Source organism: Thermus composti, assembly GCF_014647535.1.
Taxonomy (GTDB): Bacteria; Deinococcota; Deinococci; order Deinococcales; family Thermaceae; genus Thermus; species Thermus composti.
Genome location: NZ_BMPJ01000012.1, coordinates 1 through 51,443, shown reverse-complemented (window position 1 = coordinate 51,443; position 51,443 = coordinate 1). Strand labels below are relative to the sequence as shown.

General features: G+C 70.0%; 71 protein-coding genes and 2 pseudogenes (1 of these 73 running past the window's edge). 5 read left to right on the top strand and 68 right to left on the bottom strand.

What is annotated here, in order from left to right; genetic code table 11:
* The 9 genes and pseudogenes from IEX93_RS06340 to IEX93_RS11890 all read right to left on the bottom strand — a co-directional run.
* On the bottom strand, window positions 1-1,153 hold the 5' portion of the coding sequence (locus IEX93_RS06340) for a hypothetical protein (protein ID WP_188847384.1). 674 nt of this gene lie to the left of the window's left edge; only the first 1,153 of its 1,827 coding nucleotides appear in the window; it begins with the start codon at window positions 1,151-1,153; its stop codon lies beyond the left edge, outside the window.
* 10 nt (window positions 1,154-1,163) lie between these two features.
* Window positions 1,164-2,369 (bottom strand): hypothetical protein, encoded by a 1,206-nt coding sequence (locus IEX93_RS11740; protein WP_188847383.1) that lies wholly within the window; start codon window positions 2,367-2,369, stop codon window positions 1,164-1,166.
* Between the two features lie 25 nt (window positions 2,370-2,394).
* Window positions 2,395-2,745 carry a DUF6788 family protein gene (locus IEX93_RS06330; RefSeq protein WP_188847382.1) on the bottom strand — a complete coding sequence of 117 codons (351 nt, stop codon included), beginning with the start codon at window positions 2,743-2,745 and terminating at the stop codon, window positions 2,395-2,397.
* Between the two features lie 70 nt (window positions 2,746-2,815).
* Window positions 2,816-3,403, bottom strand: coding sequence for a hypothetical protein (locus tag IEX93_RS06325; protein ID WP_188847381.1), 588 nt, complete (start codon window positions 3,401-3,403; stop codon window positions 2,816-2,818).
* Between the two features lie 11 nt (window positions 3,404-3,414).
* Window positions 3,415-4,035, bottom strand: coding sequence for a DUF6710 family protein (locus tag IEX93_RS06320; RefSeq protein ID WP_188847380.1), 621 nt, complete (start codon window positions 4,033-4,035; stop codon window positions 3,415-3,417).
* A 39-nt stretch (window positions 4,036-4,074) separates the two neighbouring features.
* Window positions 4,075-4,293, bottom strand: coding sequence for a hypothetical protein (locus tag IEX93_RS06315; RefSeq protein WP_188847379.1), 219 nt, complete (start codon window positions 4,291-4,293; stop codon window positions 4,075-4,077).
* Window positions 4,294-4,295: 2 nt separating this feature from the next.
* Window positions 4,296-4,520 (bottom strand): hypothetical protein, encoded by a 225-nt coding sequence (locus tag IEX93_RS06310; protein WP_188847378.1) that lies wholly within the window; start codon window positions 4,518-4,520, stop codon window positions 4,296-4,298.
* On the bottom strand, window positions 4,517-4,714 hold the full coding sequence (locus tag IEX93_RS06305; RefSeq protein ID WP_188847377.1) for a hypothetical protein: 198 nt from the start codon (window positions 4,712-4,714) through the stop codon (window positions 4,517-4,519). The genes IEX93_RS06310 and IEX93_RS06305 overlap by 4 nt, the downstream gene beginning before the upstream one ends.
* Before the next feature lie 337 nt (window positions 4,715-5,051).
* Window positions 5,052-6,124: pseudogene (locus IEX93_RS11890) on the bottom strand (transposase family protein).
* Between the two features lie 50 nt (window positions 6,125-6,174).
* Between IEX93_RS11890 and IEX93_RS06295 the strand changes: the two are divergent.
* Window positions 6,175-6,435: an HD-GYP domain-containing protein gene (locus tag IEX93_RS06295; protein WP_041445208.1), complete on the top strand. Its 261-nt coding sequence runs from the start codon at window positions 6,175-6,177 to the stop codon at window positions 6,433-6,435.
* Window positions 6,436-6,459: 24 nt separating this feature from the next.
* On the opposite strand, the gene IEX93_RS06290 is transcribed toward IEX93_RS06295, so the two are convergent.
* The 26 genes from IEX93_RS06290 to IEX93_RS06165 all read right to left on the bottom strand — a co-directional run bounded on the left by IEX93_RS06290 (window position 6,460) and on the right by IEX93_RS06165 (window position 23,203).
* The gene (locus IEX93_RS06290; protein ID WP_188847376.1) at window positions 6,460-8,139 is read right to left on the bottom strand and encodes a pilus assembly PilX N-terminal domain-containing protein; all 1,680 of its coding nucleotides are present in this window, start codon (window positions 8,137-8,139) and stop codon (window positions 6,460-6,462) included.
* Between the two features lie 10 nt (window positions 8,140-8,149).
* Complete coding sequence (locus tag IEX93_RS06285) at window positions 8,150-8,896, bottom strand: prepilin-type N-terminal cleavage/methylation domain-containing protein (protein WP_188847375.1); 747 nt, start codon at window positions 8,894-8,896, stop codon at window positions 8,150-8,152.
* Window positions 8,893-9,291, bottom strand: coding sequence for a hypothetical protein (locus IEX93_RS06280; protein ID WP_014511366.1), 399 nt, complete (start codon window positions 9,289-9,291; stop codon window positions 8,893-8,895). Before IEX93_RS06280 ends, IEX93_RS06285 begins: the two co-directional genes overlap by 4 nt.
* Window positions 9,278-9,760, bottom strand: a complete 483-nt coding sequence (locus IEX93_RS06275) for a GspH/FimT family protein (RefSeq protein ID WP_155983642.1) — start codon at window positions 9,758-9,760, stop codon at window positions 9,278-9,280. Before IEX93_RS06275 ends, IEX93_RS06280 begins: the two co-directional genes overlap by 14 nt.
* A 16-nt stretch (window positions 9,761-9,776) precedes the next feature.
* On the bottom strand, window positions 9,777-10,556 hold the full coding sequence (locus IEX93_RS06270; RefSeq protein WP_188847374.1) for a hypothetical protein: 780 nt from the start codon (window positions 10,554-10,556) through the stop codon (window positions 9,777-9,779).
* 223 nt (window positions 10,557-10,779) lie between these two features.
* The gene (locus IEX93_RS06265; protein WP_014511369.1) at window positions 10,780-12,090 is read right to left on the bottom strand and encodes a hypothetical protein; all 1,311 of its coding nucleotides are present in this window, start codon (window positions 12,088-12,090) and stop codon (window positions 10,780-10,782) included.
* Window positions 12,087-12,539, bottom strand: a complete 453-nt coding sequence (locus tag IEX93_RS06260) for a hypothetical protein (RefSeq protein ID WP_014511370.1) — start codon at window positions 12,537-12,539, stop codon at window positions 12,087-12,089. Before IEX93_RS06260 ends, IEX93_RS06265 begins: the two co-directional genes overlap by 4 nt.
* 703 nt (window positions 12,540-13,242) lie before the next feature.
* Complete coding sequence (locus IEX93_RS06250) at window positions 13,243-13,842, bottom strand: Rad52/Rad22 family DNA repair protein (protein WP_229906108.1); 600 nt, start codon at window positions 13,840-13,842, stop codon at window positions 13,243-13,245.
* Window positions 13,843-13,853: 11 nt separating this feature from the next.
* The gene (locus IEX93_RS06245; RefSeq protein ID WP_188847372.1) at window positions 13,854-15,440 is read right to left on the bottom strand and encodes an SSO2105 N-terminal domain-containing protein; all 1,587 of its coding nucleotides are present in this window, start codon (window positions 15,438-15,440) and stop codon (window positions 13,854-13,856) included.
* Between the two features lie 274 nt (window positions 15,441-15,714).
* The gene (locus tag IEX93_RS06240; protein WP_188847371.1) at window positions 15,715-15,882 is read right to left on the bottom strand and encodes a hypothetical protein; all 168 of its coding nucleotides are present in this window, start codon (window positions 15,880-15,882) and stop codon (window positions 15,715-15,717) included.
* 59 nt (window positions 15,883-15,941) lie between these two features.
* On the bottom strand, window positions 15,942-16,247 hold the full coding sequence (locus IEX93_RS06235) for an SWIM zinc finger family protein (RefSeq protein WP_188847370.1): 306 nt from the start codon (window positions 16,245-16,247) through the stop codon (window positions 15,942-15,944).
* 103 nt (window positions 16,248-16,350) lie between these two features.
* Window positions 16,351-16,677, bottom strand: coding sequence for a zinc finger-like domain-containing protein (locus IEX93_RS06230; RefSeq protein ID WP_188847369.1), 327 nt, complete (start codon window positions 16,675-16,677; stop codon window positions 16,351-16,353).
* 128 nt (window positions 16,678-16,805) lie between these two features.
* Complete coding sequence (locus tag IEX93_RS06225; protein WP_188847368.1) at window positions 16,806-17,198, bottom strand: hypothetical protein; 393 nt, start codon at window positions 17,196-17,198, stop codon at window positions 16,806-16,808.
* 48 nt (window positions 17,199-17,246) lie between these two features.
* On the bottom strand, window positions 17,247-17,594 hold the full coding sequence (locus IEX93_RS06220; RefSeq protein WP_165740312.1) for a single-stranded DNA-binding protein: 348 nt from the start codon (window positions 17,592-17,594) through the stop codon (window positions 17,247-17,249).
* Between the two features lie 50 nt (window positions 17,595-17,644).
* On the bottom strand, window positions 17,645-17,830 hold the full coding sequence (locus IEX93_RS06215) for a hypothetical protein (protein ID WP_188847367.1): 186 nt from the start codon (window positions 17,828-17,830) through the stop codon (window positions 17,645-17,647).
* Between the two features lie 32 nt (window positions 17,831-17,862).
* Window positions 17,863-18,036, bottom strand: coding sequence for a hypothetical protein (locus tag IEX93_RS06210; protein WP_188847366.1), 174 nt, complete (start codon window positions 18,034-18,036; stop codon window positions 17,863-17,865).
* A 126-nt stretch (window positions 18,037-18,162) separates the two neighbouring features.
* Window positions 18,163-18,477, bottom strand: coding sequence for a hypothetical protein (locus IEX93_RS06205; RefSeq protein ID WP_188847365.1), 315 nt, complete (start codon window positions 18,475-18,477; stop codon window positions 18,163-18,165).
* 70 nt (window positions 18,478-18,547) lie between these two features.
* The gene (locus IEX93_RS06200) at window positions 18,548-19,216 is read right to left on the bottom strand and encodes a hypothetical protein (protein ID WP_188847364.1); all 669 of its coding nucleotides are present in this window, start codon (window positions 19,214-19,216) and stop codon (window positions 18,548-18,550) included.
* A gap of 1 nt (window position 19,217) precedes the next feature.
* A complete protein-coding gene (locus IEX93_RS06195) occupies window positions 19,218-19,469 on the bottom strand; it encodes a hypothetical protein (protein ID WP_188847363.1) in 252 nt (83 codons plus the stop codon).
* Between the two features lie 49 nt (window positions 19,470-19,518).
* Entirely contained in the window at window positions 19,519-19,761 is a 243-nt protein-coding gene (locus tag IEX93_RS06190) for a hypothetical protein (RefSeq protein ID WP_038043766.1), read from the bottom strand.
* Window positions 19,762-19,792: 31 nt separating this feature from the next.
* Window positions 19,793-20,020 (bottom strand): hypothetical protein, encoded by a 228-nt coding sequence (locus IEX93_RS06185; RefSeq protein WP_029765744.1) that lies wholly within the window; start codon window positions 20,018-20,020, stop codon window positions 19,793-19,795.
* 36 nt (window positions 20,021-20,056) lie between these two features.
* Complete coding sequence (locus IEX93_RS11730) at window positions 20,057-20,185, bottom strand: hypothetical protein (RefSeq protein ID WP_268239047.1); 129 nt, start codon at window positions 20,183-20,185, stop codon at window positions 20,057-20,059.
* Between the two features lie 422 nt (window positions 20,186-20,607).
* Complete coding sequence (locus tag IEX93_RS06180; RefSeq protein WP_188847362.1) at window positions 20,608-21,600, bottom strand: hypothetical protein; 993 nt, start codon at window positions 21,598-21,600, stop codon at window positions 20,608-20,610.
* A 109-nt stretch (window positions 21,601-21,709) separates the two neighbouring features.
* A complete protein-coding gene (locus tag IEX93_RS06175; RefSeq protein WP_188847361.1) occupies window positions 21,710-22,465 on the bottom strand; it encodes a sigma-70 family RNA polymerase sigma factor in 756 nt (251 codons plus the stop codon).
* Window positions 22,466-22,645: 180 nt separating this feature from the next.
* On the bottom strand, window positions 22,646-22,927 hold the full coding sequence (locus IEX93_RS06170) for a hypothetical protein (protein ID WP_014511017.1): 282 nt from the start codon (window positions 22,925-22,927) through the stop codon (window positions 22,646-22,648).
* Between the two features lie 69 nt (window positions 22,928-22,996).
* Entirely contained in the window at window positions 22,997-23,203 is a 207-nt protein-coding gene (locus IEX93_RS06165) for a hypothetical protein (protein ID WP_188847360.1), read from the bottom strand.
* Between the two features lie 66 nt (window positions 23,204-23,269).
* Here IEX93_RS06165 and IEX93_RS06160 point away from each other — a divergent pair, with 66 nt between their 5' ends.
* Window positions 23,270-23,581 carry a hypothetical protein gene (locus tag IEX93_RS06160; protein ID WP_029765739.1) on the top strand — a complete coding sequence of 104 codons (312 nt, stop codon included), beginning with the start codon at window positions 23,270-23,272 and terminating at the stop codon, window positions 23,579-23,581.
* A gap of 89 nt (window positions 23,582-23,670) precedes the next feature.
* Here IEX93_RS06160 and IEX93_RS06155 read toward each other — a convergent pair whose 3' ends face one another.
* The 20 genes and pseudogenes from IEX93_RS06155 to IEX93_RS06060 form a co-directional block, all read right to left on the bottom strand.
* Window positions 23,671-24,297 (bottom strand): zinc metallopeptidase, encoded by a 627-nt coding sequence (locus IEX93_RS06155; protein WP_229906107.1) that lies wholly within the window; start codon window positions 24,295-24,297, stop codon window positions 23,671-23,673.
* Window positions 24,294-24,833, bottom strand: a complete 540-nt coding sequence (locus IEX93_RS06150; RefSeq protein WP_188847359.1) for a hypothetical protein — start codon at window positions 24,831-24,833, stop codon at window positions 24,294-24,296. Before IEX93_RS06150 ends, IEX93_RS06155 begins: the two co-directional genes overlap by 4 nt.
* The gene (locus IEX93_RS06145) at window positions 24,796-25,602 is read right to left on the bottom strand and encodes a helix-turn-helix transcriptional regulator (RefSeq protein ID WP_014632344.1); all 807 of its coding nucleotides are present in this window, start codon (window positions 25,600-25,602) and stop codon (window positions 24,796-24,798) included. The genes IEX93_RS06150 and IEX93_RS06145 overlap by 38 nt, the downstream gene beginning before the upstream one ends.
* Window positions 25,603-25,605: 3 nt before the next feature.
* Complete coding sequence (locus IEX93_RS06140; protein ID WP_188847358.1) at window positions 25,606-25,896, bottom strand: hypothetical protein; 291 nt, start codon at window positions 25,894-25,896, stop codon at window positions 25,606-25,608.
* Complete coding sequence (locus IEX93_RS06135) at window positions 25,893-27,104, bottom strand: hypothetical protein (RefSeq protein ID WP_188847357.1); 1,212 nt, start codon at window positions 27,102-27,104, stop codon at window positions 25,893-25,895. The genes IEX93_RS06140 and IEX93_RS06135 overlap by 4 nt, the downstream gene beginning before the upstream one ends.
* Window positions 27,104-27,445 carry a hypothetical protein gene (locus IEX93_RS06130; RefSeq protein WP_188847356.1) on the bottom strand — a complete coding sequence of 114 codons (342 nt, stop codon included), beginning with the start codon at window positions 27,443-27,445 and terminating at the stop codon, window positions 27,104-27,106. Before IEX93_RS06130 ends, IEX93_RS06135 begins: the two co-directional genes overlap by 1 nt.
* Window positions 27,442-28,548, bottom strand: coding sequence for a hypothetical protein (locus IEX93_RS11725; protein WP_188847355.1), 1,107 nt, complete (start codon window positions 28,546-28,548; stop codon window positions 27,442-27,444). The genes IEX93_RS06130 and IEX93_RS11725 overlap by 4 nt, the downstream gene beginning before the upstream one ends.
* On the bottom strand, window positions 28,532-29,929 hold the full coding sequence (locus tag IEX93_RS11720; protein WP_188847354.1) for an S-layer homology domain-containing protein: 1,398 nt from the start codon (window positions 29,927-29,929) through the stop codon (window positions 28,532-28,534). Before IEX93_RS11720 ends, IEX93_RS11725 begins: the two co-directional genes overlap by 17 nt.
* 39 nt (window positions 29,930-29,968) lie before the next feature.
* Window positions 29,969-30,901 carry an AAA ATPase domain-containing protein gene (locus tag IEX93_RS06115; RefSeq protein WP_188847353.1) on the bottom strand — a complete coding sequence of 311 codons (933 nt, stop codon included), beginning with the start codon at window positions 30,899-30,901 and terminating at the stop codon, window positions 29,969-29,971.
* A gap of 5 nt (window positions 30,902-30,906) precedes the next feature.
* Window positions 30,907-31,221: a hypothetical protein gene (locus IEX93_RS06110; protein WP_188847352.1), complete on the bottom strand. Its 315-nt coding sequence runs from the start codon at window positions 31,219-31,221 to the stop codon at window positions 30,907-30,909.
* Entirely contained in the window at window positions 31,221-31,667 is a 447-nt protein-coding gene (locus tag IEX93_RS06105; RefSeq protein WP_188847351.1) for a lytic transglycosylase domain-containing protein, read from the bottom strand. The genes IEX93_RS06110 and IEX93_RS06105 overlap by 1 nt, the downstream gene beginning before the upstream one ends.
* Window positions 31,664-31,870, bottom strand: coding sequence for a hypothetical protein (locus tag IEX93_RS06100; RefSeq protein ID WP_039457191.1), 207 nt, complete (start codon window positions 31,868-31,870; stop codon window positions 31,664-31,666). Before IEX93_RS06100 ends, IEX93_RS06105 begins: the two co-directional genes overlap by 4 nt.
* A pseudogene (locus IEX93_RS11715) lies at window positions 31,867-32,256 on the bottom strand (hypothetical protein); the annotation flags it as partial. The pseudogene IEX93_RS11715 and the gene IEX93_RS06100, both read right to left, overlap by 4 nt.
* A complete protein-coding gene (locus tag IEX93_RS11710; protein WP_188847350.1) occupies window positions 32,144-34,573 on the bottom strand; it encodes a type IV secretory system conjugative DNA transfer family protein in 2,430 nt (809 codons plus the stop codon). The pseudogene IEX93_RS11715 and the gene IEX93_RS11710, both read right to left, overlap by 113 nt.
* The gene (locus IEX93_RS06085) at window positions 34,574-34,735 is read right to left on the bottom strand and encodes a hypothetical protein (protein WP_167764531.1); all 162 of its coding nucleotides are present in this window, start codon (window positions 34,733-34,735) and stop codon (window positions 34,574-34,576) included.
* Window positions 34,732-36,570 carry a hypothetical protein gene (locus tag IEX93_RS06080; RefSeq protein ID WP_188847349.1) on the bottom strand — a complete coding sequence of 613 codons (1,839 nt, stop codon included), beginning with the start codon at window positions 36,568-36,570 and terminating at the stop codon, window positions 34,732-34,734. Before IEX93_RS06080 ends, IEX93_RS06085 begins: the two co-directional genes overlap by 4 nt.
* Complete coding sequence (locus tag IEX93_RS06075; RefSeq protein WP_188847348.1) at window positions 36,567-38,129, bottom strand: hypothetical protein; 1,563 nt, start codon at window positions 38,127-38,129, stop codon at window positions 36,567-36,569. Before IEX93_RS06075 ends, IEX93_RS06080 begins: the two co-directional genes overlap by 4 nt.
* Window positions 38,126-40,690: a VirB4 family type IV secretion system protein gene (locus IEX93_RS06070; protein WP_188847347.1), complete on the bottom strand. Its 2,565-nt coding sequence runs from the start codon at window positions 40,688-40,690 to the stop codon at window positions 38,126-38,128. Before IEX93_RS06070 ends, IEX93_RS06075 begins: the two co-directional genes overlap by 4 nt.
* Window positions 40,668-40,985 (bottom strand): hypothetical protein, encoded by a 318-nt coding sequence (locus IEX93_RS06065; protein WP_188847346.1) that lies wholly within the window; start codon window positions 40,983-40,985, stop codon window positions 40,668-40,670. Before IEX93_RS06065 ends, IEX93_RS06070 begins: the two co-directional genes overlap by 23 nt.
* Window positions 40,986-40,988: 3 nt before the next feature.
* Window positions 40,989-41,363 (bottom strand): TrbC/VirB2 family protein, encoded by a 375-nt coding sequence (locus IEX93_RS06060; RefSeq protein ID WP_188847345.1) that lies wholly within the window; start codon window positions 41,361-41,363, stop codon window positions 40,989-40,991.
* Between the two features lie 150 nt (window positions 41,364-41,513).
* Here IEX93_RS06060 and IEX93_RS06055 point away from each other — a divergent pair, with 150 nt between their 5' ends.
* Window positions 41,514-43,148 (top strand): hypothetical protein, encoded by a 1,635-nt coding sequence (locus tag IEX93_RS06055; protein ID WP_188847344.1) that lies wholly within the window; start codon window positions 41,514-41,516, stop codon window positions 43,146-43,148.
* Window positions 43,145-43,636, top strand: a complete 492-nt coding sequence (locus tag IEX93_RS06050; RefSeq protein WP_135343473.1) for a hypothetical protein — start codon at window positions 43,145-43,147, stop codon at window positions 43,634-43,636. Before IEX93_RS06055 ends, IEX93_RS06050 begins: the two co-directional genes overlap by 4 nt.
* Here the strand turns inward: IEX93_RS06050 and IEX93_RS06045 are convergent.
* The 10 genes from IEX93_RS06045 to IEX93_RS06000 all read right to left on the bottom strand — a co-directional run bounded on the left by IEX93_RS06045 (window position 43,633) and on the right by IEX93_RS06000 (window position 48,710).
* The gene (locus IEX93_RS06045; protein WP_188847343.1) at window positions 43,633-44,028 is read right to left on the bottom strand and encodes a type II toxin-antitoxin system VapC family toxin; all 396 of its coding nucleotides are present in this window, start codon (window positions 44,026-44,028) and stop codon (window positions 43,633-43,635) included. The two genes, IEX93_RS06050 and IEX93_RS06045, sit on opposite strands and share 4 nt — an antisense overlap.
* Window positions 44,021-44,275, bottom strand: coding sequence for an AbrB/MazE/SpoVT family DNA-binding domain-containing protein (locus tag IEX93_RS06040; protein ID WP_039457276.1), 255 nt, complete (start codon window positions 44,273-44,275; stop codon window positions 44,021-44,023). The genes IEX93_RS06045 and IEX93_RS06040 overlap by 8 nt, the downstream gene beginning before the upstream one ends.
* Window positions 44,276-44,299: 24 nt before the next feature.
* The gene (locus IEX93_RS06035; RefSeq protein ID WP_188847342.1) at window positions 44,300-44,641 is read right to left on the bottom strand and encodes a hypothetical protein; all 342 of its coding nucleotides are present in this window, start codon (window positions 44,639-44,641) and stop codon (window positions 44,300-44,302) included.
* The gene (locus IEX93_RS06030) at window positions 44,638-44,850 is read right to left on the bottom strand and encodes a hypothetical protein (protein ID WP_229906106.1); all 213 of its coding nucleotides are present in this window, start codon (window positions 44,848-44,850) and stop codon (window positions 44,638-44,640) included. The genes IEX93_RS06035 and IEX93_RS06030 overlap by 4 nt, the downstream gene beginning before the upstream one ends.
* Window positions 44,837-45,304: a hypothetical protein gene (locus tag IEX93_RS06025; RefSeq protein WP_188847341.1), complete on the bottom strand. Its 468-nt coding sequence runs from the start codon at window positions 45,302-45,304 to the stop codon at window positions 44,837-44,839. Before IEX93_RS06025 ends, IEX93_RS06030 begins: the two co-directional genes overlap by 14 nt.
* A gap of 3 nt (window positions 45,305-45,307) precedes the next feature.
* Window positions 45,308-46,144, bottom strand: coding sequence for a hypothetical protein (locus tag IEX93_RS06020; RefSeq protein ID WP_188847340.1), 837 nt, complete (start codon window positions 46,142-46,144; stop codon window positions 45,308-45,310).
* Between the two features lie 45 nt (window positions 46,145-46,189).
* A complete protein-coding gene (locus IEX93_RS06015; protein ID WP_229906105.1) occupies window positions 46,190-47,212 on the bottom strand; it encodes a hypothetical protein in 1,023 nt (340 codons plus the stop codon).
* A gap of 1 nt (window position 47,213) precedes the next feature.
* Entirely contained in the window at window positions 47,214-48,146 is a 933-nt protein-coding gene (locus IEX93_RS06010) for a toprim domain-containing protein (RefSeq protein WP_188847339.1), read from the bottom strand.
* 35 nt (window positions 48,147-48,181) lie between these two features.
* Entirely contained in the window at window positions 48,182-48,475 is a 294-nt protein-coding gene (locus IEX93_RS06005) for a hypothetical protein (RefSeq protein WP_172596982.1), read from the bottom strand.
* An 82-nt stretch (window positions 48,476-48,557) separates the two neighbouring features.
* The gene (locus tag IEX93_RS06000; RefSeq protein WP_229906104.1) at window positions 48,558-48,710 is read right to left on the bottom strand and encodes a hypothetical protein; all 153 of its coding nucleotides are present in this window, start codon (window positions 48,708-48,710) and stop codon (window positions 48,558-48,560) included.
* 107 nt (window positions 48,711-48,817) lie between these two features.
* Here IEX93_RS06000 and IEX93_RS05995 point away from each other — a divergent pair, with 107 nt between their 5' ends.
* Window positions 48,818-49,918, top strand: a complete 1,101-nt coding sequence (locus IEX93_RS05995; RefSeq protein WP_188847338.1) for a transposase — start codon at window positions 48,818-48,820, stop codon at window positions 49,916-49,918.
* A 69-nt stretch (window positions 49,919-49,987) separates the two neighbouring features.
* Here IEX93_RS05995 and IEX93_RS05990 read toward each other — a convergent pair whose 3' ends face one another.
* From IEX93_RS05990 to IEX93_RS05980, 3 genes are all read right to left on the bottom strand, one after another.
* Window positions 49,988-50,389, bottom strand: coding sequence for a type II toxin-antitoxin system VapC family toxin (locus IEX93_RS05990; RefSeq protein ID WP_143587037.1), 402 nt, complete (start codon window positions 50,387-50,389; stop codon window positions 49,988-49,990).
* On the bottom strand, window positions 50,386-50,658 hold the full coding sequence (locus IEX93_RS05985; RefSeq protein ID WP_188847337.1) for an AbrB/MazE/SpoVT family DNA-binding domain-containing protein: 273 nt from the start codon (window positions 50,656-50,658) through the stop codon (window positions 50,386-50,388). Before IEX93_RS05985 ends, IEX93_RS05990 begins: the two co-directional genes overlap by 4 nt.
* Before the next feature lie 149 nt (window positions 50,659-50,807).
* Window positions 50,808-50,987, bottom strand: coding sequence for a hypothetical protein (locus IEX93_RS05980; RefSeq protein ID WP_188847336.1), 180 nt, complete (start codon window positions 50,985-50,987; stop codon window positions 50,808-50,810).
* Between the last annotated feature and the right edge of the window lie 456 nt (window positions 50,988-51,443).

Here is a 51,443-nt window from a genome sequence, read left to right as displayed (position 1 = left end):
CCCGTCCCACCACGGCGCTGAAACGCCCGTCCCAGTCCTTGGACTTCTCCCCGAGGCTGGCGTACCAGTTGGTGAAGGGAGCCAAAGCCCAATCCTTGAACTCCACCCGGGCCTTCAGGTTCGCCTGAGAGATGTACCCCCACACCAGAGCCCGGGCCTCGGGAAGCCCCTCCTGAGTGGGAGAGAGGGGCGTGGTGAAGGAGAGGTAGTCCGTCTCCTGCCAGTCCGGGCGGTCCACCAGGTAGCGCCCCGCCATCACCGCCCCCTTCTGGGTGTCCCCGGAGGGCGGGTAGATGACGGCGAAGGCCTGCTCCTTGGAGAGGGTGTCCCGGGGCATCACGTGGAAGCGGGCGTCGTTCCGGTAGAGGGAGCAGTAGCTCCTCGCCGTCCCCTCCGGGACTACGAAGCGCTCCTGCCCCCCGTTTCGCGCCCGGAACTCCTGGGCCAGGGTTTGGGTCCACGCGGAGACCTCGGGGACGAAGAACCAGAGGGTGCTCCCCCGGGGCTGGCGGGCGTAGAAGGCCCGGAGATCGCCCAGGGAGGAGAGGACGCTCTTCGCCACCACGTCCCGGTCCGCCGGGGAGATCCCCGAGAGGATGGACCCCTGGACCGAGGGAGGCTGGTAGGACTCCATGCCGGGGTAGCGGTACCGCTCCCTAGCACTTCCTCCAGGGGGCCTCACGGTGAGCCACCCCCCCGCCTCCAGGGGCACGGGGTTGTCCGGGGAGGGCATCCAGGTCTTGGCCCCCTGGAGGGGCCAGACGGCGTACTGCACCTGGTGGTAGGAGGGGCGGCCTAGGAAGTCGTAGACCGTGCTCACCGAGGCCCGCCCCCGGAGGCGGTTCCCTGAGTCGTAGAGGTTGAAGACCGCCCCGTTGTAGGGGGTGTTCGGGGCGTACCCCGAGAGGGTGAAGTAGTCGCACCCGGAGACGCAGAGGTAGAGCCTCCCGTTCCAGGAGAGGGGCTGGGTGGTCGTCCCCTGCGTCGGGTTGGCCCCGCTCTCCACCAAAAACTCCACCACCACGCTGTACCCCTCCCGGGCGTTCCCCTGGAGCGTCCCCCGCACCTCCGTGGAGGGACGGGGGCCGTCCACGAGGCCCACCTGGGCTAGGGCGAGGGTGGAGAGGAGAAGGAGAGGGCTAAACCTTCTCACACCGCACCTCCTACGGGTACTGCCTCCCCCGCTGGAACATGGGGTCAATCATCAAGAGGGTCTTCAGCGTGGGCACCAGGCCCGTGGGGGTCTCCGCCAGGGCCAGGCACCGCCTGCCCTCCGGGGTGTCCTTGTAGGTCTGGCACCCCTGGAGGACCTGGTTCCGCTCGTCCTGGGGCACCGCGGGGTACTCGGGGTCCGAGGGGTCGTAGTACTTGCGGGGGATCACCCGGTCCATGAGGAGGTAGTCGTGCCGAAACCCCTTGACCATGAGGAAGGTCTTGATCTCCACCTTGGGGCCGATGTCCGCGCCCCGGGCGTTCTGCTGGCCGAAGCAGAAGGTGATGAACCCCCCGCAAAGCCTCCCGGTGTAGAGGAGGCCGTAGAGGATGCTGGGGACGTCCGTGAGGACCTTGATCTCCCCCGCCGGGTCCGCCCTCTTACAGATCCCGAGGCGATTACAGTCGTAGAAGTACCCCTGGGCCACCTTGGCGAGGGCGCTCCGCACGGGCTCCGGGACCTCCTTGGCGTAGGCGTAGGCGAGCATGGAGGCCCCCGCCTGCTTGTGGTCCTCCACCAGACGGTGGGCGAACTCCTGGAGGACCTGATCGTAGGAGAGCTCCCGCTCCCAGGTGAGGTAGGCCGCCCCCCGCCCCGAGGTGGAGATCGTCCCGCTCAGGGGCACCCAGTAGCCCCGGAGGAGGGTGCAGGCGTAGTAGGGAGACCCCGGCGCGCCCCCAGAGGTGGTCACCGTGGTTGTCTGCTCTTCACCCTGGGAGTCCCGGTACTTGCAGGACCAGTCCTCCCGCCACTCCTTCCAGTAGACGAAGGCTTCCGCCGTGAAGCTGTGGAAGCCGTTGTCCCGGAAGGAGAGGTTTCGGGTGGACACCTGGACCTCGGGGCACCCCTGGACCGGGTTGGGGGAGAGGAGGGCGGGGTAAGTGAAGCCCCCCGGCCCCTCGTCCTTGGTGGCGAGCTGGCTTCCTGTCCACCGCACCCGCACCCAGGCCGTGGTGGAGGGGGAGGAGGTCCAGGCCCGCACGGTAAAGGCCCCAGGAGAACTCAGGGCGGTGGGGGAGACGGTGAGGTAGACCTGGGGCCTCCCCGCGGGAAGCTCGGGGTAGTCGGGAGGGGTGTACCGCACGGTGCAGGTCTTGGAGGTCTGGGCGAGGGCGAGGCCCAGGAGGGAGAGAAGTGGCAACATGATGCGGCGCATAATACCGCATTATAGCAATGTCTGCTCAGCGAAGGGCCCGCTCCGCCTCCGCCAGGCGCTCCAGGAGGGCCTCCCGCCGCCTCAGGAGGGCCTTGTAGCGGGCCAGGGCCTCCAGGAACTCCCGGGGTCGGACGAAGCCCTCGGGGGGTTGCCACCCCTTGCCCAGGTACTTCCACCGCCACCGGCCCCCCTTCTTCACCTTGAGGTAGGGGTAGGGCCCGTGGGGGCACTTCCGGCAACGCTCCTTCCCGCACTTGACCCGCCGCCAGTAGACGGGGAGGGGGGAGAGGGCCTCGAGGGCCTTGCGCTCCTCCTCCAGGCGGGCCTCGAGGGCGGCGAGCTCCTCCTTCAGGCGGACGAGGGCTTTTTCCAGCATCTTAGCTACACGCCCCCTCTTCCTTTGCCCCCCGTGTAGCTAAGAAAAAAGGGGGCGGGGGGCGGCCCCCTCAGCGGGCCTTCACCTTCCAGTAGGCCTCTTGCCTGCCGTACACCCAGGCGGCGTGCTCCGGGGTGGGTGGCTCGGCGTAGACCAGGTTCCATCCGGGGGAGAGCTCCAGGTCGTACTGGACCTGCCTCCCCCCGCACGCCTGGAGGCCCTTCTTCACCACCCCCTCTCCCGTGTAGACCAGGGCCCAGTATTCCTCGGCGGGGTAGGGGTAGGGGAGGGCCCGGGGAAGGAGGACCAGGCGGGCCTCGAGGCCGTCGGGGTAGAAGAGCCCGCCCCTGACCTCGTTCCGCCCGTTCCACCAGGCCACCTGGACCTGGGTGCCCGTGCACCAGGGGTCGGCGTCCAGGTAGGGGTCGGGGGTGGGGACGAGGCCCCGGAGGGAGAGGTAGACCCGCCCGTCCACCACCGGGGCTTCCCGGGTGAGGACCCTGAGGGTGCCCTGGAAGGGCGTCCCGTTCCAGGCGGTGATCCGCATCCTGAGCTCCTCGGCGTTCAAGAGCTGGTACTCCCCCTCCGTCCCCGCCCCGGGGAGCTCCCCGCAGGCGGCGAGGAGGGGGAGGAAGGCGAGAAGAAGCCAGAACCGCATCCTCATACCTCCTAAAGGCGGATCCCGTGCCTGTGAAGCACCTCTCCGAGGGCGAGGAGCAGGGCGTGGTTCACCTCGGGGATGGGCTTCGCCAGGCTTCCGAGGACGGCGTGGGGCACCTCTTCCCCGTTGAAGAGGCCTTTGCGCCGCCATTCGATCCTGAGGCCCGCTTCGTAGAGGGGCCCCAGGTCCACCTCCTCCGCCTGTAGCTGTCCCTCGCGCTTGAGGACGCCCACCGCCCCGGAGTGGAGGCCGTTGTAGAAGAAGACCACCCCGAGGGGCAGGTAGCGGTAGGCGTAGTGGTTGATCCGGTCATAGCTCCAGGGCTCGGGAGCAAGCCAAGAGAGCACGTGCTCCATCCTCTCCTCGCTCCAGGGGAAGGAGATGGCCGTGTCCTCGGCGAGGTCCACGTTCACATGGTTTCCCAGAGCGGGTCTCGCCTGGAGCTCCTGCAGGACCTCCAGGGGGATCACCTTCTCCAGGAAGGGTTGCGCCTTCCTCCCGATGGTCCACCCCAGCATCGCCTCGGCGAGCAGGGGCAGGCTCGCCTGGCGCACCAGGAGCTTGAGGGCCCCCGTGTCGCCCTTCTGCGCCAGCCTTTCCGCCATCTGCAGGATCGCTTTTGCGTTCATCCTCACCTCCCACTATGCCCCGAAGGGCCTTTCACCGCCTTACACGCGGGCCTCGAGGGCGTAGAGCACCACCCCCTTCCGGCCCAGGACCTCGTACCACACGCTCCAGCCGTCCACCCGCATCTCCCGGGCGAGCCGCACCACCCGCCCCTCCCAGGGCACCATGGGCCAGGGACGGTCGGAGAGGCCGGAGTAGTGGGGCCTGCCCAGGAAGCGTAGCCGCTCCTCCGCCTGCTTGAGGACTCGCGCGAACTCCACGTCTACCCCTCCCCTGTGTAGCGAAGACAGAGGGCCTCGAGGTCCTCCCGCCGCTCGTACCGGAACCTCCGAGGGTGGGTGGGGTCGTAGATCTGCTCCTCTACCCGGGCCACCCTCTTGTCGGGGAAGAAGCCCAGGTGGTGCCGGAGGTCCTGTTCCAGGCGTTCCTCCACGAGGTCGAAGCTCGTGGTGGTGCCGTCCGCGAAGCGGATGACCACCCGCCTCATCCTTCCTCCCTCCCCAAGACCTCCAGGTAGAGGCCCTGCCGCCTGGCCTCGAGGTAGGCCCCCGAGCGGTAGGTCCTCGCCCACCGCCCCCGGGACAGGGCCTCTAGGAAACGCTCGTAAGCCTTCCAGTCGGGGAAGCGCCGCTCCCGCCGCACGAGCTTGCCGTTTTTTAAGATGATAAGCACCGCTTTCATGCTTTCCTTGCCTCCTACCCCCTCCCGTGGGGCCGCTAGGCCCCCGGGCCCTGAGAGGGCTTGGGGAGGGCGCTTTTGGGGCCCGCCCTCCCCCGTTCTGCGCGAAAGAAAACTTTCGCGAAGAAGAAGGGCTCTAGTTCCCCCATGGCGCAGCGGCCAACCCTTCGCCCTTGAGCGGGGTAGGCACCCGAAGCCAGAGACCAGAGTGGGTTCACCGGTCGAGGTGTGTTTCGGTTAGACCTACCTAGCTAAGGATGTTTGCAAGAACGGCGGCCCCGGCTTAAGATGAGGTTACTGGCTCTGGGGCGGTTGTGGGACTCTTTTCCAGACTTGACCGTTATACCGCATAGAGCCCCAGGAACCTGAGGGCGGAGAGGGGATGGAAGGAGAAGGTCTCCAGGGCCGCTTTCAAGGTACGCTGGCGCGTGATCTTCTCCCGCATCCCCCTGCGGTGCAGCAGGGACACCAGAAAGGCCCGGAGGGCGGCCAAGACCTGCGCCCCCACGTTCCGCACCTGGCAGGCGTCCTCAAGGTAGCTTCGCTGACCATGGAGGAGGACGTCCCGTACCCAAAAGGACCGGTTCTCCATCTTCCACCGGGAAAGGAGAAGCTCCCCAAGCCGCCTCGCGTCTGCTTCCTCGGTCCCCAGGCTGGGGAGGGCGTAGCTCGCCGCGCGCCGTACCTCCCCCGTCCCCTTGTGCACCACCTCCCGCTCCACCCGCACCACCTGTCGGCACCCGGGAAAGGCCAAGAGCGCATCGGGCAGATAAGGGGAAGCCCAGACCCGGTAGGTCCACACCTCCCCGTCCCGCACCACCTCCCAAGCTGACTCCGTCTCCCCGGGAAGCCGCCTTTCCTCCATCCCCTTGAATACCTCCAGAGCCCACTCCAGCAGTTCCCCCTGGTTGGCCTTCAGGACGAAGAGGTATGCCCCCCTTTTTCCACCACCTTCCCCGCCACCTCCGGGTACAGGTACCCCGCGTCCCCCACCACTACCTTCCCTTTGAGCCCCTCCGCCCCCAGGCGGTCCAGGAGCTCCAGAAGCGCTTGGTCCTCCACGAGCCTGACCTGGGGGCTCTTCCCCTTGCCGCTTCCCCGGAGGTGCTTCCCGTCCACCACCAGGACCCCTCCCAGGTCCACCTCGGGGAAGACCTGGAGGAGGGCCTCCTGGAGCTTCTTTGGGTCCAGACGGTGAAGGAGGAGGGTGAGGATGGTGTGGCCCGGGGGGTTGCGCAGGCCCAGGTGGGGCAAGAGGTGAGGGTTGGCCCGGGCGAAACGTTCCACGCCGCGCAGGGAGTCCACGCGGGCGAGAAAGGCCACCAAGATGAGGGCCAACAAGCCCCACAAGGGATACCGCCGGTTGCGGGCCCTGGGGTCGGGGACTTGGGACAAGGCCTCGCGTAGGGTCATGCCCCCTCTTTACCCCAAGGCCGCATATCGGTCAAGTCTGGCCGGAGGTGGTGCTGTACCACCACGAACACTGGGACGGCACGGGCTACCCAAAGGGGCTCAAGGGGGAGGAGATTCCCCTTCCCGCCCGGGTCTTTGCCGTGGTGGATGTGTGGGATGCCCTTCTCTCCAAGAGGGCCTACAAACCCGCCCTCTCCGAGGACGCGGCCCGGATTGAACTCCTCTCCATGGCGGGCAAGAAGCTGGACCCGGGGCTGGTGGAGGTGTTTTTGCAGGTGGAGGGGATGGACAGTAAAGCCCACACCCCCTAGGGGTGTGGGCCTTGCACAACCTGGTCAGCGCCGCCACACCACCTGGACCGCGCTCACGGTGTAGGTGGGCAGGAGGTCGTTGTTGAGGCCCGTGGTGTAGAGGGTGAGGCCGCCGTTGACCGCAATTCCCTCGTTGCTGGAGCTGGTGTCCACCTCACCTCCCGCGGCGATGCCCCCGCGGTAGGTGGCGTTGCCGTTCAGGGTGACCTTGCCCGTGGCCCAGATGAAGGAGGCACTCTGGTCGTTGCTGTAGGACCCGTTGAAGGTGACGTTCCCGCCGGAGATGAGGAGGGGAGAGGCGTTGGCGGAGCTTTGCAGCCTGCCGTTGAAGGTGATGGTGTTCTGGGCCACGAGGGCGCTCGCCCCGGAGAAAAGGGGCCGGTTGTTTCCGTTGAAGGTTATTCCTGAGCCAGAAAAAACCTTGGAATCGGTGAAGGTGGGCTCAGCGTTGAACTGGAGCCCGTTTTTCCCGTAGACCGTGGCGTTGGTGAAGGTGGAGTCTGCCTTGAACTGGATCTCGCCGTTGCTGAGGATCTTCCCCCCGTTCACCGTCACGGTCCCATCCAAAACAGCGTTGTTCTGGGTGACCACCTGGGCATTCGTCCCCACGCTGAGGCTTCCCCGCTGGTTGCCCTGCGCGTCCACCTGCAGCTCCCCGTTCACCTCCAGCCGCGCCCCCGAGGCCAGGGTCAGGGCGCCGTCCTTGCCCACCTTGAAGTTGCCCTCCACCCGCAGGGTGACCCCGGAAGGAATGGTGAGGGAAGCGTTCAGGTCCGGCAGGTTCTGCACGCAGATCACCGCCCCGCTTTGGGCCCCGGCCAGAGCCGCACTCAGGGCGCTGAGGAGGTTGTTACCCGTCACGGATAGGGTGCAGGGGCGCCCCGCCGTGGCCTTGGCGTAGGGGTTGTCCGCCTGGGCCAGGCCCAGGTGGGTGCTCCAGAGGTTGCTCAGGTTGGGGGCAGGGATCCGGGTGGCGGTGCCCACCGTGGCCATCACCCCCTTGAGGCTGTCGTAGCAGGGGGTGTTGTAGCTGGCGTCGTTTTGGCTGGGGGGATTGCCCCAGACGGGGCAGACCAGGGACACCGGCTTGCTCCCCTGGCAGAGGAGACTGTTGTTGGCGGGGTTGCACTGGCTGGCGTAGATGCTCCCGGTGAAGAGGGCCTTGCGGGTGGCCTCGTCCACTTGGTTCAAGGACTTGCACTCCACCGTCCCCGAAGCGTTGGGCAGGCAGATCCGGGGGTCCTGGTCGTTTAGGGTATACCCCTCGTCCCCGTGGAGCCGGGCTCCGTAGAGCTGGATCTGGCCGTTGACGACAATCCGCCTCCCCGTGAACCACCCCTCGCGGAAGGCGGTGCGCACCTCCACGGTGCGGGTGAGGACCGCCTTGGCGGTGTGCCTGGCCCCCCCTGAGGTGGCGGCGCTCACCACCTCGTACTGGGTGGGCGGGTTTCCCCCGGAGGGGGTGACGGTCACGGTGTAGCCGTCTCCTGTAAGGGTGGTGCTGGCCGTGGGAGGGTTGGCCCGGATGAAGGCCACGGCGTGGGCCACGCCTCCCTCCGCCAGGGCCTTGGCCTGGGCCTTTTCCCGCAGGTTCTTGGCGCTTTCCAGGTTGCCCTGGGCGAGGAAGGAGAGGGAGAGGCCCAGCATGAGGACCGCCACCATCACCCCCAGGGCCACGACGAGGGCAAAACCTTCTCTTTTCATCCGCCACCTCCTACTTGCCCAAGTTGGGCGTCAGGGTCACCACCAGACGCTCGGCCCGGGGATAGCCGTCCGTGAGGGCCGTGTTCGAGAGGCCAAAGGTGGAGAGGGAAAGCCCATCGGGGAAGGCCAGGCTTGCTCCTGGGGTGAACGCCCTGGCCCCCGTCTTGGCCTTGCCCTTGAGGCGGATGTAGACCGCCACCGCCGCCACCTTGTCCCCCGGGGTGCCCGAGGCCATGGTCACGGTGCGGTTCCCCCGGGTCCAGCCTCCCCCGGGGGCGCGGTAGGCCACCCGGAAGGCCTCCACCTCCCCCTCGAGGGCCCGCCCCAAGACGGGGAGGCCGTCCGTGCCGCAGGCGGGGAGGCCCGTGGCGGCGGGGCTGAGGCAGATGCCGGCGCTGAGGATCCCGCCCTCCGCCTTGTAGCGGACCGCCTTCACCCTCCCGACCCCCTCCGCGAAGCAGAGCCCCTCCATCCCCGCCTCGCAGGCGTAGCGCAGGGTGAGGGCATCCTCCTCCCCCTGGGCCGTCCCCTTCTTCAGGTCCAGGGCCGTTCCGGAGTCCATCCCGTACCCCGCCACGAAGAGTTCCCGGGAGAGGGCGGAGGCCAGGAGGGAGGCCTCGTCCGCCAGGAGGGCCTGGGGGCGGACGCGCCGCTCCAGCAGGGCGGAGGCGGAGAGGCTTCGCGCCGCGATGCCCAGCAGGAGGGCCAGCACCGCCACCGTCACCAAGAGCTCCACCAGGGTAAAGCCCCGCCTCATGGCGCAATCACCGTCCTCAAGGTCACCTGGGGGCGGTCCGCGGGCACGGCGAGGGTCACCCGGTAGAGGCTGCCCGTGCTCCCGCCGCAGGTGAGGCTCCCGTCCGTCCCCACGGCACAGGGCTCGTAGGTACACCGCCCCGTCTTCCCCCCAAGGGTCACGATGCCCCCGGTGCTGCTCCCGCTTGCCGCGCACACGGAGGCGATCTGGCCTGGGTTGCGCCGCAGGCCCTCCAGGAAGTTCTCCGCCTCCCGGGTGAGGGCCTGCACCTGCCTTCCCGTGCTCCCCGCCCGCAGGGAGGAGACCTGCAGGCCCACCAGGGCCAGGAGGACCACCGAGAGGAGCCCGAGGCTCAGGACCACCTCCAAGAGGGTGAGCCCTTCAGTTGCACGCACCCCGCACCTCCTCCACCGCCCCGCCTGCCCTCAAGCAGAGGCGGGCCTGACGGCTTCCCACGCTCAAGGTCAAATCCCCGGTCCCCGCAGGCTGGCCGAGGCCGTTGAACCGCCAGGGGCCTCCGCCAAAGGAGATGCCCTGGGGATTTAACTCGCGCAAGGTGGCCTCGCCCGCATCCCATTGCCCGTTGCCGTTGGCGTCCACGTAGACCCCCAGGCGCCCGTTCTGGACGACGAGCAAGGTAGGGGACTCCCGCCGCACCGCCTCGGTGCGGGCCAAAGCTGCTACCTGGCGGGCCTCGGAGAGGGCAGCCCGCAGGCGGAAGGCAGCCACCCAGTCGGAGCGGGCCACCAAGGCCAGGAGGATGCCCAGCACCCCCAGGACCACCAGCAGCTCCAAAAGCGTCATGCCCCTTTGCAAGCCACCACCTCCTCCCTGGGCATACCACGGTCTGGGGGGCGGGTGCATCCCCCAAACGGGGGGGTCAGGGGAGGAGCCCCGGCCAGGAGGTGGCGAGGCGCATGAGGGCTGTCCAGGGGAGGAGGGCCCACCAGGAGAGGTTGAGGGCAAGGAGAAGGACTGCCCCCGGCAGGCGGAGGCGCCAGGCGGCTACCCCTGCCCCGTAGACCAGGACGGGCAGGAGGACGGGCAGGTAGCGGGGGGAGATGGGCTGGAAACCCAGGGCGAAGAGGAGGCCCACGGCCAGGACAAAGGGGAGGAGGGCCTGGCGCTCCAGGAGGAGGCCCAGGAGGGCCAGGCCCCAGAAGAGTGCCCCCAAGGGGAGGAAGAGGGGGTCGGGCACCTCCCAAAAGAGGGCCAGCACCTCCTTCAGGCGGCTGGCGGGCTCCCCGTTCCAGTAGGCCACCTGGTGCACCCGGCCCACCTGCCCCAGGAGGGCGGGCACCCAGGGGAGGAAGGCCAGGGGAGGGAGGAGGGCCCTCCTCCCGAAGGGAAGCCCCAGGGAGAGGGCCACCGCCCCCGCCAGGTAGTGGGTCCAGAGGGCCAGGGCCGTGGCCCCGGCCCAGAGGGGGAAGCTCCTTCGCTTGGCCCCCAGGAGGGCGGCGGCCACCAGCAGGGCGGCCAGGGGGTACATGCGGAACTCCGTGTCCTGGAGGAGGGCCTGGGGCAGAAAGGCCCAAAGGCTCCCCCCCAGGAGGGCCAGGGGGGCGGGGAGGCCCTGGGCCCTCAGGGAGAAGAAAAGAAGGGGGGCCACGGCGCTTCCCAGGAGGACGGGGAGGAGGCGGAGGGGTACCTCCCCCTCCACCCCGAAAAGCCCCAGGAAGCTGGCCCAGGCCCCCAGGACCAGGTAGCCCAGGGGGGGGGGTGGAAGTCCTCCGTCCGCAAGGCCTGAAGGAGCTGGCCGGGGGGCAGGGTGCCCACCTCCAGGGTCCAGTCTTCGTCGAACCAGAAGGGGGGGTTCTCCTGGAGCAGGAGCCCTCGAGGGAGGAGGGCCAGGAGGAAGAGGAGGAGGGCGAGGGTGCGGTCGGTCATGGCCTCACCCAGAGGAGGAGGATCTGCCCCTGCTCGCCCAGGAGGCGGGCCCTTTCCCGCAGGAGGGGGAGGAGGTGGGGATGCTCCCCGGCGGCGATCCGTAGGGAGTTCAGACCGATCACCAGGTAGCCTTCTCGGAGGGAGCCTGGGTCCCCGTCCCAGAGGGAAACCTGGCAGGGACGGCACACGTGTTTGAGGACGCCTCCCAGCGGCTTGCTGCTGGCGGTCACTTTTCTCGGGGCGAGGTTCAGGGGGAGGGCCAGGAGGGAAGGCGAGCGGAAGGCCAGGTAGTCCCGGGTGGTGAGGGGAAGGGCCAGGGACCAGGCCAGGAGGGGAACGCCGAGGAGCAGGAAAGCGGTGCGCCAGGGGAGGAGGGAAAGGCCTAGGGCAGCGGTGGCCAGGATTAGGGGAAGGGGCAGGGTCACGTAGCGCACGCTGTAGGCGTTGAACCCCGTGGCCGCGGGGAGGAGGAGGAGCCAAAGCCCCAGGAAGAGGAGGAGGGTGAGCCCGGGGAGGCGGCCTTTGGGGTGGAGGGCTGCCAGCAGGCCGAGGAGCCAGAGCCCGGCCCCCACGGCCACCAGGGCGGGTTCGGGGCTGTGGGAGAAGGCGGCCATCTGGGCCAGGGCTTTCTCCGGCAGGCCGTTGAAGGGGCTCTTGTCGGGGAGGCCGGCCGCCTGAAGGGGCACCGCGTGGAGGCCCCAGGGGAGGAAGAGGAGGTAGGGGAGGAGGCCTTTTGCGCCGAAGGAAAGGGCGGGAAGGAGGAGGAGGGGGAGGGCCAGGTAGTGGGCGTGGAAGGCCAAGGCCGCGGCCAGGGCGAAGCCCCAGTAGCGCCCCCTGGCCCAAAGGAGGAGGGCGAGGGCTGCCAGGAAGGCCGCCGGCGGGTAGACGTGGACCTCCGCCTCCCGCATGAGGGCCGCTGGGGCCAGGGCGTAGAGGAGGCCCGCGCCCAGGGCGGCGGGCCAGGAGGCGCCCAAGGCCCCGGCCAGGAGGGCGGTGAGGCCGGAGGTGCCCGCTCCCAGGAGGGCGGAGAGGATCCGGAGGCCCCTTTCCACCCCGGGATCGCGGTGGGTCAGGGGATCCTCCAGGCCCAAGGCCTCGGCCCAGAGGCGGTAGAGGGCGTAGGAGAGCGGGGGGTGGCTGTCCTCTCCCACCAGGCGGGAAAGGGCGGCTTCCGGGGAAAGGCGGAAGGCGGCGAAGTTGGCGGTCCACACCTCGTCGTACCAGAAGGGAAGTTCCAGGCCCACCAGCCCCAGGCGGAGGAGCAGGCCCAGGAGGAAGGGGAGGACGAAGAGGAGGAGGGGCCTCATCCCGCCCTCCCCCAGGCCCAGCGGAGGGCCCTTTCCGCCAGGAGGAAGAGGCCCAGGAGGAGGAGGGTGGCGGCGAAGGGGGGTAGGCGCACCCCCAGGGGCCAGGCCACCAGGAGGACCAGGGGCACCGCCAGGCCCGGCCCCTTGAGGAAGGCGGCGTAGGCGGGGCCGAGGCGGGCTCCCATCCTCCCGGCGGCCAGCCAGTAGAGGCCGTAGGGCAGGAGGAGGACCAGGAGGGGCAGGTAGGCTTCTCCCCGCGCCCCCAGGCCGCCCAGGACCCCCAGGCGGCCCGGGAGGGGAAGCCGCCGCCCCAAGGGGTGGAGGAGGAGGGGGAAGGCGTAGTAGAGCCCGAGGAGGAGGGGCAGCCACTCCCGGGCCTGGCCAAAGGCCAGGGAGAGGCCCAGGGAGGGGGCGAGGAGGGTGAGGAGGGGGTAGAAGGCTTCCGTCACGGCTGTTTCTCCCAAAGGTAGAGGGGGACGAGCCCCCGGTCCAAGACCCTGAGCTCTCCCCGGGCGTGAGCCTCGTCCAGGAGCCTTTGCAGCAGCACCTGCTCCTCCGAGGCCCAGCCCGGGTACTGGAGGAGGACCAGTACCCCCTTCCGGTTGAAAGGGGGGTGCTTGGGGTCCTCCGGGGTTACCGGGCGCAGCTCGCTTTCCGAGCGCCAGTAGTACCGGAGGGAGATGAGCCGGCCCCGCTCGTCCCCGAGCACGGTGAAGGGGCCCACCCGCCTTTCCAGGGCGGCCAGGATCTCCGCTTTGCGGCGGAAGCCCTCGTTGGGGGGGCCGGGGTGGTCCTCCCCCCGGAGGAGGAGGCCCAGGTAGGCCACGCCCAGGGCCAGGAGGAGGAGGGCCTGGGTTCTCCGGGAGAGGGCGGAGGCGGCGAGGCCCAAGGCGGCGGCCATGGGGGGGACGAAGGCCCCCACGTAGCGCAGGCTCGCGGTGTTGAGGAGGAGGCTCGCGGCCCACCAGAGGAGCACCCCCAGGAAGGGGAGGAGGACCAGGGCCCCCTCCCTCCTCCCCCGCAGCCGCCAGGCCCCGTAGAGGACCACCCCCAGGAGGAGGAGGCCGAAGGCGTCCGGGTTCCCCAGGCGGTAGAGGGGCTCCAGGGCCAAGACCGGGTCGGGCCGGATGGCGGTCATGGCCATCCCTCCCCTTAGCTGCCCCAGGAGGGCAGGCATCCAGGGGAGGAAGAGGAGGAGGGGGAGGAAGTGGAGGAGGGCCCGGGCCTTGTTCTTGGCCTCGAGGAGGAGGAAGAGGTAGAGGGGGAGGAGGAGGAAGGGGGCCAGGTAGTGGGTCCAGAGGGCCCCCAGGCCCGCCCAGACGGCCAGGGGCAGGTGGCGCCGCACCGCCCCCAGGGGTGCTCCCCTTCAATCACCACCCGGGGGTAGCGGTAGAGCTCCCTGCCGATGCCCCACGCCACCGCCGCCCGCTTGAGCGCCCCGGAGATGCCCCCCTTGAAGGGCTCCATGTCCGTGGCCCCGGAGCCGTCCTGCTTCTCCACCCACTCCCCGGTCTCGGGGTTCTTGATGGCGATGCTGGCGATGACCCCGTGCTCCTCCCCCACCTGGGCCGGGGTGTAGCGCACCTGCCACCCGAAGGGCCCGAAGGCCTCGTCAAGCCGGGCCATGACCGCCCGGGCGTCGATGAAGGGGGCGATGGTGGTCTGCCCGTTCTTGGTGCTGATCACCTTCCACTCGATCTCCTCCGCCGTGAGGGGCCGGGTGAGCCTGGCAATCGCTTCCGCTACCGTCATCCTTCACCTGGTCAAGCAGAGCGCACATTAGCGCACTCCGGCCCTCCACCAGGATGGGGACCTAAGCCTCCCTTCCACCCCTCCCACGATCCCCCAAAGAGGATGGGCTTGAGGGGAGAGAGGTCCCTCGGCACCTCGCGCCCGAGGAGGGGAAGGAAGGTGCCTGCCCTCAGGACCCTCCAGGGATTGCCGCCAAGAAGGTTCCTTCCCTCGGTGGACCCCTCTTGGCTCCCCGGCGAGCCCTGAAGGCTTGAAAGCAAGGAGAGGTGGCGCTTCGCCTTCCCGATCTCCCGGGAAAGCCTGCGCCTGAGGTAGGGGTTGGGCTCCGCGCTTCTCTTCGCGCGGAGTTCCTGCACCCTGGAGGCGTAGAAGCCCTGGACGTGGTCCCTGAAGCGTTCGTCCCGGAGAAGCTTCCCGTAGCCTTTGGGGAGCTTCTCCTTGAACCCTAAGGCTCTCCTTCCGATCACGTACGCGGCGGCCACGTCCTTGGACAGGGAAAGCTGCGGGGCGTACTTGAGCATCCCGATGGTGGAGGTGTCCTGGGGGTTCACCTCCACGACTTGGACACCTTTCTTCCTCGCCAACGAGTGGACCTTCCGGAGGAGGGAGGCGTAGGCGAAGCGGTGAGTCTTCCTCCTGAAGGCCCTCCCCGAGCCGTCCCCTCTCCTCCCCTTGGGGAGGTGCTTCAGGCGTTCCGTGGCGATGGCCACACCGTGTTCCAGAGCCAGAGAAACTACCTGGTGCGCCACCTTCCAGAGGAGGAGTTCCTTAGCTCCTTTGTTCGGGGCCTGGTCCACCTCCTCCAGGGAGAGGGTGAGGTAACGCCTCAGGTTCCCGTCAGGAGAAACGAGGGCTAAAGCGAGGTGGTAGGGGTCGGCGTTGATGTCTATGCCCAGAACCCCGTTCTCCTTCGTGGCCACGAGGGGAGCGGGCTCTTCCTCCCAGGTGAAGGTGGCGTGGACCTTGCCGTCCTTGAGGGAGAGCTCCACGTTGTAGGGGAGGGAGGCGTGGACACGCTCCACCAGGGCATTCAGGTTCGGGTGAGAAGTCTTCACCAGGGCGTGGGCGTAGCTTCCGTCTCCTAGGTTGATCCGGAGCCACAGGGCTCCTTCCTTGACGAGGAACCTCAGGTTGAGGTTGCCCCCCTTGGTCTTGTCTCCCCGGGAGTAGAGGAGGCCCTGGCGCTTCTCCTTCCACTCCCGCTTGAGCTCCTTCAGGGGCTTCCCGGAGAGGTGTCTGCGCTTGAGCTGCTCAAAAAGCCCTCTTCCCCCGAACACCACCTTGCGCGGGTCTTCGCCCAGTTCCCGGGCGGAGTCCAGGAGGGCTTGAGCCTTCATCACCGCATCGTCGGCGTAGCGGGTGTTCAGACAAAAGAGAACGCACAGGGGGCCATTTTCCCGCTTGAGGGCTTCCCGGCTCCATCCCTCAAGCAAGCGATTGTAGGCGTACCGCACGGCCGCCGAGAAGCGGCGCATGAGGTCCAGGGTGGCCTTGTGGTCTTCTCCAGAAGGGAAGACAAGGAGGGCGTGGACTCCGGTGAAGGCTTTCGCCCTCTTCTGCGAGGTACGCTTGCGCGCGGCTTTAGGCTTGGCCTTCACCTGGGGCCTCCTGTGGGGGAGTATAGCGCTTCGGGGCTTTTCGTATGTCGCGGGGGCTCGCTGGGGTGAGGTGGCGGGAAGCGGGGGCGTACGAGCGTTGGGGTGAAGTAATGTGCGCTATTTCCCAACTGTTTGCACCTCCTCCCCTTCAGGGCTCGCCTCGCCCGCCGTTCCCGCCGCTCCCGGGGGAAGGCCCCGGGGTGGAAGGGCGCCCGGAAGGACCGATCTTTGCGGATGGCCTCGAGGGCCAGGACCTGAAGCCTGGCGCGAAGGCTCATGCCGCCCTCCTCAAGTGGGCGAGGACGAAGGCCCCCTGGACGAAGAGCAGGACCGGGACGCCCCAGGCCAGGGGCAACGGGGCCCCCTCCTGCCACCGAAGGACGAGCCAGTAAGCGGCCAGAATGTTCCCCAAACCCGCCAAGTGCCTGACAAGCCTCCACATGGTTCCCTCCAAACGAAGCCGAGGGGCGGGTTCTCCCCGCCCCCCTGCCCTTCTTCGCCCTAGGCCACCGGGCGCTCCGCCGCCCGCGCTTCCGTCCGGGCCTGAGCCCGCTCCCGCTTCTCCCGGAGCCAGAGGGAGAGGACCACGGCCACCTGGTGCTTGCAGGGCCGGGTCTTCCCCTGGGCGTAGGCCGGGCAGGTGCAGGTCTCGGCCTCGAGGTCCACGAGGTAGCGCTTCCCCGGCTGGCTCTCGCTCTCCACCACGAAGAGCCCGTCCATCCCCGCCACGGGGTGGACCTTCCCGAGGAGCGCCTTGGCCTTCTCCAGCTTGCCCAGGGTCTGGAAGAGCCTTTCCTTTAGAGGCATCGTCTACCTCCTTCGCTGCTTCCCGTGGGGCCGCTAGGCCCCCAGGCCCTCGGTCTTAGCTACACGAGGGGGCAAAGGGGGGTAGGCGTGTAGCTAAGACCCCTCAGAACGGTAGCTCCTCAAACCCCCACACCTCGCTCTCCGCCGCCCTCCTGGCCTCCTCGGGAGGAAGGCCGCTTCCCCTCGCCTTCCGGTAGGCCCGGACCCATTCCGCCAAGAACTCTGTCGCACGCCCATCCTGGGGCTCGGGGCCGGAGATCTCCTCCAAGAGCTCGGGGAGTGTCCCGAGCCCCTCGCACTCGGGGCACTCCGTTTCGCTCCCCGGCACGGGCTGGAAGGCGAACCACTCCGTGGGGACGAAGCCCTCTCCCCCGCACACCGCGCACGGCACCTTTCGTTTGCTCTTCACCCGCACCACCGCTTGCTTCATGGCAAAAAGCTCGGCGGGGGCGGGTCTTCCCCGCCCCCCTGGCCCTTGTCTTGGCTACAAGGTTCCTGCAAAAAGGGAAACCGTGTAGCTAAGACAACACCTTCTCCCCCACCGCGAAGCCCTCCTCTCTAAGCCGCCTTCTGCGCCTCCTTCAGGAGGGCGAGGAAGGCCTCGAGGGCCCCCTCCCCGGCGGGCGGGACCCTCCTCTTCCACTCCAGGAAAGCCTTCCCGAGGGCGGGGAGGTTCTCGGGGAAGAGCTCGTAAGAGCCCTCCTTGTCCCCCGCCCACCCGGGGCCTCCCGAGTCGGGCCCCGCCTCGAGGACGAAGCCGTCCAGCACGCGGGCCAGAAGCCAAACCTCCTCCTGGGGCTCGGTGATCTCCACCGCGAGGTAGCCCTCCTCGTCCTGGTAGACCTCCACCCGCTCCGGGAGGTCCTCAATCTCCTCCAAAAGCTCCCGCACAGCCTCCCGGTCCAGGGCGGGCTTTCCGAGGATGGCGCACGCGTAGGCCGAGTAGTTCATCCCACCACCTCCACGGGGCTTTAGGGGGGCTTTGGCCCCCCCTGCCCTCTAGAACAGGTCCTCGCTCGGCGTTCCCTCCGCCCCTTCTGCCTTCTTGGGCCGCACCAGGAGGGCGAAGTCGTCCAGGACCAGGGTGAGCCGGGTCTTCTTCCCGTCCTTCCCCTCGTAGGTCTCCGTCTGGAGCCTGCCCTCCAGGTGGGCGTAGGTCCCCTTGGGCGGGTCCATCTCCGCCAGGGCCTCGGCGAGGCCGTTGAAGGCCAGGACCTCAACGAAGACCGTCTCGTCTTCCTTCCGCCGCCCCTGCACGGCCACGGAGGTCTTCCAGATCGCCACGCCCTGGTTGGTGTAGACCAGCTCAGGCTTCCTCGCCAGGTACGCCTTCAGAGTCGCCTTCATCTTTCCTCCTTTCGCCGGGCCTCCGGGGGGGCTTTAGCCCCCCCTGCCCTTTAGCGCCTGACCAGGTAGTAGCTCCCCGTGGGGCTCCGCTTCAGCCCCTCCTCCTTGAGCCAGACCTTCAGGGCCTCCTTCACCTCTTCAAGTGGCCGGGAAAGCTCCCCCTCCCAGTCCTCCTCCGCCTGGAGGAGGTTGAGGAGGGCCACGGCCTGCTCGGGGGTGAGCCTGAGCTCGTTCATCGTTCACCTCCCGCCCTCTTCCCGTGGGGCCTTCAGGCCCCCAGGCCCTCCTCCTCGTCCACCTCCGGGGAGAAGTTGTTCTCCCGGGCGGCCTGGAAGATGGCCTCGAGGGCCTCCCGGTCGGTGAGGAGCCCCCTGAGCCAGTCCTCGAGGACTGCCTGGGTCTCCTCGGCGAAGGCAGAGGCGTCCCAGCAACCGCCTTTCACCTCTCTCCTCCTTTCCGTCCTTTCCCGTGGGGCCTCGAGGCCCCCAGGCTCCCGGTCTTAGCTACACGAAGGGGAAAGGGGAGGGAGCGTGTAGCTAAGACAGCCCCCTCCCCTCCTCCAGGCCCCCTACTCCAGGAAGTCCTCCAGGGAGACCTCCTCCCTGCGGAGGACCTCGTAGCCGTAGTCCTGCTCTTCCAAGACCTCCACCACTACCCGGCCCGCCTCCAGGTCCAGGGTGAAGGCCCCTGGCCCGTCCGCCCACCGGGCGGTGGCCTCGAGGAGGAGGGCCGCCACCTCCTCGTCGTAGAAGTCCTGGAGGGGCCTTCCTTGGCTTCCGAAGAACCAGACCGCCTCCTGGCCCCAGGGGTCGGGCTCCACCACGCCTTCCACCCGGGCCACGCCGTCCGCCCTAAGCCTCTGGACCACCTCTTTAGCCGTCATAGGCGCGTCCACCTCTTTCGGTCCCCCCCGAGGGGCCGGAAGGCCCCCCTGCCCTGGGGGGCCCTCCCCTTCACCCTCGCCTGTAGAACCCCTCCCTGGCCCAGCGCCGGGGAAGCTCCTCCTGGGGGAGGTCCACCTCCCCGAGGACCCGGTACGGCCCCCGGAAGGGCCAGGGGAAGAGGCCTTCCCGGTCCATGCGCTCCCGGGCCTGGAGCCAGTCGGAAAGCCCCGTGTCGTCCTCCTTCCACCGCTCCAGGAGGAAGCGCCTCCCCCGGGCGTCCTCCACCTCCAGAAGCCGCACTTCGAGGAGCCCGTAGAGGTCCACGGGGAGGGCCAGGACACTCTCCACCAGGAGGGCGGCCTCCGCCCAGTCGGCGAGGGGCGCGTCCGAGGCCACCTGGACGAGGTCCCCCAGGTGGAGCTTGGCAAGGAGCAAAAAGGTCCGCACGGCGAGGTCGTAGGGGCGCTTACTTTCCCGGTCGGGCCCCGTCTTGCAAAACCCGAAGGACCACTCCCTCTCCTCCCACCAGGGGAAGACGAAGCTCTCGTAGTCCTCCGGGGCGGGGCCGTTGAAGGCCACCTCGGGGGGATACAGGACTGGCCCCCCCGTCCCGTCCGGCCCCGCTAGGGGAGGAAGGTGGGGAAGGAGCCGGGCGAAGTCCTCGAGGATCGTCCCGAGCCTCTTCTCCACCGCCTCCCTGCCGGTTGTCCTCAGGTACCAGTAGTGCGTGTGTCCCACGTCAAACCTCCCCGAAGAGCTCCCTCAGCGCCGCCGCCGAGTTGTCCTCGTAGGGGGCCTTGAGCCTGGCCTCGAGGGCGTAGAGCCGGGAGGCCAGCCCTCTGAGCCCTTCCACCGCCTCCTTCACCTCCCGGGCCACCCGCTCCGCCTCCAGGGGGTGCTCGGAGAGGAAGGCGTGGAGGTCTTCGGCGTAGAGGGCGAGGGCCCGGGCCGCCTGGGCCATCTCCTCCAGGTGCTTCCTCGTCCGCCGCATCTCCCACCTCCGCCCGGGCGCGAGGGGGGCCACCCGGCCCCCCCTGGCCCTAGGCCACCTCCAGGACCACCCACCCGGCCCGGCTCGGCACGAAGACCTTCTCCCCCGGAAGGGGGTGGACCTCCAGGACCTCCACGTGGCCCAGGGCCTCGAGGTCCTCCAGGTCCACCCACCCCTCTTCCACCAGCCGGGGGTGGACATAGGCCCCGTGCCGCCGGATGAGGCCCTCCAGGGCCCGGTCCGAGAGCCTGGCCTTGGGAACGCCGTCCGTGTTGGGCAGGAGCGCGACCATCTTGCACCTCCTGCCCCTGGCCGTGGGGCCGCTAGGCCCCCAGGCCCTCTTCCCTGTACGCCACCCGCACCCGCTCCGGGCTCACCAGGACGAGGCCGCTCTTCCCCGGAGCGAAGGCCCGCACCACCTCTTCCGCGAGCTCCATGAGGAGGGCGTGGTCCTGGGGCCGGGGCCTTCCAGCCACCTTCACGGGCCTCCCCTCCTCAAAGACCACGGCGAAGCTCCCGCTCACTCGGGCAAACCGCTTTAGCGCTTCCATAGCGGCCTTCCCCGAGGGGCCGGAAGGCCCCCCCGCTCAGAGGCGGTAGAGGACCACCCGGGCACCCTCCGGGCCCAGGGCCTCCTCCATGGCCTCGGTCAGCGAAGCTACCTTGAGGACCACCCCGGGCTTAAGCCCTCCGAGGCCGATGCCCGGGGATGACACAACCGGTGGCACAACTGGTGGCACAGGTGTGTCAAGCCTCTCCCGGGTCAGGGAGGCCACCTCGAGGGGCGCTCGGGCCAGGGTCTATCCACCACGAGGTTTTGCCACCCCCTGGGGGATGAGCGCTACAGAGTTTTGCCACCCCCCTTGGGTGCCCACCACGGAGTTTTGCCACCCCCCTGGGTCTGCTCACCACGAAGTTTTGCTACCCCCCCAAGGGGTAGCACTACCGGGTTTTGCCACCCCCGGGGGGACGAGCGCTACAGAGTTTTGCCACCCCCCGGGGGGCAGGCACAACAAGGGAGAGGGAAAGTCGGGGAAGAGGGGGTTGTCGGGCAACCTTCGTTGCCAAAAGAGAGCGTTCGGGGCAAACCGAAAACCCCGGAAGGAGAAGGTGGTCCCCCCGGGGCAAAGAAGGGTGTCTACCCGATGACCGGGGTCCGGTAGACGGGCTCCCCGGTGGCAGGGTCGCGGTAGACGGCGATCGCCCTGCCCCGCCCTACCTGGTCCAGGTGGTACTTGGCCTTGCGGAGGGTGGCGATGGCCTCAAGCTCCGCCAACAGGCCCTTCAGGTGGGCGTCCGCCTCGGCCACCGCCTCCACGTGGCGGCGCACCTCGTGGACCTTCCAGGAGGGCTCCTTCACGAGCTCCTGCAGGAGGCCGACGGCCATGACGGCCTTCATCGCCTCCCTGGAGAGGCCCTGCCGCACCTCCCACCCGATAGGGCTCTTCACGGCCACCACCTGGCCCTTCTCGCGGTCCACCAGGGCGGAGATGGACCGCACCCTCTCCACGAAAGCCTTCTCCCTGGCGGGGAGGGTGTCCACCAGGGCCTGGAAGCTCCTCAAGGTGCCGTCCCAACCCAGGAGCCTGAGCCTGGCCTCCAGGTCCTCGGGGATGAGGTCTTCACGCCGGAAGTGGGGGTTGTCCTCGTGTTCCAGGGCCTCCTCGAGGGGGCTCGCGCCCTCCTCGTACTCCACCCCGGAGAGGAACTTCTCCACCCACTTGGCGGCGTCCTCCACCCGCTTGTCCCGGAAGCCCCAATGCTTCTCCTCCCTCGGGGTAAAGTCGTACACCTCCACGGCGTACCTCACCCCCTCGGGGGACTCCCAGGTCATGGGCTTCCGCTCCTCCTTGGCCTTGCCCTTGCCGTGCCGCACGAGCAAGGTGGAGGGCGCTTCCTCCTTCAGCCGCTCCCGGAGGCGGGCCAGGGCCACCTTGACCGCGGCCACGAAGGGGGCGGGCATGTCCCGGGTGTCCACCAGGACGTAGCCCTCCTTCGCCGCCTTGGTCATCAGATCCCTCACGCTCCCGTCCTCCTTCCAGAGCCGCCGAAGGGCCTCGAGGGCCTCCTCCACCGAAGCCGCCTGAGCCTGAGCCGCGAAGTAGAGGCTCCGCACGCTGACCTTGACCATCTTGTACCTCCAACCTCATGCTACCTATCTCTGCCGCGTTTAGCAATAGAAGAAACCTTGGAGGGATAAGGGCGTCCCCCCAAGGCGAGGTGCAGGGTGCCGAAGCCGCCTAGACCGCTTGGGTCCTCGTCATGGCCTCCTTCAGGGCCGCTTCAAGCTCCTCAAGCTCCTCTTCCTCCAAGCCGCCCTCTAGGAAGCGCTCCAAGAGCTCCGCCTCCTTCTCGCCCAGCTTCCGCCGGAGGCCATAGCGCTCGATGGCCTCCTCCAGGGCTTCAAAGGCGCGGGCCCTCTCCTCCTCGCGCTCCCAGGGGTCGTGGCCCACGAACTCCTCCAGCCGGGTGCCCTCTTCGGTGGTGTCGTCCAGGCTGAGGATGGCCTCGGCCTCCGCCACGGCCAAGGCCTCCTCCACCACCTCCAAGGGGATCCCGAGCCTCTCGGCGACCTCCTCCGGCGTGGGTGCACGCCCGAGCTCCGCCTGAAGCCCTTCCGTGGCCCGCTTGACCCTGGCCACGAGCCGGGAGTTCGTGTACCCCACCCCCCGGTTCCGGTAGAACCACTCCCGCACGGCGCGGTCAGCCTCCACCATCACCCAGAAGGTGAGGTTCTTGGAGGGGGAGGGGAGCTTCCGCTCGCCCGTCCGCCAGGCCTTGAGGGAGCTGTGAACCTTGAGGGCCACCTCCTGGGCGAGGTCCAGGGCCTCGTCCCCGAGGAGGTGGAACCGGGAGAAGCCCTCCTTGAGGGCCAGGGCGTAGTAGTGCCGCCCCAGCGCCTCGTAGTCCTCCCCCGCGAACGCCCTCATGACCTGCTCCCTGCTGGCCAAAGGCCGGATGCCTTCCGCCATGAGCCGGATGCTGTCGGTACGCATTTTGTACCTCCACCCTCATGGTACTCTTTCAGGTGGAGGTAAGCAAGCGCATGTGGTTGGCTCTTGCGGCGAAGGGCCTCCCTGGGCTAAGATGAAAGAGCCGGGCCGCCTAGCCGGCTGTCGGCCATTTTGTACCTCCACCGAGTAGGCCCCTGGCCCTCCGCCGGGGGCCGAAAGGTTTTACCTTCCCCGCCTCAGGCGGCGCACCTCCTCCCGGAGCCTCCGCAACTCGTCCTGAGTGCTCGACAGGGGTCCCGGGGGGAAGAAGAGGTGGGGGCTGAAGAGGAGGCTCCTCAGGATAAAAAGGGAAAGCAGGATCACCCCAGCGAGGTAGAAGGCCTGGGTCCCTCCCCCGGCGAGGTCCAGGAGCACCCCTCCGGCCACCATGAGCCAGAAGAGGCGGCTCCCCAGGACCTCCCTCAGGGCCTGCTGGGCCAGGTTCTTGTTCTGCGCCCGAAGCATAGGTCCATTATCAAACAAAAACCCCGGAAGGATAAGGGCGTCCTTCCAGGGCAAAGAAGGGCGGAAGGCCTACTCCAGCACCACCTCGGGCTCGAAGCCCGCCCAGAGGGCCGCGGCCAGGACGTGCGAGGGGCTCACTCCCCGCACCCGAAGGGCCGGCTTGGGCCAGCCGTGGTCGGGGCGGATCACCGCCCGGCCCAGGCTCGCCCGCTCCAGCGCCTTACGGAAAGCTTCCTGGTGCCGCGTGTCCTTGAAGATCAACACCTTCTCTTCCATGGCAATTTAATGCTACCACTAAGGTCGCTTTCAGACAATAAGGTAGCTCTGTGCTATACTTGGGCCATGCTCGCCGAAGCCTTCCGCGAGTACGCGAGGCCCAAGGGGCAGGGCCGGGCCTACCTGGAGAACCTGGCGGGCTTCTTCCTGGCGGTGGCCCGGGACCAGGGGGAAGAGGAGCGGGTCCGCATGGTCATCGGCGAGGATCCCGTCCTCGGCCCCTACCTGGACGTGGACCTCCGGGACGCCCCCAGGACCCACGCCTGGCTCTCCGCCTTCCGGGAGGCGGCCAAGGAGGGCGCCGCCCTAGCCCTCCAGGAGAACGAGGACGGCACCGTGGACGCCACCGTCCTCCCTCCGAGGAAGGCCGAGGCGTGATATACTGACCTCGGAAGGCCGAAGCCTTCTCTTCCGTGGCACCCCGGGGCGCTGAGCTCCGGGGTTTGGGTTTTGGTGGCGCGTCTTAGCTACACGGGGAAGGCGTAGGGGGGGAGCGTGTAGCTAAGACCACCCCACCAGGAACCCCACGGCCACCAGGAGCCCCCCAAGGGCACCGCCACGTAGGAGGCCGTGAGGGCCGCCATCACCCTCCTCGCCCCCTCCCTCCACTCCGGGGGCAGGACCTCGAGGCCCCGCCGGTTGGCGTCCACTTCTAGGGGAAGGCTCGCGAGGAAGAGGCCATACCCCCCGGTGAGGAAGGCCGCCCCCAGGGGGCTCGGGCCCACCAGGAACCCGAGGACGAGAAGCCCAAGGGCCAGGGTCAGGGCCCCCTGCGCGGCCCGCACCATCTCGGGCCGTTCACGCCATTGGAGGGCGTGCCCCACCTCGTGAACGGCCACGGCCAGGTGGTAGACGCTCCTTCCCCCGTACACGGCCCGGGTCAGGTAGACGCTCCGCTCCGGGTAGCGCACGCCGTTCCTCCGGCCCACCCGCACCCGGAAGCCCGTTAGCCCCTTCCGCAAAACCTCCTCGGCGAAGGGGCCCGCCTCGAGGGGAACGGGGACGCCCCGGTAGCGAAGGACGGTGAACGCCAGGTAGACGGCGTACCCCGCCACCAGGGCGAGTCCGGTGAGGGCGAGGAGCGTGCCGTTCACCCGTTCACCACCTCCAGGAGCATGTTCCGGGCCAGGAGGACTCCCCCGTACACCAGGGCGGGAACGTCCATGCCCTGGACCCTGCCGCCCTCCCCCTCGAGGCCCTCCGCCAGGAGGAGCCCCAAGGGCAGGAGGAGCCCCGTCCACCCGTACACCCCCACCCCGGCGAGGCCCAGGGCGGCGTACCGCCACCTCCCGGGGAGGACCCCGGCCAGGACCACCCCCAGGGGGGCGAGCCACAGGCCCTGGAAGAGGAGGCCCCCGAAGAGGAAGGCGAGGAGGGCCGCGAAGCGCCATCCCCCGCCCCGTGCCCACAGGGCGAGGACCCCCTGCCCCACCCAGAGGGCGAGGAGGGGCGAGGCCCCCTTCATCCCCGCCGTGAGCCACCCGAGGCCGGAGAAGAAGGCCTCCCTCCACCCCACCCGCCTGGCGAAGAGGGCCCCGGTGAAGGGAGCCCCCCAGGGGCCTTCCAGTAGCCCCGCCAGGGCCCCCAAAAGCTCAGGCCGAAGCCCTCTCCGTCCTGCGGTAGACGCCATCCCTCGCTTCTACCAGGCCCCGGCTCACCAGGCGCTGGAGCCTCTTGGCCACCGTGGACTTGGGCCACCCGAGCTCCCGGGCGAGGGCGCTCGGTCCCTTGGGGACCTCGAGGGCCTCCAAAAGAGAGAGCTCCTCCTCCTCTAGGGGAACGGGGAGGGTGTTCTCCGTCTTCCCCTCCCTCCGGGGCCCCACGGCCCCGTTCACCTCCGGGGACTCCCCTACCGGGAAAGCGGCGGGCGCCCTGGCGTTTCCCGCCTCCTCCCCGTTCACGGCCTTCTTCGCCCTCACCCGGACCACCTCCTCCCTGTCCACGGCCTCGCCCCCCTTCTGGAGGGCACCCGTCTCCGCAAGGACCGGCTCCTCCGGGGCCTCCCTGTTCACCCGGGCGTCCACGCCCCGCTTCCGCTCCGCCAAGCCCAGGCTCATGGAGGTCAGGTTCCCCCAGAACACCACCCCGGCCCCGATGAGGCTCCCCCAGAGGGCCCACCTGCTTTCCAAGACCACCGAGGCGAAGGAGAGGTAGAAGGTGGCCACCTCCACGGCGAAGGCGATGAAGGGGGAGGCCCGCACCCCCTCGCCGTCAAAGCGGGCGTAGTAGTGCCGGAGGTGGGCGTAGCTCGCGGCCAGGGCCACGGCGTAGACCACCACGCCCACCACCGCCAGGAGCGGGAACTTCGCCATAGCCTCCCCCACCACTTTTCCCGTGATGAAGCCCACCACGGGCATGGCGGCGGCGGCGATGGCGGCCTGGGCGTAGACCGTGAGCACGGCTCACCTCAGGACCCGGTCCAGGGGCGTCCACCGCCTGCGTTCCCGCCAGGCGTTCACCGCCCGGAAGAGGAGCAGGGCCAAGAGGACCAGGGCCAGGCTCAGGCCCGCCCCCAGGACCACGCCCGCCTTCACCCCCTCGTCCACGCCCACGGCCCAGGCGGCGTAGATCACCTTGGCGGGCACCTGGTGTTCCCCCACCTGGACCACGCCGTTCACGTCCGCCCGGAACATGCTCCGGGGGACGGTGAACACCACGTCCCCCGCCTTGAACGCCACGTTTTCCCCGTTCACCGTTCACCTCCGAAGAGCCCGAAGAGGCCCTTCCTCCGCTCCCTGGCCTCGAGGGTGCGGCGGAAGGCCTCGGTGATGCGCTTGGCCCACTCCTCCAAGGCCTTGAGCCTGGGCTCCACCTCGCCCCGCCACAGGGCCGTGGCCCCCTGGATCCGCTCCTCCACCTCCCTCAGGGTCTCGGCCTTGGCGGTCCTCACCGCCGCCTCCACCCGCCTCCAGTCCACGCCGCCCTCCGCCCGCAGGTCCTCCAAAAGCCCCTTCAGGGCCCGGATCTCCTGGTGGTGGAGCCTCAGGGCGGCGTTCACCCCGCCGAACCGGGAGGCCTCCTTCTGCACCGCCTCCTCCAGGCGCTCCACCCGTCTCGCGAGCTCCTCCAGTTGGGCGGCGAGCTTCCCCAGCTGGATGTAGGCCGCTCCCGCGTCCACCTGGGGCTCCGAGCCCAGAAGCTCCCGGGTCCGGCTCCGGGACTCCTGGAGCCGCCGCTCCACCTCCCGCACCTCCTCGAAGGCCCTGCGCCGCCCCTGCTCCGGTCGGTAGAAGAGCAGGGCCTGGGCCAGGCGCTCCCGGTAGAGGAGGGGGTCCTCCGAGGGGTCCTGGCCGAAGACCTCCTGGTAGGCCCGCCGCCACCTCGAGTCCCGCGCCGCCTCGTTCTGGTTCTGGGACCGGGAGGTCTTCTCCGCCCGGCTGGGAGGGGGAGGCGCCCCCGCTGGTTGCTTCCCCGTCAGGGGAACGCCTTGTGGAGAAGCTTGCCTCGGAGAAGGAGCTTCCACCGGAGGAGAAGGCGCTGGGGGAGAAGCCTCTACCGGAGGAGGAGCCTTCCCCGCCTGTCCCGGAGAAGAAGTCTCCACCGGAGGAGAAGCCTCTACCGGAGGAGGGGCCTCCACCGGGGGAGGAGCCTGCCCCGGAGGAGGAGCCTGCGAAGGAGCGGCGTCTTTCTGGGCCGGGAGGACCGGGGCGGGCTCCGCCTCCACCCCAAGGAGGCCAAAGGCCTCCTCGTAGCTCCCCGCCAGCCCCTCCTCCACGAGGGCGGTAGCCACCCGAAGGAGGGGCTCCTCCAGGGGGGTGGCAGACCTCCCCGCGAGGGCCTTGAAGGCCTCCTTCGCCCTCCGGGAGGGGAAGACCCCCTTCGCCTTCTCCAGAACCTCCTTCGCCACCTCCTCCTCAAAGGAGGAGAGCCTGTCCGCGAGTTCCTTCCAAAGCGCTTCCATCACACCCCCAGAAGCAGGTAGAAGCCCAGGAGGGCCGGGAAGAAGGCCACCATGAAGCCATAGCCCTCCTCCTCCCCTCGGAGGAAGCCGTCCGCCGCCAGCGCCAGGGCCAGGTAGGCCATAGCGGCGTAGGAGCCGCCCAGCCTCCACGCCATGGCCCCGGCCAGGCCCAAGACCGCCCCCCCGTAGTAGACCCCCACCCTTCCCCGGAAGAGGGCCCGGAGGAGGGGGGAGAGGGCGAGGAGGAAGGGCAGGACCCCCTGGGCAAGAAGGCCCTGGAGGAACCAGGCCCCGAGGAGGGCCAGGGCCGCCATCCCGAGGAGGGAGACCCACTCCCTCACGGCAGGACCACCCTCCGGTCGCCGTCCACGAGGTCCACCACGCCCTCCGTGGTGCGGCTCCCCACCAGGCGGAAGAGGACCATCCGCCCCGTGGGCACGGAGAGCTCCGCCACCCCGTTCACCACCATGGCCCGGTCCGCCAGGCGGTAGCCCTCGTACCCGGGAGGCGGGGGGTCGCCGTAGAGGGCCACCCCCTCCTGGTCCTCGGGCCGGAGCCAGGCCTCCCCCACCGCCTGCACGTCCGCCGTGAACCCGGGGGCGGTGAGCTCCACCCGCACCCGCTTCCGGTCCAGGGGCACGGTCCGGCTCTCCCCGGAGCGGGCCACCACCCGCCCCTCCTGGAAGGGGAGGCCGTCCGCGTAGGCCACGAGGAGGACCTCCCGGTACTCCCCGTCCGGCGGGCTCACGGCGAGGGCGAAGGGCGGGGTGCAGGACCGCCCCGCCTCCGTGCTCCCCAAAAAGGCCGCCACGCACCCCACCCTCGAGGCCACCTCCTCCGGGGTCAGGTGGATGGGGGCGTACCGGGGCTCGGGCACCCGCACCACCCCGCCGTCCTGGGGCGAGGCCACCTCCACCCGGGCCTCCCCCGCCCCGTCCCGCACCCGGATCACCGCCCTGGGGGCCGTGGGCACCTGGAAGGAGGCCCCGCCCCGGTGGACCAGGACCATCCCCTCGAGGCCCTCCGGGGCCGGGTCGGGGTAGGCCGCCACCCCGAAGGCCCACTCCCCGTCCACCCAGGCCTCGTAGGTGGCGGCGCTACCCGCCCAGGGGGCTTCCGCCCGCAAGGAGACGGTCCTCCGGGCCACCTCCACCCGGGCCGTGGCCCCCGGGGTGAGCTCCACCTCCCCCTGGTAGCCCTGGACCTCCACCCCCTGCCACTCCACCCGCACCTCCACGGGGACCTTCCCGAACACCCCCGTGAAGCGGAAGGTGTAGTCCTCGCACCGGGTGGCGCTCTGGCTCCCCACCTTCACCGTGGCGCACGCCCCCTCCTTGACCCCCGCCACCTCGAGGCGGGCCGGGCCCTGGAACTCCCGCTGGAGCTCCGTGCAGGAGGAAAGGAGGAGGGCAAGGGCCAGGAAAGCGCTAGAAGCGAACCTCATAGCTCAACCGCACGCCCCCGTAGAAGCCCGTGGCCGTGGTGAAGCGGAAGCGGTCCACGTGGGAGGCCACGCCCCTCCCCCAAAGCCCGTCCCGGTACCCCGCCTGGAGGCTCACCCGGAAGGGCGCGAGGGGGAAGCCCACCTCTCCCTCCACCAGAAGGCCCCGGTCCCGCCCGATGTCCTCCTGGGGGACGGCGTAGGCCAGGCGCGCCTCCCCGAAGAAGCCCTCCCCGGGGTAGGTCAGGGTGGCGAAGAGGGCGGAGAAGGGGGTGTCCCCGCCCCCGAGGCCCCAGTACCGCCCGTAGCCCAGGGTCAGGTCCACGGGACCCAGGAAGGCCCCGCCCTGCGCCTCCACGAAGTACCGCCCGGGCTCGCCCCCCACGAGGCCCGCGCCGAGGCCGATGCGGGCGTGCACCCCGGGGAGGAGGCCGCCTTCGGGCTCATGCACCACGTAGCCCGCCCCGAAGTAGTAGCCGCCGTCCCCCGCCCCGAGCTCCCCCACCAGGCGGATGCCCTGGAAGAGCCCGGCCCGGGCGGTGGCCTCGCTCCGGCCCTCCAGGCTCCGGTAGGCCACCCGCACGCTTCCCGCCTGGAAGGAGGCCTCCACCCGGTCGGTGCCCAGGTGCACCTGGGCCTCCTTCCACTCCAGGGCGAGGCCCCCGAAGGGGCCCCTCTCCCCCGTCCCGGCGTAGACCTGGGCCCTCGCCCGGGAGTCCACCCGCTCCTCCAAGGCCTTGGTCCTCTCCTCCAGGGCGTAGACCCGCTTGCCCGTGGCCTGGGCGTCCTTGATCCGGGCCGCCTCGTTCTCCTGGACCTTTTGGGTGAGCTCGGCGAGGGTGGCCTCCAGGGCCTTCACCCGGGCCTCCATCTGGGCGAGGGCCGCCTTCTGCGCCCCCAGCTCCTTCTCCAGGCGGCCCACCGCCCCCTCGAGGGCCTCCAGGTCCTTGAGGGCGGCCTGGGCCTCCAGGGCGGTGAGGAGGGCCTGGCGCACCTCCTCCAGGTCCTTCTCCATGGCCTCCAGGCGCACCCCCTGGTCCTCCAGGGCCCGCCTCACCTCCGGCACCACCTCAAGGAGGTCGGCCACCTGCCCGTAGAGCTCCGCGATCCGCTCCGGGGCCGCCCCTGCCTCCTCCAGGGCCTTCCGCACCCGGGCCAGGACCTCCTCCGTCCAGGTGAGGTAGGCCCGGTAGAGCATGACCGCCGCCTGGTAGCGGTTCACCGCCTGGCTTCCCTTGAAGGTGCCGTCCGGGAAGCCCGTGAGGACGCCCTTCTCCAGGAGGGCCCGCACCGCCCCCTCGGCCCAATGCCCCGGGGGCACGTCCGCCATCTGCGCCTTCACCGAGCCCGCCAGCAAAAGAGTGGCTAGGGCGACTCGCCGCATAGCCACATGCTACCACTCTCTAACTTTTATGGCAACACATTACATGCTAAGCTCCACCCCCTCCGGCTCCCTCCCCTGGAGGAGGTCGTCCAGGGCCTGGGCCAGGTCGGGGTAGACGAGGTAGCGCCCCTTCGCCACCACCTGGAGGGCCATCCCGAAGGAGGGCCGGGTCCTCCGCCTCCCCTCCTTCAGGTCCGGCTCCCCGAGGACGGGGTGCAGGGCGGGGTTTTCCAGCACGTCCAGAAGCCTCTCCCCGTGGGCCGTGGCCACCACCCGCACCCCCCTCCGGGAGGCGGTGAGGCACTCCTGCACGTCCTCGTTGTAGCCGATCTCGTCCACCACCACCACCTCCGGGGAGTGGTTGGCGATGGCCTGGTAGATGATCCGCCCCTGGTTCCTGGAGGGAGGGTCCGGCACCTGCATCCTCCGGGCGGGGCGGATCCCCGGGTGGGCGGTGAGCCCGTCCCCACCGATCTCGTTGGAGGTGTCCACCACCACCACCCGGGGGCCCCACCGCTCCGCCAGGATGCGCACGATGTCCCTGAGGAGGGTCGTCTTCCCCGTGCGGGGCGGCCCCACCACGAGGAGGCTTCCCCCGCTCTCCAGGAGGTAGGGCCTGAGGGGCTCCGCCACCCCCTCCACGAACTTCCCCACCCGGATGGTGATGCCCGTCATCTCCCCCAGGGCCGACTGGATACGGGAGACCCGGTGGAGGGTGCCCTCGATCCCGGCCCGGTTGTTCTCCTTGAACCCTCCCACCCGGTGGAGGACGAAGCTCAGGTCCTCCTTGGTGATCTCCCGGTCGCTGTAGCGGGCCTCCCCGTCCACGGTGTAGGCCAGGGGGGCCCCCAGGTCCATGGCGATCTCCTCCAGCCTCGCCCCGTGGGGCTCCACCTCCTTGCGCACCCAGGGGGGAAGCTTCTCCATGAGCGCCGCGAACTCCCTGTCAAACCCCTCGCGAAGCCGCACCATACTCCTCACCCCCAACGGTCCGAAAGCCCGGACAAAAAGCCCACCACCGCCCCCAGGGAGAGGCCCGTGGGAAGCCCGGAAAGAAAGGCCCACGCCTCTTTGGAGGCCGCCCCCAGGTGGTGGGCGAGGGCCTCCAGGTCCGCCCGCCCGAGGAGGGCCGCCCCCAGGTAGAGGAGGGCCGCCCAGGGGAGGAGGGCCCGGGCCACCCGGCCCAGGGCGTACCCCGAGAGGGCCCCCACCCCGAGCAAGACCCAGGCCTCCTTCTGGGCGAAGGCCCGGCCCAGGGCCTCGAGGGCGTGGAAGGCAGGCAGGGACTCCATCACCCCCTCCGCCAGGCCCGGTAGACCGAAAGCACCCGCTCCACGTACCTCTGGGTGGAGGCGGGAATGGCCCCTCTCCTCACCGCTCCGAGCCCGGCGTTGTAGGCGGCGAGGGCCAGCCGCCAGTCCTGGGTGGCCTCCCAGAGCTCCCGGAGGTGCTTCGCCGTGGCCCAGAGCGCCCAGTCGGGGTGGGCCCGCCACTCCACGGGAGCCCCCGTGGTGCGCGCCCAGGTGCCGGGCATGAACTGGCCCAGGCCCACTTCTCCGGCCCGCCCTACTGCTCCCGGGCAGTAGCCGCTTTCCACCCACACCACGGCGGCCACCAGGTAGGGGTCCACCCCCCAGGCCCGGGCGTACTTCCACGTCTTCGCCCAGAGGTCCTGGGGGACGTGGCCGCACGCGAGGGCCGCCCCCAGGAGGAGGGCCAGGTAGGCCGCCCGCCTCACCCCTTCTCCACCTCCCTCTCCAGGAGGGCCCGCACCGCCTTGAGTTCCCCGTAGACCCCGGCGAGGAGGGCGAGGCCCACCCCGTAGAGGAGGACCACGAGCCCCGCCCCCACCCCGGCCCCGTCCAGCCGGAAGAGGCCGAGAAGGAAGAGCCCGGCCCCCAAGACGGCCACCGCCTTACCCAGAAGCTCCGCCCACTTCACCTTCCACCTCCTTTCACGTACTCCCGGATGTAGAGCCGGTGCACCCAGTCCTCCACCGCGAAGGGCACCCCCCGGAGGAAGGCGAAGTAGAAGCGCTCCACCAGGGGAGCGGGCTCCGCCCCCTCCAGGGAGAGGCCCACGTAGCCCCGAAGGAGGCGGATGGCCTCCTTCCGGTCCACCACCACGAACTCCCCGTCCACCCGGGGGGCGAAGCGCACCACGGCCCCCGCCAGGGCCAGGGAGGGCCCGTAGCTCTTCGGGTGGGTGAGGCCGCTATCCGTGGTGAGCAGGTACACCTTCACCCCTCCCTTCACCATCGCCTCCCTCAGGGCCTCCGCCAGGGGCTTCAGGTCCAGGACCGCCACCTGCACCAGGACCTCCCCCGTGGCCCGCCTCACCGCCTCCGCCGCCTCCGCCAGGGTGTAGCTCCTTCCTAGGGCAACGGAGGCCGCCAAGGCCAAGACTGGGACGAACCAGGACCTCATCCTCCTTCACCTCCACCGCTTCGCCGCAGAGCTTCCCCAAAAGCACCCGCTCCCCTTCCTCCCGGGGGAAGGCCAGGACCTCGGGCACGGGCGCCTCCCGGTGCTCCTTCTTCCACCGCTCCACCGCCCGGCACCACCGGAGGAGGGCCCGGTACCCCTCCCGGTCTGCCCCCTGGATGGCCTTGAGGCCCTTCTGGGTGATGGAGAGGCGCACGGGCTCCCCCTCCACCTCGCACCAGCCGAGCTTCACCCAGGCAGGCTCGGGGGTAGGGAAGCCCTCGGGGAGGCGGAAGTCCAGGCGGAGGGTCTCCGAGCCCCGGTAGTACCGCTTGAACTCGGGCACCCGCCGGGTGAGGGCTTCCAGGTAGAGGAGGAGGCTTTCGGGCCTCGAGGGGTCCCGGCTCCAGGGGGCGGCCTCCCCTTCGGGCGAAGCGGAGGCGGGGAGGGAGACGGGCCCCCGCGTCCGGGGAAGGGGGAAGCCCGCCTCCTCCACCCGCGCCTCCCGCGCCTTCTTCCAGAGGCGGTGCAGGAGGTGTTCCTTCCGCCACATGCCGAAGAGGTTCAGGCGGGCCGGAGGAGCGCCCTCCAGCAGGACCACCGCCTCCCCCTTGGGGGCGGTGCGCATCTCCTCCGGGGAGAGGAGGGGCCGGGCCACCTCCCGCTCCCCCACGGTTCGGCTCGTGGGGATGGGGAGAAGGCCCCTCCGGCTCACCCCCCGCACCTCCTGCATCACCGAGGTCTCCCCCAGGACCTCCGAGAGGCGGGCGGCGTCGTTGTCGGAGAGGCCGGAGAGGAAGTAGACCCGCTGGGCGAAGGTGCCCTCGATGGCCTCCCACTCCTCGTCCCCGTAGACGGCCCGCCCCTGGTCCGTGTTCTGCACGGCGATGTGGTAGGCCACCCTCCGGGAGCGCATGGTGCCCAGGTTCTCCTTGATCCCGGGGAGGAAGCCGAAGTTGGGGAACTCGTCCCAGTAGACGCTCACGGGCACCTTGAGCCTGCCCCCGTTGCGGTTAGCGTGCTGGAGGGTCTTCAGGTCCACGATGCGCTTCAGGAGCTTGAGGAGCACGTACCCCGAGGCGTTGTCCCCGATGAGCTCCTGGGGCACGCCGATGTAGACCAGGCTGGGCTCGGAGAAAACCTTCGCCCAGGGGACCTCCATGGGCCCGGGCTCCGTGGCGGCGGCGAGGCCCGGGTCCAGCCAGATGGAGAGGCGGTTCCGGGCCCCGTTCAGGATCCCCGCCAGCTGGTCCTGCCGCATCTCCAGGAGGGTCTTGAGTTCCACCTGCAGGTAGGGCCGCACCTCCACGTAGGCCTTGAGCCCGGCCACCCCGTCCCCCAGGACCCGGTAGACGTGGGCCAGGGAGTACCGCCCCTCCACCCCCTCGGCGTAGATCAGGGCCTGGAGCAGGGTCCGCTCGAGGCCCGGGTAGAACTCCTTGGAGTCGGGCACCTTAGGGTTCCTGGGCACGAAGATCTCGGCGATGAGCTTGGCCTGGGTGATGTCCTCGGCCCCCTCCAGGAAGTTGATGCGGTAGGACCTTTCCCCCCACGGGGTGAAGGGGTAGACGGCCCGCCCGTGGTGGGCGTAGTAGGTCATGGCCTCCATGAGGCCTTCCCGGTCCGGGTACTTCAGGTCGTAGACGATGGCCGTCCACCCGTCCTTGGCGTCCAGGAGGAGGTTGGGCAGGTAGTACCCCGAGGTCTTCCCGTGCCCCGGCTTGCCCACCACGAGGGTGTGGGCCACCCGCTGGCCCTCGGAGACCCGGAGGGGCCTCTTCCCCACCTGGCCGTACCAGCCCACACCCTTGGGGTTGAGGTAGGGCTCGAGGTCCCTCTCCGTGGCCCACCGCCCCTGCCCCGGGAGTTTCCTGGGCCTCGCGGGGCTGTAGACGAAGGGGGCGAGGCCCCCCACGAACCCCAGGACCAGGACGAGCCGGAGGAGGTCGTAGTTGAGCCGGGCCGCCCAGAGCCGGTTGAGCTCGCTTCCGCACGAGGTGGCGACATTGAGCATGCAGGCGGTGGCGAACTCCAGGCCCCTCGCCCCGGGCCTGCCCACGGCCCGGTCCCAGCCCGCCTCGGCCAGGGCGTTCGCCGCCTCGAGGGCCCCCTGCACCCCCAGGTAGAAGACGAGGCCCAGGGTGGCGAGGAAGAGGAGGAACCCCAAAGCCCGAAGGGCCTTGAGGGGGCGTGGGGTCTCGAAGAGGGAAGCGGCCTCCACCTACCTCCTCCCCCGCGCCCGGGCGATCCACCTTCCTGGGGCCTTAGGGGCCAGGGGCCGGGCGCGAAGCGCCGCCAAGGCCTCCTCGCTCAGGCGGAACTCCACCCTGGGCAAGGGGTCCCTTTTGACCCACTTCGGTCCACGGTCAATCCAGCGCTTCACTCCTCATCACCTCCCTTCCTGTAAGCGCTCCTGTCAATCCACCTGCCCGGAGGCGGCCCCCCTGCGGGAAGGGTGGTGCCCGAGGGGGTCTCCGGGGGCCGCACCTCCTTGGCCCGGTCGGTCCACCTTCCCGGGGCCTCAGGGGCTCCCTTGTAGGAGGGGACCTCCCCGGGACCCGTGTAGCCCACGCTCTGCCCCACCCCGGGGGCGGGCCGCACCACGGCGGGCCCCACGCCCTCGCCGTACTCGGCCCGGTGCACCCACGGCACCTCCGTCCCGGAGGCCCGCACCTCCACCGTGCGCTGGTAGCTGGGCGGCAGGGCCGGGGCATCCCCCCCCGAGGGCGGGCTCCACCAGGAAGAAGGCGTCCTGGGGCTTTCCAGGATGTAGCCGCCCACGCCCTCCACTCCCGCCGTGAACGCCCTCTGGCCGGCAGAGGCCAGGCCGCCCGCCGCCTGTTGCACCATCTGCCCCGCACCCCCGACGCCCCTCGCGGCCACGCTGGTGGCGTAGCCCACCGCCGCCGCCGTCACGGCCAGGGAAAGCCCACCGAAGAAGGTGGCCACCAGGCTGGAGAGATAGCCCGCGATGAGGAGGGCCGCCGCCATGCCTCCCACGGTCATCAGCAGGGTCTGGGCCCAGGCCTGGAACATGTCCACGAGCCCTTTGCCGATGCCCAGGACGAAGGTCCCCATCTGCCGCATCCCCTGGGCGATGGCCTCCTTGGTCATGGTCCCGCACGCCACCGGGGAGAGGATGGCGCTCGGATTTGGGGCCACGTTCCGGTAGTTGAGCTTCCCGTCCGTGTCCACGAAGACCTCAAAGCCGCACACCGTGGGGTCCCACCCGTTCCTGAGGGCCAAGTCGTTCAGGGTCTCGGCGAAGATGCGGCGGTTCTCCCGGAACTGGCCGGTGAGCTGTTCCACGGTGGTGTTCACGATCTCCACCGCCTGGGAGGCGATGTAGGCGGCGGGCCGGGAGACCCCGAGCTCCATGCCCCCCCGCACCACGAAAGGCCCGACGGCCCCCATGAGGAAGGCCCACACCACCACGGAAAGCCACCGCCCGAAAAGCTGGGGTCCGAGGCCGATGGGAAGGGCCAGGCTCCCCGCCACGATGGGCCAGAAGGCGGAGGCGAGCATGAACATGGTGCTGATGAGCACCGTGAGGACCATGGCGATCACCACGAAGGGGATGAGGAGGAGGGAGGCGGGGTTGAGAAGCTGGGCCGCCGCCCCCACGCCCGCCAGGACCTGCTGGGACAGTTCCGACAGGTTCCCCTGGTTCAAAGCGGTCCCCGCCACGTGGACGAGGCCCGCCTCGGCGATGGCGACCAGGGTGAAGAGGGGGTTGATGACCGCCCCTAGGGCCTTGAGGTTGTTGGCGGCCTCCGTCATGGCGTCCGCGAGCTCCGTGCGGAAGGTGTTCGTGACGGCGTAGTACACGCCCTGCGTCCCGCCGAAGCTCTCGTCCAGGACCTCCCCGAACCAGAGGAACCCCCCCGCCAGGACCACCCGGGCCATGGCCCCCAGGACCTCCTCCAGGCTCCCGTAGTAGACCGCCCGGATGAGGCTCCAGATGAGGCCCACCACGATGAGGCTCCGCCCGATGGTGTAGGCCCCCGCCTGGAAGTCCCGGAGGCTCGCCTTGAAGAGGGCGATCCAGTCGTTGAGGTTGAGCATGGCGTTGAGGATGCCCGTGAGGAAGTCCCGAACCCCCTGGTCGATCTGTCCCTGGGGCGGCGGGGGCGGGTCCGCCAGGGCCAGGAGGAAGAGGAAGGGGAGGAGGGCGAGAAGCCTCGCGCCCCACCCCTTGGGAAGAAGGGCCCGCCTCACGGGCTACCCCCCGAGGGCGGCGGGGTGCCGCTTTGCGCTCTCCATTGCCGCGCGAGGATCTCCAGGGCCTCCCCCGCCGCCACGTACTTGGCCGAGGTCTTCTCCGCCTGGGAGGCCACCTGGGCCATGAGGGCCCGTAGCTGGTCCTCGGCGCTACGCTCCTGCTTCCTGATGAGCTCCACCAGGTTCTGGTTCACCTGGACCAGTTGCTCCACGGTCATGGCCTGCTGGGCGGCGAGGTTCTTCATCTCCTGCACGGCCCGGAAAGAGTCCTGGGCCTGCAGGCGGATGAGCTCGGCGAAGCCCTTCACCACCACCTCCGTCACCTCCCGGGTGGAGGGGGCGGTCTGGGCCTCGGAGATGAGCCTTTCCGTGATGCCGGGGTCCATCACGCCCCCAGAGCCGGAGGTGCCCCCGGAGCCGCCCGAAGTCTGCTGGGCCCCCAGGGAGGCCCCGGGGGAAGCGCCCTGCGCCCCCACGGGTCCCTGGGGAAGGCCCACGCTCGCCCCGGAAAGCCCCCCGGTGAGGGAGGCCCACCCCTTGGACACCGCCTCGGCGATGAAGTTCCAGGCGGCCCCCAGGGTGTCCCAGAGGTCCTGGAGGGTGCTCTCCAGGCTCAGGTTCTCCTGCTGGTTCTTCACGTTCTGGGCCACCCGGGACTGGTTCTCCAGGAGCTGGGCCGTGCGCTGGAGGTCGGCGAGGCTCTGGGTCGTGGCCTGGAAGCCCAGCTGGGGCACCACCCCGGAGATGAGCCGGGTCCACCACTCCGGGCCCCAGTAGAGGGGGTCGTCCCCGGGCTTCCAGGCGTCCAGTTCCCGCAACTGCTCCGCCCGCGCCCGGGCCAGGGCGTTCAGGATGGCGTTCTTCTGGCGGCGGATGTCGCTCATGAGGTCCGTCAGGGCCTGGTCCACCTGGTCCACCAGGGGGTTGAGCTGGTGGAGGCCAAGCCCCTTGCCCAGCCAGTCCAGGGCCAGCCCGGTGCCGTAGTAGATGGCCTGGTTCTTGAAGTCCTCCCACATGTCCCCGAGCTGGTTCCAGTAGTTGACGGCCTTCTTCACGGTCCGGTGGGCGGTGCACAGCCACCGCACCGAGGAGAGCTCGTAGAAGCCGATGAAGCGGCAGGCCTGGGCGATGAAGCCGTCCAGGTCCTCCATGAGGCCCTGGGCCTGGAGGTTCTGGCCCGAAAGCCCCGTCCCCTGGACCTGGAGGTTCTGGCCCGAAAGCCCCGTCCCCTGGACCTGGAGGGCGAGGAGGGCGTAGGCCGTGCCCGTCTTCTCCCCGGTGTAGTCCACCTCCAGGCGAAGCGCCGTGGTGCCGCCGAAGCCCGTGGTGTCCCAGTACCGCTTCACCTGGAGGGAGGTGGTGCGGAAGACCTCCCGCCCCGAAGGAAGGGCCACACCCCTCACCTCGAGGACCCTCTCCCCCGGCTCGGGCTCCACCCGGGCCTCCACCACCAGGACCCGCCCCTCCGGGTAGACGCCGGGCCTCGGGGAAAGCCACGCCACCCTCACCGCGAGGGCGGGGAGGAGGGCGAAGGCGAGGAGGGCGATCGCCCTCACGGCCTCCTCCCCTCCGCGAGGTCCACCACCGCCCTTAGGATGTCCCCGCCGTACTTCTCCGCCATGGCCTTCCTCAGGGCCACCTCGTCCTGGGCGCTGGTGAAGAGCCAGTAGTCGTAGGGCGTGGGCCAGAGCTGGAGCACGTCCCCCTCCTTCCGGTCGTCCCGCACCGCCCACACCATCACCTCCCCGTAGAGCCCCTTGACGCCCCCCAGGGACTTCCACACGGCCATGGCCCGGTCGGAGAGGCCGAAGACTCTTCGCACGTGCTCCTCCTCCCCCTGCACCCGGAAGAGGAAGACCCAGGTGGTGTTCTGGAGGATCCTCCCCGCGCTCTCCCCGCTGTAGTCCTGGAGGCTCTGGGTGATGCTCCAAATCCCGCCACCCAGGTGCCGGAACCGGCGGTAGAGCTCCTCCACCAGGCTCGCGGCGTAGGGGTTCTTGAACACCTTCCACGCCTCGTCCAGGACCACCAGGAGGTTCCGCTCCTCCCCCCGCTTCTTCCCCTCCTTCGCCCGCTTCCAGATGAGGTCGGCCATGAGCACCGTGCCCACCACGTCCAGGCCCTCGTAGGCGTCTAGGCCCTCGAGCTCGTAGCAGACCACCCGGGCCGTGCTCACGGGCACGGAGGTGGGGCGGTCCACGAAGGTGCCCATGGGGGAGTCCCCGGTCCAGGACTGGAGGCGGAGGGCAAGGCTTCGGGCCACCTCCTTCTCCGAGGGGGACACCCCCCGCCCCCCGATCTCGTCCAGGGTGAGGAGGGTCTTCACCAGGTCGGAGAGCCTGGCCCCGAGGTAGCGCTTCTCCTCAATGTAGCTTCGCTGACCGGTGCCGTCCTCCCTCAGGTCCACGGTGGTGGCCCGCTTGTAGGTCTGGTCTATGGCCGCCTCCAGGATGGCGTTCTCCACCGCCTCCTGGGTGGGGTCGCCCCCGGGGGGGACCATGGCCCGGAGGAGCTTCAGTAGGTCCCCCTTCTTCTCCGGGGTGGGCTCCACCTCCCCCTCCTCGAGGTCAAAGGGGTTGATGCTGGCCCCCGCCCCGGGGCGGATCTCCACCATGGCCCCGCCGAAGGCCTCCACCAGGGCCTGGTAGTTCTTGCCCCGGTCCAGGATGACCACGCTCACCTTCTCGTCCCGCAAGAGCTCCGAGAGGAGGTACTGCACGGCGAAGGTCTTCCCCGAGCCCGAGCCCCCCACCACGATGCCGTTGTAGTTCCGCATCCGCTTGTCGAAGGGGTCCACGGAGACCAGGGCCCCCTGGCGGGTCCGGAAGAGGGCCACGGGCCTGGGGCTTCCCGACCAGGCCCCCGTGGTGGGGAAGAAGTGGGCGGCGTTGGTCTCCAGGAGGTAGACCTTCTCCTCCGCTATCCCCCCGGAGAAGGGGGCGAGGGTGAGCCAGGGGGCGAGGAGGCCGTTTCTCAGGACACGGAAGGGGTTCCCCGGAACCTGGCTCAGGGTGCTCACCGCCTGGCTCACGCGCTCCTCCAGGACCTGCCGGTCCCGCTCCAGGAGGATGAGGCTCGCCCCTACCTGGAAGATGTGGTCCCCCATCTGGGAGACGTGGGTGATGGCCCCCTCCGTCTCCACCTGCCCCACCCGCACGTTGGGGTCCACGTAGGTGCCCGACTGGGAGGCGGAGTAGTACCGCCTCGCCCGGGCCTTGAGGGCCCGGATGGCGAGCTCGAAGGGCTCGTGGAGGAAGTCCATGACCAGGTAGAAGCGGTCCCCCCCGGCCTGGGCCAGCACGTCCCCCATCTCCGCGTAGGTCTCGTCCGGCACCGTGTAGAGGGAGAGGATCCCCGCCCACATGCCCCCCACGTAGAGGGCGTCCCGGTAGGAGTTGTCCACCTCGCTCCGGGCGATCTGGGCCCGGAGGGTGGGGGGCCTGAGGGAGGGGATGCGGCGGATGGCCTCCCGGGGGTAGCGTTGCCAGGTCTGTTGGTACTGGGGCACCTCCGCCAGGGCCAGGGCGGGGTTGAAGTAGCGGTAGAGGACGGCGAAGAGCTCCTGGTCGCTCATGGGGAAGGCGAGGATGCGGTAGGCGGAGGCCGCGCGGACGATCCGGGTCCGCACCCGCTCCGCCTCCGCCACCACCTCCTTCCACTCCTCCGGGGTGAAGGGCACCCGGCGCCGCTTGTGCCGGGGCCTGCCCAGGAGGACGCTGAGGTAGACCCGCTTCTCCAGGACCTGCCCCCTCTGCCACCGCTCCCGCCAGGCCTCGTAGCGCCTCTCCTGCAGGAAGCGGGCCGTGGGGTGGGAGGCCTGGAGGTCCCGGTACCGCTCCACCCGGGCGAAGGGGGCCGGGGAGACCTCCACCACGAGCCGGGCCCGGCTTCCCTCGGGCACGCCGCTCCGAAGGATGGTCTTGATGACCCCCACCAGGCCCTCCATGTAGGCGGTGCTGGCGAAGAGGGTGGGCTGAAGCTCCAGCCGAACTCCGAGCTCCACCCGCCCATCGTTCAGGACCACGAGGCCGTCCTGGATCTCCCAGTACGGCAAAAGCGCGGTGAGGGAGTCCTCCCGCGCCCGGGAGAAGAGGCTACCTCTGGAAGCGCTCGTCATAGATCAGGGGGGTCGTGTCCTCATCCCGCTCGGGGCGGTAGCGCTCCTTCTGCGTGAGCCAGGCGATCTCCTGCCACAGGCTCGCCCCCGGGTAGAGGATCCTGAGACGGTCCGAGAACTTGATGGCCAAAAACCCCAAGAGCCCCGCCAGCACCAGCCCCAGGGCCGGGTGCGGCAGGGCCCCGCCCACCTGAAGCCCCACGGTCATGGCCACGGCCCCGAGGAAGAGTTGCCAAAGCTCGAGGCCGAGGAGCGTCAGGGGTTGGTAGAGCCGCCACACCCGGAGCCTGAGCATGGTTCAGAAGAGGTTCGTGCAGGCGGGGGCGTTGGCCGTGTTGGTGACGCTCCCGAAGAACATCTTGGCGAAGTAGGGTGCGGCGGCGATGATGATGCCCCCGATGCCCGCCCCGATCATGAGGGGCAAGGCGTTGCGCCCGCCGATGGCGAGGCTGATGCCGCCTATGGCGAACATGAGGATGATGATCCCCAGGCCCACGGGGCCCTTCAGGTAGCCCACGATGGTGCAGATGGCGTTCGCCACGTTGCCAAAGGCCTGGTCTGCCGGGTTCGTCTGCGCCTCCGCCACCCCGAAGAGGGCGAGGCCCACCGCCAACGCCAGCACGAAGAACCGGAAGTGCTCCGTCTTGAAACCCTTAGCCAGCTTCTTCAGCACGCTCTACCTCCCAAAAGGTCAAGAAGCCCGAAGCCCAAAGCCTGAAGCCCGTCCATCCCCACAACCTTGACTCGCGCGTTCCCACCCCCTTTCAACCTCATACGACTGCTATTATAGCAAAACCCTACCCTTTTGTGGCAACATGAGGGCGTGAGGCTGAACCCAGAGGTGCGCAAGCAGGTAGAGGAGAAGCTCGGCAGGAAGCTCCCCGGGCCGGACGAGCCCAGCTTCTACGCCCTCCTGGAGGAGCTCAGGGAGAAGGACCCGGAGCTCGCCGCCCTCCTGGAGGGGGGGATCGAGTTCGAGCAGGTCAGGCCCCCGGAGGAGGAGGTCCGCCAGGAGGTGAGGAAGCGGGCCTTCCTCCGGGGCCTCTACAACCGCCTCTTCAACCGCTATGACGAGCTCACCGGGGAGTGGGTGCCCTCCCGTCCCAAGCAGATCCTGATCGGCGTGGGCGGCCTTATGAGCCTCTTCGTCTTCATGTGGGCCATGAACAACATAGGAGGCCCCAAGCGCCCGGCCCAAGCCCAAACCCCTCCCCCGGCCCAGAGCGTGGTCTCCACGGGGGTCGCCCCCGCTACGCCGGAGGTCCCGGGCGCCGAGGCCTCCCCTTCGGCGTCCGCCCTCGAGGGCCAGGCGGCCCCTGGCGGGCAGGCCTCTCAGGTCCCCGCGCCCCCCGCCGAGGTCTCCGGGGCCACGGGAGAGGCCTCCCTGGGGACCGCGCCGTCCACGGCCCTGCCGGAGACGATCCCCCCTCCGCCCACGCCCTCGTCCGCCGGGGAGGTGCCTCCCCCGCCCCAGACCGTGGGCGCGTACCCGGCGAGCCCCGCCTCGGTTGGGGGCACCGGAACCTACCTCACGCCTTCCATGGCGGCCTACGTCCGCCAAGCGCCCGCCGCCGAAGCGGCCCCGGCCCCGCCCATGACGGTCTACCTCCGCCAGGGCGAGGCCGAGGCCCCGGCCCAGGCCTCCCTCTCCGTGCCCCTCAGGGCCCAGGCCCAGGAAGCTTCCACCGGGCCTGGCCTCGCCGTCTACCAAGGGCAGGCGGGTAGCGCCTCCGGCCAGGTGGCCCCCGTCTCCTCCTTCGTGGCCTACAGGAAGGCCGAGGCCCCCCAGGCGGCGCCCTCCGCTTCAACCGCCTCGCCTCAGGCCCAGGGGCCCGGCCTCTTCGAGGCCAACCTGCCCGAGGTCTTCGGGCGGGGGCAGGCCTCTCCCACGCCTCCTTCCACGGCCCCTTCCCCGCCTTCCCCCACGGCTTCCTCCCCCTATCTCCCCGGCACCCGGCTTTCCGGGAGGCTCGCGGTGAAGCTCGTGGTCCCCGAGGGGCAGGAGGTCCCCGTGGCCCTGGAGACGGAGGACGGGGCCACCTTCCTGGGCAAGGCCAAGCTCTCCCCCACCCGCCGGGTGGAGGTGAACCTGGACCAGGCGGTCCTGGCGGGGAAGGTCTTCCCCGTGCGGGCCGTGGTCCTGGGGGCTGACCTCGCCCAGGGCCTCCCCGCCCAGGTCCGGGAGGAGGCCCCCTCCCTGGTGGCCGACCTGGTGCGGGGCTCCCTTCGGGGCCTCTCCGACTACGTGCGGGCCCGGTCGCAACAGACCACCGTCACCACCACGCCCTCGGGCACGGTGATCCAGCAGGGGCAGGCCCCGCCCCTGGAGCTCTTCCTGGGCGCGGCGGCGGCGGACCTCTTCTCCGTCCCGGAGGGCACGAGGGCCGTGGTCCGGGTGGCGGAGGTGGCCCAGGGGACGCCCCTCACGGTCCTGGTGCTGGGGGGTAGTGGGCAATGACGGCCCTCGCCGTGGACCTCGCCTGGTCCGAGGAGCAGGCCCGGCGCTGGGGCCTCGTCCCCCCAGAGGAGGCGGTGCGGGTGGAGGGCTACCTGGGCCTCACCTACTACCGGAAGGAGGAGCCCGTGGCCTTCTGGGCCCACCCGAGCGTGGCCCGCTACCCCCTCACCGCCCTCCGCCACCTGGCGGGCCTGGCGGAGATGCGCCTCCTCCTCGGGGTGCCTCCTGACCCCAGGGTGTGGCGGGTGAGCCCCAAGCCCCGCCACCCCGTGGAGGAGCCCGATGGGGTCTGGCTCACCCCCGAAGGCCCCGTGGCCCTGGAGTACGACGCCGGGGCCTACGCCCGGGCCCGGGTAAAGGCCAAAGGAGAAGCCTTCGCCCGGAGGTTCGTGGGCCAGGTCTGGGGGGCTCCGGTCCCGGAGCGCGTGGCCTACCTGAGGCGGTTTCTCCCCGAGGGGACGAGGGTCCTCCTGGCCCCTTGGGCCTAGCGCACCACCACCACTTCCACGCCCGGCACCACCCCGGCCCAGGTCCGGTCCGCGGTGAGGACGGCCAGGCCGCGCACCCTCCCGGCGGCCAGGCAGGCCCGGTCCCCCAGGGAAAGGCCCAGGGGCCGGGTCAGGGGGTCAAGAGCCCCCGCCTCCAGGGCCTCCTCCAGGGTGAAGGGCAGGATCTCGAGGCCCATGGCCAAAAGCCGCCTCACGATGCGCTCCGGGTCCTTCCCCCTGGCCTTGAGCTTGCCCGCCACCTCGGCGAGGTTCACCGCGCTGATGGCCGCCCCCTCCCGAAGGGCCTCCCGCACCGCCTCAAAGCCCGGCTCCCTCTGCAGGTAGGCGAGAAGGGCCGAGGCGTCAAGGAGCTTTCGCGGCCCCTCAGGCATCCTTCTCGGCCTCCAGGCGGCGCTCCCTCAGAAGTTCCTCGGCGAGGCTTTCCTGGATGTCGGCGAGCTCCGCCCAAAGCTCCTCCTCCAGCCGCTCCCAGGGGGTGAGGACCAGGCGCCCGTCCTCCACCAGGGCCACGAGCCTGGCCCCCGGCCCCAGGCCCAGGGCCTGGCGGAGGGGACGGGGAAGGAGCACCCGGCCCTGGGCGTCCAGGGTGAGGGTGGTGAAGTCCGCCTTTTTCACCATATAGGCCATTTTACACCAAAGCCCTCACGAACCCCCACACGAGAGGCCCTTCACGGGCCTTTCGTCCGGGGAAGGGGTGTACCGGGGAGGCGGGCCGATGAAGGTGCAGGCCCCGTACCCCCCGGTGAGCATGCGGATCAAGGGGTAGAAGGCCGCCGTCTTCCCGCCCTGCCCGTTCGGCACCGGGGCGAGGAGCCCCGCGAGGAGGAGGAGGGCCGCCAGGCTCCACTTGGCCCGCCGGAGGTCTCCCATCACCACCCGGTAGCCCAGGAGGACCACGGCCAAAAGGACCAGCGCCCCCACCAGGACCACAGGGGGGGTGAGGGCGCACACCAGCCGGGTCACGCTACACAGGACCTCGTTCATAGGCCCACCAGGGAGAGCAAGCTCTTGGCGTTCCAGGCGAGGATCCCCCCGAGGAGGGCGGCGATGAGGTAGCCCACCCCCCGGTCCCGCTCCCCGATGGCGATGAGGAGGCCGCCCAGGGCGAGGCCCAGGGTGGTGATGGCGAGGATCACCGCCTTGGGGGGCTCCAGGCTCACCACCAGGTCCTTCATGGCGTCAACCGCTTCCAATCCGCACCTCCTTCACCTCTATCCGGGACCGCTTCGCCCCCTCGGGGACCAGGACCACCACCCGGCTAGCGGTGGCCTCGAGGTCGTCCTGGGGCCTGGGCCGCCTTCCCACGGGCCCACGGTTTCCCACCACGAGCACCCGCTCCCCGTCCTTCTCCAAAACGGCCCTGCTTCCCTGCCGCTTGAGCACGCGCCAGCCCTCCCTCTCCATGGCCTCCGCCTGCCGCCGCACCAGGAGGGCCATCTCCAGGGCCCCCGCCCTGGGGGTGTAGTACCGGGTGAGCCCTAAGAGGGCCCGGCCCCTGGCCGCCGGGACCAGGACGGGGCCGAGCCGGGTCATCACGGGCTTCAGCACCCGTTGCCTCAGGGCCTCTCCCACCAGGGCCTCCCCGTAGCGCTCCAGGGCCTCCTGCAGGGTGTAGGGGCCTTCCCGCCAAGGAGCGAGGAGGTCCACCTCCTACCTCCCTTCCGTCTGGACCTCGATGGTCTTGCCCAAAAGCCGCCTCTCCAGGAGGAAGCTCCTCCCGGGCCCGAGCTCCACCCCTCGCCACCTGAGGAGGATCTCCCCGGGCCTCGCCCCGTGGACCACGATGACCCCGCTCTGCCCCTCCCCGGGGTTCAAGACCGCCTTCAGGGGGTCGCGGCGCATCTCAAACCGGAGGGGCTTCCCCTCCTGCAGGACCTGGAGGTCGTTGATGGCGAAGCTCACGGGGTGGCTTCCCCGGTTTTCCAGGGTGAAGAAGACGCTCACCTTCCCCTCCTCCCCGGAAGGGGCCTCCACGGTGGTGGTGAAGTGCACCGCCGGGGGCTGGGCCGTGGGGGGCTCGGTCTGAGGGCGAAGGGCCGGGGCGGGAGCGGGGCTAACGGTCGGGGCGGGAGGAACCTGAGAGAGAGGGGCGTAGGTGCCCCCCTGGGTCCGCTTGAGGAGGATCTGGTAGCGCCTGGGGTACTCCCCCGCCCCGATGCGCACCGTGAAGAGGAGGGTCCTCCCCCCCACCTCCACCACCAGGTCGGTCATCCCGCTCTTCACGGGGACCGCCCCGGCCTGGGTGCCCATCATCCCCGTGGAGAGGAGGAGCCTGCTCCCGCCCCCCTCGAGGCGAAGGAGCTCCCGCCGGGCGGAAAAGGCGGCGTCCACCGTGTCCCAGAAGTCGATGACCGTGGTGAAACCGGGGCTCACCTCGATGAGCCCCGGGGTCTTCACCAGGTCCTCGGCGTAGTAGGTCTTGAGCACCACCTGGGCCTGCGCCGGAAGGACCATCGTGAGGGCGAGCAGTACGGCACGCAACCGCATACCCTCATGTTGCCATATATTGGGTAGCTAGGCAAGCCTTTGTTGCTAGTCCTCCCCCAGGTGTCCCCCCAGGAGGGCCAGGAGGCCCAGGGCGGCGAGGGCAAGCCCCAAGGGCACGGCGTAGAGCAGGGCCACGGGAGCGAGGAGGGCGGTGGGCCCCAGGGCGTCCCCCACCGCCTGGGCGTAGAGGCGGGCGGGGCGGCCCAGGGGGAGGGGCCTGAGCCCGGCGGCCACCCCGTAGAGGGCGGGGAGGAGGGCCCAGGCCAGGCCCCCCGCCAGGGAGAGGAGAACCCCGTGGACTGCTCCCCCCAGGAGGGCCACCAGGGCCAGGCCAAAGAGGAGTCCCTTGAAGGCGCTCACGTACTCCCGGGCAGGCCCCCCGCGCTTGAGGAGGCGGTCCTGCACCAGGACCAGGTTCAGGGCGGGAAAGAAGGCCAGGGCCCCGGGGATGGCCCCCGCAAAGGCGGGGTAGAGGACGAGGGGAAGGGAAGCGGCGAGGAGGAGAAGGGGCACCAGGGGAGACCGCCTCTCCCTGGGGGAGGAGGGGAAGGCTTCCCGCTCCCGGGTGAGGACCCTCCCCCGGGGAGAAGCCTCCCCCGCCTTGGGAAACCCCTCGAGGCGCGCTTCCCGCCTCTCCCCTTCCCCGCCCTGGGGCGGCGGGGGCGGTCCGGTCGGGGCCTCCTCCCGAGGAGCCGCCTCCTCAAGGTGTTCCCCTGACGGGGAAGCAACTGGGGTTTCCGGGCGGCCCGGCTCGATGAGACGCACCTCCGGCCTCTCCCCTTCCCCCCGGAGGAAGGCGGCGATCCGGTCCACGTCCGCCGGGGAGAGGACCCGGGGAATGGCCTGGAGGTGCTCCTCCAGGGAGGCCACGTGGAGGACCCCCTCGTGGTAGCCCCGCCGGTAGCTCCCCACCACCAGGGGCACCACGGGGAGGGCGAGGAGGGCGTAGGCCTCCCGGCCTAGGGCCTCGGCCTGGCGCGCCTCCTTCGCCAGGGCGAAGACCCCCGCCTCCGAGACCAGGAGGTGGCCCTCGCCGAAGGGGACGAGGTGGGCTTCCACAAACTGCATCTTACACACCTCCCCTTTCCAGGAAGGCCTCGGCCACCCGGGCGAGGACCTCCTTCCGGAGGGCTTCCCGGCCCCTGGCCTCGGCCACCTCGCACGCGTCGCCGTCCTCGAGGGGGGCGAGCAGGTAGCCCCCAAGCTCCGCCTGCCACCTCTCCGCCGCCTTCCTCCCCGCCTCGTCCCCGTCCAGGAGGAGGAAGGTGGGCCTGCCGTCCGGCTCGGGGAGGGTGCCGTTCACCCCGGCCACCCCCACCACGTCCAGGAGGTCCCCCACGGCGAGGTAGAGGGCCACGGCGTTGAGCTCCCCCTCCACCACCAGGACCCCCGCCCGCTTCCCGTAGCCCGGGCCGTACCAGGGCGGCGTGCCGCACCCCCGGGTGAGGTAGCGGTAGCGCTGGCCCTCCTTGGGCTCCCGGTGCCGCACCTTCACCGCCACCACCCTCCCCTCCGGGTCGTAGACAGGGAGGTAAAGGTCCCCCTCGGGGGAAAGCCCCATCCCGAGGAGGACCGCCTCCCTCAGGGTGAGCCCCCGCCCCTTCAGGACCTCCGGGAGCTCCTTCGCCTCCCTGAGGCGGGCCTGGGCCTCGGAGAGGGCGGCCCCCAGGTCCACCGGGGGCTTGGGCTTCTCCTTCCCGCGCCTGAGCCGCTTCGGGAGCTCGGGGAGGGGCCTCTCCCCGAGGAGGATCTCCACCGCCTCCGCCTTGGAGAAGCCCGCGGCGAGGAGCAGGTGGTAGGCGTTGCCGCTCTCCCCGGTGGCGTGGTCCCGGAAGAACCACACTCCCCCGGCCTTGAAGAGGGAGAGGGAGGGCTTCTTGTCCCCCCGCCAGACCGCCCGGTAAAGCCCGGGCCTGCCGGGCCTGGCCCCCGACTCTGGGAAGAGCCGGGCCACGAGCTCCGGCAGGTCCACCGTGTCGATCGCCTGGGTGAGTGGGTCCACGCCCCTTCCCGTGGGGCCGCTAGGCCCCCGGGCCCTTAGAGCACCTCCTCGGGTTCCAAGAAGGCCTCCAGCACCACCCCCGCCCCGTCCAGGTCCAGCCTCGCCCAAACCAGGGGGATCTCCTCCTGGAGGAAGAAGACCTCCGCCGCCACCTCCCCCTTGGGCCGCCTGAAGGTCCGAGCATAGCCCAGGGTCTCCAGCTGCAGCCGCTCCTCGGGGAGCAGGCTGGCCATAGACACCACGCTGGCCTCGCCATGGGCCAGCCTGCGGAAGGAGCCCTCGGGAAGGCGCAAAAGCCCCTCGAGGGCGCTTTCACGTAGAACCACCACCAACCGCTCCCGGGAGGGGAGCAACCGCAACAGCCGGAATCCTGACCTTCCTTCCTCTTCAACCCGAACGCGGAAAAGGGCTTCAGTGCTCATAGCTCCACCTCAAAAGAAGCCGCATCGCCTCGAGGGCCTCCCGCCCCCGGAGAAGGAAGCGAAACACTCCCTGGACCTCCACCTCCGAGGCGGGCAAGCGCAGGGTGGGATAGGCGGGGTTGTGGGGTTTGAGGACCACCATGTCCCCTTCGGGGTAGACTCAAAACTTGCACTTATTCACCGCGGGCATGAGTATGCTTGGGGACCACTTGAAGAGGGCTACTGGTTTCCCCTCTTATGAGGGGTGCCATGAGACCAGTAGCCCTATCCCTACTTTGGACCATCCTGGCCCTCATGCCAACCCCCCACCTGCGGGAATCCTTGAAGGCCCTGTTGTTCCTTTTCCTCACCGGTCACGGCAAGGCTAGACCCCAGCACAGCAAGACCAAGTCCCCCTCCGCCCTCTCCCGCTTCCTCAACCGCTACCCCTGGCCCACCCGCGCCCTCATCCGCCTGGCCCGCGAGGAGGCCCAGAAAGCCCTGGACCGGGCCAGGCGGAGAAAGGGCCCCAAGCCCCGCCTCCTGGTGGTCCTGGACCTGGTCACCCTGGAAAAGCGGGGCCACTTCCCCCACCTCCCCCTCTCCTTCTTTCACGGCAAGTGGGGCCTCCACCTCGTGGTCCTTTACCTCGTCTACGGGGACCTCCGCGTCCCCTGGGCCTACCGTCTATGGCGGGGCAAGGGGGAGAAAGGCCTCTCCCTCCTGGCCCTGAGCCTCCTGGCCTCTCTGCCCCTCTGGATGCGCCGGACCTTCCGGATACGGGTGGCCGCGGACGCGGCCTTTGGTACGGCCTGGTTCCTCTTTGGGGTGAGGCGGTTGGGCTTGGAAACGGTGGTGGGGATGCGGCGGGACCGGAGGCTGCGGGGAGGGGGAAGGCTTTTGGACCTCAGGCGGCAGGGGAGCCGGGTCTACCTGTGGGGGCTTTCCTTCCCGGTCTGGGTGGCCTGGTACCGCTACCCCCTGCCCCAAGGGGGCTGGGAGTGGCGGTACGTGGTGGCCACCTTTCCCGCCACGCCCCGGACCATGCTCACCTGGGGAAGGAGGCGGTTCACGGTAGAGCACTTCTTCCGGGCTGCGAAGAGTGAGTTCTCCCTGGGGCAGTTCGGGCAGCGGACGGCCTTGGGGGTGCACCGCTTTCTGGTGCTCTCCCTTCTGGCCTACCTGCTGGCCCACTGGGTGGGGGTGGAGGGGAAGGGGAGCTGGCGGGAGGCCAGGGAGGGGGCAGCTCGGGTTCTCTTGCCCGAGCTGGTGGTGCAGGTCGCCCTGCGGGAGCTTCATGCCCTTGGTCTGTGGCCGCCCGGAGGAGGAGGTGAAGGTTTATGCGGGATATGCGGGAGGTGCAGGTTTTGAGGTAGCCTACGCCACCCGCCACCTAGGGGTCTGACGGAAGAAGACGCCGCCCCGGGAGCCCTCAGGCGCTCAAGGTCGGAGGACCTCCACGGGGATCCCCAGATCCAGCTCGGCCCAGGCCCGCTCCGCGGTGAGGGCGGGGAGGCCCAGGCGCCGGGCCAGGGCCAGGCAGGCCCGGTCGCCGAAGGAAAGGCCGTAGGCCCGGGTTAGGGCCCTGAGCCTGGCCACCTCTAGCGCGTCCTCCCCGGTAAAGGGGAGCACCTCCACCGCGGCCCCCAAGAGCCCCACCCCCTCCATCCGGGCCTGGGCTTCGGCGGGGTCTTCCCCCCAGTCGGCCAGCTTGGAGAGGACCTCGGCCAGGTTCACCGCGCTCAGGTAAGCCCCCCGCTCCAGGGCCTCTGCCACCCGTTCGGCCCCAGGTTCCCCCTTGAGGAGGGCCAAGAGGGCGGAGGCGTCCAGGACCGCGGTCACCCTTCCTCCCGCCTGGCCTCCTCCCGCCGCTCGGCGAGGAGCTCCTCCACCAGGCTCCGCCCCGGGGCCACATGGGCGAACAGGCCCTTGGCCCGGCGGGCCACTTCCCGGGCGCTAAGGAGCTCGAGGGTCCCGTCCTCCCGCACCCGGAGGAGGAGCCGGTCCCCCTCCTTGAGCCCCAGGGCCTTGCGCACCTCCGCGGGCAGGACCACCCGGCCCTTGGCCCCGAGGTGGGTGAGGTATTGGGCCTGGAAGGTAAGGTGTCCCATAGCATTAGGGTATCACGTTATACGTGTGTGCCACCCACCAAACTTCATTCGCGCCTTTGGGGTCAGCCCCGCGGCCTGTCCAGGGGGCTCCACCCGGGGAGAGGCGGGAGCCGGGAGGCGTCTGGGGGGACGTCTGCCCCCCACCTCGCCTACCGGCTCTGGGGCAGGGGCAGGAAGCCGCCGAAGAAGAGGAGCCCTGCCAGGGCGTGCCGGGCCGCCGGGGTCAGGACCTCGAGGCCCATCAGGGCCACCCCGGCCACCCTCAGTCCGAGGGGAACGAGCGCTTTCCTCGCGGTGTGCACCTCCTCGAGGCCTTTTGGCCTCTTCATCCTCCTTCTGGGTGGGCCCAAGGCTCCCCTCTCCCGGTTGGGGCCGGGTGGCCTCGGGCGGGAGGGGGCGGCCTCGAGGGTTGTCTTAAGTGCCCCGCTCTGGCTTGCGCCAGAGCGGGGGCCCCAAAAGAGCCTTCGCAAAGCCCTATCTCCAGCGTCCTATGTGGCAAAATCAAGGTGCGGGCACTTAGGTACAAAGGGACGGCCTGAAGCCAAGGGTGTACCTAAGATGCGAGGGAGTCCCGCTCCCTCCTAGGAAGGGGGTGGTGCACCGGGCGGTGCACCAGGACCAGAGGGCGGGGAAGAGGGGCCCTCCGTAGTCTTTCCCCGTAATGAAGTCGTGAATGAAGTGCACCCCTTCACCAGCCATATGCCTTCGTGTGCTACTGGGCTTGCCTTGCAAAGGTCAGGAGGATGGGTGTATATCTCCCTCCTGATGGGCAAGCGAGGCTTTGC

Bases quoted from the DNA above. Each gene is read 5' to 3' on its own strand.
- IEX93_RS06205 (WP_188847365.1), bottom strand. From the start codon at position 18,477: ATGACGGCTAAAGAGGTGGTCCAGAGGCTTAGGGCGGACGGCGTGGCC.
- IEX93_RS06040 (WP_039457276.1), bottom strand. From the start codon at position 44,275: ATGGTGAAAAAGGCGGACTTCACCACCCTCACCCTGGACGCCCAGGGC.
- IEX93_RS06165 (WP_188847360.1), bottom strand. From the start codon at position 23,203: ATGGAAGAGAAGGTGTTGATCTTCAAGGACACGCGGCACCAGGAAGCT.
- IEX93_RS06150 (WP_188847359.1), bottom strand. From the start codon at position 24,833: ATGGCGTCTACCGCAGGACGGAGAGGGCTTCGGCCTGAGCTTTTGGGG.
- IEX93_RS06160 (WP_029765739.1), top strand. From the start codon at position 23,270: ATGCTCGCCGAAGCCTTCCGCGAGTACGCGAGGCCCAAGGGGCAGGGC.
- IEX93_RS06310 (WP_188847378.1), bottom strand. From the start codon at position 4,520: ATGAGGCGGGTGGTCATCCGCTTCGCGGACGGCACCACCACGAGCTTC.
- IEX93_RS06170 (WP_014511017.1), bottom strand. From the start codon at position 22,927: ATGCTTCGGGCGCAGAACAAGAACCTGGCCCAGCAGGCCCTGAGGGAG.
- IEX93_RS06020 (WP_188847340.1), bottom strand. From the start codon at position 46,144: ATGCGGTTGCGTGCCGTACTGCTCGCCCTCACGATGGTCCTTCCGGCG.
- IEX93_RS06065 (WP_188847346.1), bottom strand. From the start codon at position 40,985: ATGCTCAGGCTCCGGGTGTGGCGGCTCTACCAACCCCTGACGCTCCTC.
- IEX93_RS06250 (WP_229906108.1), bottom strand. From the start codon at position 13,842: ATGACGGTAGCGGAAGCGATTGCCAGGCTCACCCGGCCCCTCACGGCG.
- IEX93_RS06275 (WP_155983642.1), bottom strand. From the start codon at position 9,760: ATGCACCCGCCCCCCAGACCGTGGTATGCCCAGGGAGGAGGTGGTGGC.
- IEX93_RS11740 (WP_188847383.1), bottom strand. From the start codon at position 2,369: ATGCGCCGCATCATGTTGCCACTTCTCTCCCTCCTGGGCCTCGCCCTC.
- IEX93_RS06305 (WP_188847377.1), bottom strand. From the start codon at position 4,714: ATGAAAGCGGTGCTTATCATCTTAAAAAACGGCAAGCTCGTGCGGCGG.
- IEX93_RS11720 (WP_188847354.1), bottom strand. From the start codon at position 29,929: ATGCGGCGAGTCGCCCTAGCCACTCTTTTGCTGGCGGGCTCGGTGAAG.
- IEX93_RS06330 (WP_188847382.1), bottom strand. From the start codon at position 2,745: ATGCTGGAAAAAGCCCTCGTCCGCCTGAAGGAGGAGCTCGCCGCCCTC.
- IEX93_RS06185 (WP_029765744.1), bottom strand. From the start codon at position 20,020: ATGGAAGCGCTAAAGCGGTTTGCCCGAGTGAGCGGGAGCTTCGCCGTG.
- IEX93_RS06070 (WP_188847347.1), bottom strand. From the start codon at position 40,690: ATGACGAGCGCTTCCAGAGGTAGCCTCTTCTCCCGGGCGCGGGAGGAC.
- IEX93_RS06035 (WP_188847342.1), bottom strand. From the start codon at position 44,641: ATGAACGAGGTCCTGTGTAGCGTGACCCGGCTGGTGTGCGCCCTCACC.
- IEX93_RS06175 (WP_188847361.1), bottom strand. From the start codon at position 22,465: ATGCGTACCGACAGCATCCGGCTCATGGCGGAAGGCATCCGGCCTTTG.
- IEX93_RS11725 (WP_188847355.1), bottom strand. From the start codon at position 28,548: ATGAGGTTCGCTTCTAGCGCTTTCCTGGCCCTTGCCCTCCTCCTTTCC.
- IEX93_RS06135 (WP_188847357.1), bottom strand. From the start codon at position 27,104: ATGGAAGCGCTTTGGAAGGAACTCGCGGACAGGCTCTCCTCCTTTGAG.
- IEX93_RS06240 (WP_188847371.1), bottom strand. From the start codon at position 15,882: ATGTGGAGGCTTGTCAGGCACTTGGCGGGTTTGGGGAACATTCTGGCC.
- IEX93_RS05985 (WP_188847337.1), bottom strand. From the start codon at position 50,658: ATGGGACACCTTACCTTCCAGGCCCAATACCTCACCCACCTCGGGGCC.
- IEX93_RS06180 (WP_188847362.1), bottom strand. From the start codon at position 21,600: ATGGTCAAGGTCAGCGTGCGGAGCCTCTACTTCGCGGCTCAGGCTCAG.
- IEX93_RS06045 (WP_188847343.1), bottom strand. From the start codon at position 44,028: ATGCCTGAGGGGCCGCGAAAGCTCCTTGACGCCTCGGCCCTTCTCGCC.
- IEX93_RS06115 (WP_188847353.1), bottom strand. From the start codon at position 30,901: ATGGTGCGGCTTCGCGAGGGGTTTGACAGGGAGTTCGCGGCGCTCATG.
- IEX93_RS06265 (WP_014511369.1), bottom strand. From the start codon at position 12,090: ATGAGGCCCCTCCTCCTCTTCGTCCTCCCCTTCCTCCTGGGCCTGCTC.
- IEX93_RS06285 (WP_188847375.1), bottom strand. From the start codon at position 8,896: ATGAGGCGGGGCTTTACCCTGGTGGAGCTCTTGGTGACGGTGGCGGTG.
- IEX93_RS06290 (WP_188847376.1), bottom strand. From the start codon at position 8,139: ATGAAAAGAGAAGGTTTTGCCCTCGTCGTGGCCCTGGGGGTGATGGTG.
- IEX93_RS06325 (WP_188847381.1), bottom strand. From the start codon at position 3,403: ATGCGGTTCTGGCTTCTTCTCGCCTTCCTCCCCCTCCTCGCCGCCTGC.
- IEX93_RS06190 (WP_038043766.1), bottom strand. From the start codon at position 19,761: ATGGTCGCGCTCCTGCCCAACACGGACGGCGTTCCCAAGGCCAGGCTC.
- IEX93_RS06225 (WP_188847368.1), bottom strand. From the start codon at position 17,198: ATGAACTACTCGGCCTACGCGTGCGCCATCCTCGGAAAGCCCGCCCTG.
- IEX93_RS06220 (WP_165740312.1), bottom strand. From the start codon at position 17,594: ATGAAGGCGACTCTGAAGGCGTACCTGGCGAGGAAGCCTGAGCTGGTC.
- IEX93_RS06000 (WP_229906104.1), bottom strand. From the start codon at position 48,710: ATGGTGGTCCTCAAACCCCACAACCCCGCCTATCCCACCCTGCGCTTG.
- IEX93_RS06110 (WP_188847352.1), bottom strand. From the start codon at position 31,221: ATGGAGTCCCTGCCTGCCTTCCACGCCCTCGAGGCCCTGGGCCGGGCC.
- IEX93_RS06015 (WP_229906105.1), bottom strand. From the start codon at position 47,212: ATGCAGTTTGTGGAAGCCCACCTCGTCCCCTTCGGCGAGGGCCACCTC.
- IEX93_RS06050 (WP_135343473.1), top strand. From the start codon at position 43,145: ATGACGGCCCTCGCCGTGGACCTCGCCTGGTCCGAGGAGCAGGCCCGG.
- IEX93_RS06320 (WP_188847380.1), bottom strand. From the start codon at position 4,035: ATGAACGCAAAAGCGATCCTGCAGATGGCGGAAAGGCTGGCGCAGAAG.
- IEX93_RS05995 (WP_188847338.1), top strand. From the start codon at position 48,818: ATGAGACCAGTAGCCCTATCCCTACTTTGGACCATCCTGGCCCTCATG.
- IEX93_RS06215 (WP_188847367.1), bottom strand. From the start codon at position 17,830: ATGAACGAGCTCAGGCTCACCCCCGAGCAGGCCGTGGCCCTCCTCAAC.
- IEX93_RS06230 (WP_188847369.1), bottom strand. From the start codon at position 16,677: ATGAAGCAAGCGGTGGTGCGGGTGAAGAGCAAACGAAAGGTGCCGTGC.
- IEX93_RS06195 (WP_188847363.1), bottom strand. From the start codon at position 19,469: ATGCGGCGGACGAGGAAGCACCTGGAGGAGATGGCCCAGGCGGCCCGG.
- IEX93_RS06235 (WP_188847370.1), bottom strand. From the start codon at position 16,247: ATGCCTCTAAAGGAAAGGCTCTTCCAGACCCTGGGCAAGCTGGAGAAG.
- IEX93_RS05980 (WP_188847336.1), bottom strand. From the start codon at position 50,987: ATGAAGAGGCCAAAAGGCCTCGAGGAGGTGCACACCGCGAGGAAAGCG.